44 protein-coding genes, 5 tRNA genes and 1 pseudogene (1 of these 50 running past the window's edge) are annotated in these 57,671 nt (G+C 47.8%); 35 read left to right on the forward strand and 15 right to left on the reverse strand.

From position 1 onward, the window contains the following. The 3 genes and pseudogenes from NW212_RS09670 to NW212_RS09680 form a co-directional block, all read left to right on the forward strand. Nucleotides 1-296, forward strand: a pseudogene (locus tag NW212_RS09670) (hypothetical protein); the annotation flags it as partial. Nucleotides 297-511: 215 nt separating this feature from the next. Further along, nucleotides 512-961 (forward strand): hypothetical protein, encoded by a 450-nt coding sequence (locus NW212_RS09675; protein WP_258338444.1) that lies wholly within the window; start codon nucleotides 512-514, stop codon nucleotides 959-961. Between the two features lie 38 nt (nucleotides 962-999). Next, on the forward strand, nucleotides 1,000-1,302 hold the full coding sequence (locus NW212_RS09680) for a hypothetical protein (protein ID WP_258338445.1): 303 nt from the start codon (nucleotides 1,000-1,002) through the stop codon (nucleotides 1,300-1,302). A 183-nt stretch (nucleotides 1,303-1,485) separates the two neighbouring features. On the opposite strand, the gene NW212_RS09685 is transcribed toward NW212_RS09680, so the two are convergent. Beyond that, nucleotides 1,486-3,690 carry a sodium-translocating pyrophosphatase gene (locus NW212_RS09685; RefSeq protein ID WP_258338446.1) on the reverse strand — a complete coding sequence of 735 codons (2,205 nt, stop codon included), beginning with the start codon at nucleotides 3,688-3,690 and terminating at the stop codon, nucleotides 1,486-1,488. Between the two features lie 264 nt (nucleotides 3,691-3,954). Between NW212_RS09685 and NW212_RS09690 the strand changes: the two genes are divergently transcribed. Next, nucleotides 3,955-5,721 (forward strand): hypothetical protein, encoded by a 1,767-nt coding sequence (locus NW212_RS09690; protein WP_258338447.1) that lies wholly within the window; start codon nucleotides 3,955-3,957, stop codon nucleotides 5,719-5,721. 15 nt (nucleotides 5,722-5,736) lie between these two features. Continuing rightward, nucleotides 5,737-7,284: a DUF5723 family protein gene (locus NW212_RS09695; RefSeq protein WP_258338448.1), complete on the forward strand. Its 1,548-nt coding sequence runs from the start codon at nucleotides 5,737-5,739 to the stop codon at nucleotides 7,282-7,284. Between the two features lie 153 nt (nucleotides 7,285-7,437). Here the strand turns inward: NW212_RS09695 and NW212_RS09700 are convergent, their stop codons facing one another. Both NW212_RS09700 and NW212_RS09705 read right to left on the reverse strand, forming a co-directional pair. Continuing rightward, a complete protein-coding gene (locus tag NW212_RS09700) occupies nucleotides 7,438-7,665 on the reverse strand; it encodes a winged helix-turn-helix domain-containing protein (RefSeq protein ID WP_258338449.1) in 228 nt (75 codons plus the stop codon). A gap of 53 nt (nucleotides 7,666-7,718) precedes the next feature. Then, nucleotides 7,719-7,792 (reverse strand) — tRNA-Ala (locus NW212_RS09705). A gap of 106 nt (nucleotides 7,793-7,898) precedes the next feature. On the opposite strand from NW212_RS09705, the gene NW212_RS09710 reads away from it, so the two are divergent. From NW212_RS09710 to NW212_RS09725, 4 genes are all read left to right on the forward strand, one after another. Then, on the forward strand, nucleotides 7,899-8,390 hold the full coding sequence (locus NW212_RS09710; RefSeq protein WP_258338450.1) for a GNAT family N-acetyltransferase: 492 nt from the start codon (nucleotides 7,899-7,901) through the stop codon (nucleotides 8,388-8,390). Nucleotides 8,391-8,719: 329 nt separating this feature from the next. After that, complete coding sequence (locus NW212_RS09715) at nucleotides 8,720-11,182, forward strand: FAD-dependent oxidoreductase (protein ID WP_258338451.1); 2,463 nt, start codon at nucleotides 8,720-8,722, stop codon at nucleotides 11,180-11,182. A gap of 3 nt (nucleotides 11,183-11,185) precedes the next feature. Continuing rightward, the gene (locus tag NW212_RS09720) at nucleotides 11,186-11,575 is read left to right on the forward strand and encodes a winged helix DNA-binding protein (RefSeq protein ID WP_258338452.1); all 390 of its coding nucleotides are present in this window, start codon (nucleotides 11,186-11,188) and stop codon (nucleotides 11,573-11,575) included. A 10-nt stretch (nucleotides 11,576-11,585) separates the two neighbouring features. After that, the gene (locus NW212_RS09725) at nucleotides 11,586-12,164 is read left to right on the forward strand and encodes an epoxyqueuosine reductase QueH (protein WP_258338453.1); all 579 of its coding nucleotides are present in this window, start codon (nucleotides 11,586-11,588) and stop codon (nucleotides 12,162-12,164) included. 66 nt (nucleotides 12,165-12,230) lie between these two features. Here the strand turns inward: NW212_RS09725 and NW212_RS09730 are convergent, their stop codons facing one another. Next, nucleotides 12,231-12,944 (reverse strand): hypothetical protein, encoded by a 714-nt coding sequence (locus tag NW212_RS09730; protein WP_258338495.1) that lies wholly within the window; start codon nucleotides 12,942-12,944, stop codon nucleotides 12,231-12,233. Between the two features lie 310 nt (nucleotides 12,945-13,254). Here NW212_RS09730 and NW212_RS09735 point away from each other — a divergent pair, with 310 nt between their 5' ends. The 3 genes from NW212_RS09735 to NW212_RS09745 are packed head-to-tail and all read left to right on the forward strand — an operon-like array spanning nucleotide 13,255 to nucleotide 15,126. Then, nucleotides 13,255-13,806, forward strand: a complete 552-nt coding sequence (locus NW212_RS09735) for a DUF4251 domain-containing protein (RefSeq protein WP_258338454.1) — start codon at nucleotides 13,255-13,257, stop codon at nucleotides 13,804-13,806. 44 nt (nucleotides 13,807-13,850) lie between these two features. After that, nucleotides 13,851-14,474 (forward strand): DUF4136 domain-containing protein, encoded by a 624-nt coding sequence (locus NW212_RS09740; protein WP_258338455.1) that lies wholly within the window; start codon nucleotides 13,851-13,853, stop codon nucleotides 14,472-14,474. Between the two features lie 19 nt (nucleotides 14,475-14,493). After that, entirely contained in the window at nucleotides 14,494-15,126 is a 633-nt protein-coding gene (locus tag NW212_RS09745) for a porin family protein (RefSeq protein WP_258338456.1), read from the forward strand. A gap of 89 nt (nucleotides 15,127-15,215) precedes the next feature. Here the strand turns inward: NW212_RS09745 and NW212_RS09750 are convergent, their stop codons facing one another. Next, nucleotides 15,216-16,064 carry an AraC family transcriptional regulator gene (locus NW212_RS09750; protein ID WP_258338457.1) on the reverse strand — a complete coding sequence of 283 codons (849 nt, stop codon included), beginning with the start codon at nucleotides 16,062-16,064 and terminating at the stop codon, nucleotides 15,216-15,218. Nucleotides 16,065-16,605: 541 nt separating this feature from the next. Here NW212_RS09750 and NW212_RS09755 point away from each other — a divergent pair. From NW212_RS09755 to NW212_RS09785, 7 genes are all read left to right on the forward strand, one after another. Next, entirely contained in the window at nucleotides 16,606-19,071 is a 2,466-nt protein-coding gene (locus NW212_RS09755) for a DUF4493 domain-containing protein (protein WP_258338458.1), read from the forward strand. Between the two features lie 15 nt (nucleotides 19,072-19,086). Further along, nucleotides 19,087-20,313, forward strand: a complete 1,227-nt coding sequence (locus tag NW212_RS09760) for a DUF4493 domain-containing protein (protein ID WP_258338459.1) — start codon at nucleotides 19,087-19,089, stop codon at nucleotides 20,311-20,313. Between the two features lie 14 nt (nucleotides 20,314-20,327). Next, nucleotides 20,328-22,541: a DUF4493 domain-containing protein gene (locus tag NW212_RS09765; RefSeq protein ID WP_258338460.1), complete on the forward strand. Its 2,214-nt coding sequence runs from the start codon at nucleotides 20,328-20,330 to the stop codon at nucleotides 22,539-22,541. A gap of 7 nt (nucleotides 22,542-22,548) precedes the next feature. Next, nucleotides 22,549-23,274, forward strand: coding sequence for a hypothetical protein (locus NW212_RS09770; RefSeq protein WP_258338461.1), 726 nt, complete (start codon nucleotides 22,549-22,551; stop codon nucleotides 23,272-23,274). Between the two features lie 9 nt (nucleotides 23,275-23,283). Continuing rightward, entirely contained in the window at nucleotides 23,284-24,141 is an 858-nt protein-coding gene (locus NW212_RS09775) for a hypothetical protein (RefSeq protein ID WP_258338462.1), read from the forward strand. Nucleotides 24,142-24,149: 8 nt separating this feature from the next. Further along, nucleotides 24,150-25,793: a PCMD domain-containing protein gene (locus NW212_RS09780; protein ID WP_258338463.1), complete on the forward strand. Its 1,644-nt coding sequence runs from the start codon at nucleotides 24,150-24,152 to the stop codon at nucleotides 25,791-25,793. Between the two features lie 231 nt (nucleotides 25,794-26,024). Next, nucleotides 26,025-27,623, forward strand: coding sequence for a PCMD domain-containing protein (locus NW212_RS09785; RefSeq protein ID WP_258338464.1), 1,599 nt, complete (start codon nucleotides 26,025-26,027; stop codon nucleotides 27,621-27,623). 531 nt (nucleotides 27,624-28,154) lie between these two features. Here the strand turns inward: NW212_RS09785 and NW212_RS09790 are convergent. From NW212_RS09790 to NW212_RS09815, 6 genes are all read right to left on the reverse strand, one after another. Beyond that, the gene (locus tag NW212_RS09790; RefSeq protein WP_258338465.1) at nucleotides 28,155-28,961 is read right to left on the reverse strand and encodes a porin family protein; all 807 of its coding nucleotides are present in this window, start codon (nucleotides 28,959-28,961) and stop codon (nucleotides 28,155-28,157) included. 15 nt (nucleotides 28,962-28,976) lie between these two features. Continuing rightward, nucleotides 28,977-30,131 carry a PCMD domain-containing protein gene (locus NW212_RS09795; RefSeq protein WP_258338466.1) on the reverse strand — a complete coding sequence of 385 codons (1,155 nt, stop codon included), beginning with the start codon at nucleotides 30,129-30,131 and terminating at the stop codon, nucleotides 28,977-28,979. A 249-nt stretch (nucleotides 30,132-30,380) separates the two neighbouring features. Further along, entirely contained in the window at nucleotides 30,381-31,292 is a 912-nt protein-coding gene (locus NW212_RS09800) for an Rpn family recombination-promoting nuclease/putative transposase (protein WP_258338467.1), read from the reverse strand. 132 nt (nucleotides 31,293-31,424) lie between these two features. Then, a complete protein-coding gene (locus tag NW212_RS09805; RefSeq protein WP_258338468.1) occupies nucleotides 31,425-32,759 on the reverse strand; it encodes an NADP-specific glutamate dehydrogenase in 1,335 nt (444 codons plus the stop codon). Nucleotides 32,760-32,936: 177 nt separating this feature from the next. Beyond that, nucleotides 32,937-33,116 carry a hypothetical protein gene (locus NW212_RS09810; RefSeq protein WP_258338469.1) on the reverse strand — a complete coding sequence of 60 codons (180 nt, stop codon included), beginning with the start codon at nucleotides 33,114-33,116 and terminating at the stop codon, nucleotides 32,937-32,939. A 121-nt stretch (nucleotides 33,117-33,237) separates the two neighbouring features. Further along, on the reverse strand, nucleotides 33,238-35,526 hold the full coding sequence (locus NW212_RS09815) for an NADP-dependent malic enzyme (RefSeq protein ID WP_258338470.1): 2,289 nt from the start codon (nucleotides 35,524-35,526) through the stop codon (nucleotides 33,238-33,240). Between the two features lie 294 nt (nucleotides 35,527-35,820). Between NW212_RS09815 and NW212_RS09820 the strand changes: the two genes are divergently transcribed. From NW212_RS09820 to NW212_RS09885, 14 genes are all read left to right on the forward strand, one after another. Next, nucleotides 35,821-37,029 (forward strand): efflux RND transporter periplasmic adaptor subunit, encoded by a 1,209-nt coding sequence (locus NW212_RS09820; RefSeq protein WP_375337981.1) that lies wholly within the window; start codon nucleotides 35,821-35,823, stop codon nucleotides 37,027-37,029. Between the two features lie 45 nt (nucleotides 37,030-37,074). Next, entirely contained in the window at nucleotides 37,075-40,503 is a 3,429-nt protein-coding gene (locus NW212_RS09825; RefSeq protein ID WP_258338472.1) for an efflux RND transporter permease subunit, read from the forward strand. A 14-nt stretch (nucleotides 40,504-40,517) separates the two neighbouring features. Next, complete coding sequence (locus NW212_RS09830; protein ID WP_258338473.1) at nucleotides 40,518-41,903, forward strand: efflux transporter outer membrane subunit; 1,386 nt, start codon at nucleotides 40,518-40,520, stop codon at nucleotides 41,901-41,903. Nucleotides 41,904-41,931: 28 nt separating this feature from the next. After that, nucleotides 41,932-42,699 carry an acyl-ACP--UDP-N-acetylglucosamine O-acyltransferase gene (gene lpxA / locus NW212_RS09835; RefSeq protein ID WP_258338496.1) on the forward strand — a complete coding sequence of 256 codons (768 nt, stop codon included), beginning with the start codon at nucleotides 41,932-41,934 and terminating at the stop codon, nucleotides 42,697-42,699. A 148-nt stretch (nucleotides 42,700-42,847) separates the two neighbouring features. After that, nucleotides 42,848-44,194 (forward strand): hypothetical protein, encoded by a 1,347-nt coding sequence (locus tag NW212_RS09840; protein ID WP_258338474.1) that lies wholly within the window; start codon nucleotides 42,848-42,850, stop codon nucleotides 44,192-44,194. Next, nucleotides 44,181-45,152 carry an SGNH/GDSL hydrolase family protein gene (locus NW212_RS09845; RefSeq protein WP_258338475.1) on the forward strand — a complete coding sequence of 324 codons (972 nt, stop codon included), beginning with the start codon at nucleotides 44,181-44,183 and terminating at the stop codon, nucleotides 45,150-45,152. Before NW212_RS09840 ends, NW212_RS09845 begins: the two co-directional genes overlap by 14 nt. After that, on the forward strand, nucleotides 45,118-46,620 hold the full coding sequence (locus NW212_RS09850; RefSeq protein ID WP_258338476.1) for an MBOAT family protein: 1,503 nt from the start codon (nucleotides 45,118-45,120) through the stop codon (nucleotides 46,618-46,620). The genes NW212_RS09845 and NW212_RS09850 overlap by 35 nt, the downstream gene beginning before the upstream one ends. Before the next feature lie 86 nt (nucleotides 46,621-46,706). Continuing rightward, a tRNA-Arg gene (locus NW212_RS09855) sits at nucleotides 46,707-46,778 on the forward strand. 418 nt (nucleotides 46,779-47,196) lie between these two features. Then, nucleotides 47,197-49,194: a cytochrome c biogenesis protein CcdA gene (locus tag NW212_RS09860; RefSeq protein ID WP_258338477.1), complete on the forward strand. Its 1,998-nt coding sequence runs from the start codon at nucleotides 47,197-47,199 to the stop codon at nucleotides 49,192-49,194. Between the two features lie 4 nt (nucleotides 49,195-49,198). Then, nucleotides 49,199-50,494: a serine dehydratase subunit alpha family protein gene (locus NW212_RS09865; protein ID WP_258338478.1), complete on the forward strand. Its 1,296-nt coding sequence runs from the start codon at nucleotides 49,199-49,201 to the stop codon at nucleotides 50,492-50,494. Between the two features lie 9 nt (nucleotides 50,495-50,503). Next, nucleotides 50,504-51,142: a helix-turn-helix domain-containing protein gene (locus NW212_RS09870; RefSeq protein WP_258338479.1), complete on the forward strand. Its 639-nt coding sequence runs from the start codon at nucleotides 50,504-50,506 to the stop codon at nucleotides 51,140-51,142. A gap of 85 nt (nucleotides 51,143-51,227) precedes the next feature. Then, a complete protein-coding gene (locus NW212_RS09875) occupies nucleotides 51,228-51,851 on the forward strand; it encodes a hypothetical protein (protein WP_258338480.1) in 624 nt (207 codons plus the stop codon). Beyond that, nucleotides 51,848-52,456: a uracil-DNA glycosylase family protein gene (locus NW212_RS09880; protein ID WP_258338481.1), complete on the forward strand. Its 609-nt coding sequence runs from the start codon at nucleotides 51,848-51,850 to the stop codon at nucleotides 52,454-52,456. Before NW212_RS09875 ends, NW212_RS09880 begins: the two co-directional genes overlap by 4 nt. Before the next feature lie 70 nt (nucleotides 52,457-52,526). Next, nucleotides 52,527-52,599, forward strand: a tRNA-Trp gene (locus NW212_RS09885). A gap of 122 nt (nucleotides 52,600-52,721) precedes the next feature. Here the strand turns inward: NW212_RS09885 and NW212_RS09890 are convergent. From NW212_RS09890 to NW212_RS09900, 3 genes are all read right to left on the reverse strand, one after another. Continuing rightward, nucleotides 52,722-52,793, reverse strand: a tRNA-Glu gene (locus NW212_RS09890). A 34-nt stretch (nucleotides 52,794-52,827) separates the two neighbouring features. Next, nucleotides 52,828-52,902, reverse strand: a tRNA-Glu gene (locus tag NW212_RS09895). Nucleotides 52,903-53,064: 162 nt separating this feature from the next. Continuing rightward, nucleotides 53,065-54,429 (reverse strand): TrpB-like pyridoxal phosphate-dependent enzyme, encoded by a 1,365-nt coding sequence (locus NW212_RS09900; RefSeq protein WP_258338482.1) that lies wholly within the window; start codon nucleotides 54,427-54,429, stop codon nucleotides 53,065-53,067. A gap of 331 nt (nucleotides 54,430-54,760) precedes the next feature. Here NW212_RS09900 and NW212_RS09905 point away from each other — a divergent pair, with 331 nt between their 5' ends. Beyond that, nucleotides 54,761-56,590: a TrkH family potassium uptake protein gene (locus tag NW212_RS09905; protein WP_258338483.1), complete on the forward strand. Its 1,830-nt coding sequence runs from the start codon at nucleotides 54,761-54,763 to the stop codon at nucleotides 56,588-56,590. A gap of 2 nt (nucleotides 56,591-56,592) precedes the next feature. Next, nucleotides 56,593-57,282, forward strand: coding sequence for a TrkA family potassium uptake protein (locus NW212_RS09910; RefSeq protein ID WP_258338484.1), 690 nt, complete (start codon nucleotides 56,593-56,595; stop codon nucleotides 57,280-57,282). Between the two features lie 11 nt (nucleotides 57,283-57,293). Here the strand turns inward: NW212_RS09910 and mltG are convergent, their stop codons facing one another. Then, nucleotides 57,294-57,671, reverse strand: the end of a protein-coding gene (gene mltG / locus NW212_RS09915; RefSeq protein ID WP_258338485.1) for an endolytic transglycosylase MltG. The gene runs 654 nt beyond the window's last position; only the last 378 of its 1,032 coding nucleotides appear in the window; the start codon falls outside the window, past its right edge; it ends in the stop codon at nucleotides 57,294-57,296.

Genomic DNA, 57,671 nt, shown 5'->3' on the forward strand with positions numbered 1-57,671 from the left:
GTGTGCTTGCAAGGACTGAAAAGAGTGGGATAATTGTACTTTGTAATGAATTTTTCAATAGACCAGGATTGTCAGATATAGACAGGTTGGCAACAATATGGCATGAGATGTACCATTTTGATCATAAGCATTATGTGACAGAATATAAAAGCACACTGTTCAAGAGTGGTCCTCTTGAGTTGTGGCGGCTGGGTGTCCCTTCTGAAATTAAAGATTTTATAGAGAAACAGATAGAGTCTGAGCTTGGAATAAATTTAGAAAAATTGAGTGGCGATGAAAAAAAATTATTATCTTAAAACGATAGAAGTGCATTATCATCATAGATTGACTTATTCATTGTATAATACTCCTTCGTCTTATTATGAGAATGAAATCAATACGCATGAAGCGGAAAAGGCTGAATTCCCGGATTCGGAGGTTTCGGATTCTTATAGAAAAGAAAGAGGCCATTTAATTTGGGAGTATACTGAAATTCAAAAAGAAATACAGAAAGAATCAAATAATTAAGGCAATGAAAGGACTTTGTTTGACAATTTTTTTAGGAGCTTTGAGCGCAATTTTTAGCATCTGCAAAGCGCAGGAAGTGAAAATCGACTTTAACTTGACGTATGACAAGTCGAAAAACGAAATGACTCTGACGGTTTCCAATATGGGGGATCAAGATGTGTTGCTGCTTAATCAAGTTTCAGAAACTTTAAATGGTGGCTTTATCTTTTTATATTACAAAACATTTGATGGCATTTCTGCTTCAAGATCTTTGCCGTTGATAGATTATGATTCGAAAAACAGCAGGCGGATTCTTCAGAAAGAATTGCCGGCTAAGCAACAGTTCATGCAAGTATATAATTTGACTCAGGCACTTGCATGGAATGCAAGAAAAGCCCAAGTTTGTTTGGCTGTCGCTTATTGGAAGGACGATCATTTTGAATTGGAACATTTGTATAAGGAATTTGTTTTCTAGCTGTTTAGTTGTGCATAAGATTGGAAAATTGTTTTATTTTGCGGAGCGGTGAAATGCCGATCCTGCTTCTCTGTCTGCTGGCATGTTTCCATCGGGATGTTCCGGTAGACATGTCTTCCTTGTGGCGGACGGGAGCGGCTTTATCCGTCCATCTTGCTGTCCGGCTGTTTCTGGAGAAGTATCGCCGTTTGCTGCTTTATGGCTTTGTCCTTTGGGGACTGGTTGAAAGCGTGGCGGTGGTGTTTCAGCAGACCGGTCTGCTGAGGCTGGCCTTCGCGCGTGAAGCATGCTTTGGGAGAAGCCGGCCTTTTGGCTGTCCTGTCGGTTTCGTTTTGTCTTGACAAGAAATTGTTGTATATCCACTTGTGTGTTTAGTTCTCAATTATAAGGGCATGAAGCAATGTATTGTATGATCTTCATGTCTTTAGTGACCATTCTGGCTTAAACTATAAAGGAATAGGGATACAGAGAACTCAAATAGAAATCTCCGTATCCTTGTGCCTTTGTGTTCGACAAAGGATTTCTCAGAACAGGCTCCACGAAACGGTCAGTCCTGCCATGACGATGGCAACCATGCTCATCAGCTTGACGAGGATGTTGAGGCTCGGCCCGGACGTGTCCTTGAACGGATCGCCTACCGTATCACCCACCACAGTGGCACGATGCACTTCGCTTCCCTTTCCGCCGAAGTTGCCTTCTTCAACGTATTTCTTCGCATTGTCCCATGCGCCTCCTGCATTTGCCATGAAGATGGCAAGCACGAAGCCGGACGAAAGTCCTCCGATAAGCAGTCCGATTACTCCCGGAACGCCGAATATCAGTCCGGTAGCTACAGGAGCAATGATGGCGAGCAGGGACGGGAACACCATTTCGTGCTGCGCTCCTTTGGTGGATATCTGCACGCAGCGCGCATAGTCGGGTTCGGCCTTCCCCTCCAATATGCCTTTTATTTCACGGAACTGGCGGCGTACTTCTTCTACCATGCGCGAGGCGGCGCGTCCCACCGCATTCATGGTCAGTCCGCAGAACAGGAAAGCCATCATGCTGCCGATGAACATGCCTGAAATAACCTTCGGATTCATCAGCGTTACATCGTAATACATCATGAAGTCGGTAAAGCTGGCCTCGTGGACGGCCACTTCAATGCCGTTTGGAAGCTCCAGAATGGCTGTACCGATACGGTCGAGCCCGATACGTATTTCCTCGATGTAGGAAGCCAGGAGAGAAAGTCCCGTAAGGGCTGCCGATCCGATGGCGAATCCCTTTCCAGTGGCTGCGGTGGTGTTGCCCAGCGAATCGAGTGCATCGGTGCGTTTGCGCACTTCTTCGCCCAGGCCGCTCATTTCAGCGTTTCCCCCGGCATTGTCGGCGATGGGGCCGTATGCATCCGTAGCCAGGGTGATTCCCAGTGTGGAAAGCATTCCTACGGCGGCGATGCCGATGCCGTAAAGTCCCATGCTGATGTTGGTGAAGTCAAAGCCTGCGGCAAACCAGTAGGAGAGGATAATTCCTATCACGACAGCAATGACCGGGATAGTCGTTGAAATCATGCCCAGTCCGATACCTGAGATAATGACGGTGGCCGGACCGGTCTTTCCGCTTTCCGAAAGCTTTTGTGTGGGCTTGTAAGACTGCGATGTGTAGTATTCGGTAGAACGGCCGATGATGACTCCTACCACCAGACCGATTACAACAGAGATGGACAGGTTTATCCAGTTGTCGATGCCCAGCAGCCACATGATCAGGAATGTGGCAAAAACAATCAGCACCGAACTCAGGTTTGTTCCGAACGACAGGGATTTGAGCAGGTCTTTCATGCTTGCGTCTTCCCGTGTGCGCACGGCAAATATGCCGAGTATGGAGAGCAGGATGCCCACCGCGGCAATCAGCATCGGTGCGATGACGGCCTTGAACTGCATTTCCGTATCGCCGGAAGCGATGAATGCGGCTGCTCCCAAAGCCGATGTGGCAAGAATCGAACCGCAGTAGGATTCATACAGGTCGGCTCCCATTCCGGCCACGTCGCCCACATTGTCACCCACATTGTCGGCAATCGTTGCCGGATTCCGCGGATCGTCTTCCGGAATCCCTGCCTCCACTTTTCCCACCAGGTCGGCTCCTACATCGGCTGCTTTGGTATAGATGCCTCCGCCTACACGGGCAAAGAGTGCCTGCGTGGAGGCTCCCATTCCGAAAGTAAGCATGGTGGTGGTGATGACGCAAAGTTTGGATGCCGGATTCATCACGTCTTCCGGTATGCAGTATTGCAGCAGCAGATACCAGAAAGAGATGTCGAGCAAGCCAAGTCCTACAACGACCAGCCCCATTACTGCCCCGCTCCGGAAAGCGATCCGCAAGCCTTTGTTGAGCGAGTTGCGCGCGGCGTTGGCTGTCCGCGCCGAAGCGTATGTGGCGGTCTTCATGCCGAGATAGCCCGAAAGTCCGGAAAAGAATCCGCCGGTCAGAAACGCCACCGGAACCCAGTGGTTTTGCAGGTTGAATCCGTATGCCATGATGGCAAAGAAGATGACCAGGCAGACGAAAACCATGGTCACCACTTTATATTGTTGTTTCAGATACGACATGGCACCCGTCCGCACGTGCAGGGCGATGCATTCCATTGTAGGAGTGCCTTCGCTTTCGGCTTTCATCTGCCGGTAGAAGTACCAGGCAAGCAAGAGTGCCAGCGCGGATGACACCGGCACAATCCAGAAGAGAGATGTTTCCATAAGAGCATTGATTTTAGATAATGATATCCAAAGATAGAAAAAGCAATGAGAAAATCTGTTTTCTCTGATTTAAAGAATGTTTAAGGCACTGTCCCTGCTGTAGGCTTTAGCGGTCTGTTTGTCGTTGCCGGAATTTCATGCAAAGTATTGTGTGTTTTGAATGGAGGTTGAGCGTTTAAAATAGTTTAAATAGGGCCTGCCTTTCGTTGAAAAAAATTGTATTTTTGTATCGAAGGTTGAATTTTTACAAAAACTCAAAGAATTATGTTCAGATTGAATGTAAGGCCGTTAGCGGGTGTGCTTGTGCTTTTGCTGTTGGTCGGTATCATGTCGTGTGTGGATAACAGATACGACCTCGACCGTGACATTGACATGACAATCAGTGTGGGAGGGGACTATCTGTCGATTCCCGGTGGAAGCACTGATACCACTTACTTGAGCAAGATCATCACCGAAGGAGATCTTTTGGTTACGGATGCTGCCACGCATGAATATCAGCTTGCGAGGAGGGGCCTTGTAAATGTAGAGCCTACTTCGGTGGGTACGTTTGATATCGGAGAAATCAGTTCCAGCGGCTTTCATCCTGTAGTGATCGTTGGGGGAGGTTCTGCCATTGGCCGCGGCTCTGTTGAAAAAGAAGTAGATATGCAAGGCAGCTTTAGTCAGACGGTTTTCGGAATAGACGAGGCATTGATGGAGGTGGGCGATGTGGGAGCAGGGGTGCCTGCGAAACTTTCCATTGCTTTTGCTTTTAGCGGCAGCCTGAATTATCAAAGTGTGATAGCCCGGAACTTGCATGTGGAATTGCCTTATTTTTTTGTTGTAAGAGCATGTGATGAAACAAAGGGCGAATTGAGAGGAAATACGTTGGTGCTTGATGGGGTGGTTCTTTCGTCGGGGGACAATGATTCGTTTGCGACGGTTCTTGAAGTGGACGGATATAAATTCGGTGATGCGGCAGGAAATGGTAAAAAGGTTGATAAGGCAAATTCTTCTATAGAAATTGATGGGGAGGTCAATGTGTCAGGTTCTGTAATCACTGTATTTGATGGAAACCTGGATGCTAATACATCTTTGTCTTTTGCTCCCTCGGTTGTGCTCGATGCCATGACTGTCAATAAGGTGACGGGAATTATCCAGCCAACCATTGAAGTAGAGCCGACAAACATCGGGCTGGACGATATTCCCGACTTTCTGAAAGACGATGCGACTCGCCTGGAAGTCACCAATCCGGTCGTCGCTTTCGGTACAGAAAACAAACTTGATACGCCGGTGGAGTTCGATGTGACGCTGGTGTCGCACCGCAACGGTGAAACGGCTCCGCTGGCTACGGTTACGGTGGACGACATTGAAATTGATGCTGGATGCATCACGGCCATTATTCTCTCCCGCCTCGGAAAAAGTGGTTATGCGGATGCCGAGCACGTGAAGAATGTGAAGGTGGAGGATATCAACAACTTGTGGGAACGTATCCCCGACTACATTACGGTGGATATAAGCCCGTCGGTTACTAATCCGAACTATTATACGGTTGAGCTGGACAGGGGGTATGATATGCTGGCCGGTTATGATGTGGTGATACCGCTGAGCTTTGAAAGCGGTCTGAATATTGTTTACAACGATTCGATCTGTGACTTGAACACTGATTTCTCCGACCTTGACCAGGTGGACTTCGATCAGGTCGGCCTGCAGTTCACCGCTGTAAGTACCATTCCGCTCCAGCTCGAACTGAAACCGGAGAATGTGGTGGTCAAGGATATTTACGGGCAGCAGATAGAAAGTATCAAGGTAACTGCCGACGGCAGGAAGATAGCTGAGAGTACGGATGGGACAACGCCGGTAGAGAGTCGGTTTGCCGTAGTCTTTACTTCTGCCGAAGCCGGCGTATTGTCGCGTGTAGACCGTATCTGCTTTAAGGTGACAGCTGTTCCGGGACAGGCATTGAACGTTCCGCTGAGGGATAACCAGTGGATCCGGATGTCAAAAATCAACTTGAATGTGCCGGGAGGTGTAAAGGTCGACTTGAATTAACGGGTAAAAAGAACCATGATGAAACAACAGATGAAAACACGTGTCGTAACAAGTATATTGTCGGCGGCTGCTGTCTGGGGACTTGCAGGGCCTGCCGCCGCACAGACTCAGAATAATCGTTCCGCCTATTTTTTGGGCGGAGCCACATTCCGTCATGAACTGAATCCTGCATTTATGGGCGAACGCGGATATGTCACTATGCCGGGGCTTGGAAATCTTGCTTTCGGTGCGCAGGGCACATCGGGTGTGGGCGACTTTCTTTTTGTGAAGCAGAACGGCGATCTCATGACTTTCATGCACGAAGATGTGGGCCGTGACGAGTTTCTGAACGGCCTGCCGCGCCGGGTCAAGTTCGGATTCAATCTTGAAGAGACAATTCTTTCTACGGGGTTCTATGCGTGGGGAGGATTCAATACGTTCGGCATCTCGGTGAAGAGCAATACCAATTTTTCGGCTCCCGACGCGCTTTTCAAGTTCATGAAAAGCGGAGTTGACCGTCCCGAAGGCACCCATTACCAGATAGATGATATCAGCGCCGTTTCTACCAACTATGCTGAAATCGCTTTGGGGCACGCCCGTGAGCTGAACGAGCAATGGACGGTGGGAGCAAAGGTGAAGTTCCTGGTGGGACTGGCTAAAGCCACGGTGAAGATTGACCGTCTGGACGTGGTGGCAACTCCCGACTATTGGCAGATAACTCCGTCGGGAGCGCAGGCATACCTTTCCGCCAAGGGACTGGTTGCTCCGACACGCGGGGAAACGGGAAACTATGATGACAGCGATTATGCGCTGGACGATGCAGGAAACCGTACAGACCAACTGAAGCCGGGCTCTGAAAATCTTCTGTCTTACGATGACCTTGACTTTGATGACAACAATATCGGTCCTGCAGGCTTCGGCATGGCGTTTGATTTCGGGGCTACTTACCGTTTGAATGATGAATGGACTTTCTCGGCCGCTGTCCTTGATCTCGGTTTTATCCGCTGGAAGAATACGGTAAAGGCCACGATGAACAATTCTTTTGAGTTTGACGGGTTTACGGAAATTCCTGTCAACTCTGATTTGGGTGATGATGATCCGAACTCGATCGACAATCAGGCAGACCGGATCGGAGATGATCTGGAAGAACTCTCCAAGTTTACAAAGGAAGGCGAGGGATTGAAGCGTACCACTGCGTTGGCGGCTACGCTGAATCTTGGGGTGCAGTACACGCTTCCGGCATATGACCGTCTGAACTTCGGACTTTTGTCTTCAACCCGCTTCCAGGGACGGCACTGGTGGACCGAAGCTCGCGTTTCTGCCAATGTTTCTCCTTTGAAATGGTTTGAGGCTTCGCTCAACTATGCCATATCCAACTTCGGCTCAACGGGAGGTCTGATGCTGAACTTCCATCCGTGCGGATTCAATTTCTTCATAGCAGCCGATGCGCCGATGGGCAAGTTCTCACCCAAATATTATGCGCCTGTCAACCGCTTCGCGCTTAATGTCAACTTGGGCATCAATTTCACTTTCGGACCGGAATACAAACGGAAATACAATTGCGTGGAAGTACAGTCGTTGTAATTGTTCAATCTTCTTGATTCAGAATATTGAATTTCCTGTGGAAAAAACGCTTATGAACCTGTAGGCAAGTGATGTTTAAGGTGCAATAAAAAAGCAATTCCCTTCAAATTTACAAGGGGATTGCTTTTTTATTGATGGTAAGTAATGCTTGATTTATCCGATATAGTAGTTCAACTCAATATATAATACACGCTTTTTGCCTATAGTCGTGTCATCAATGCTCAGTTTGCCTTCGCGGGCGAGCCAGCCTATAGCCGCATTGATTTGTCTGTCAGGCAGCCCTGTCGCTTTTTTGATTTCATTGTAATCCCATTTCCGGTGTTCACCTTCGAGCAGCCTCCAGATAACACCTGCACTTTCACCTATACTTTGTACATCCATAAGCTAAAATTTTAAAAGTTGAACAGTTGTGATGTGTCCCTTTATTTCGAAGGTGGAGCATACCGGACTCGAACCGGTCACCTCGACACTGCCAGTGTCGCGCTCTAGCCAGATGAGCTAATGCCCCTTTTCGTTATGCAAAGATAACATGAAGATTTTATATTTTCAATTTTTCTTTCATTAAATTGCGTCCAATTGCTACATTTGCCGGAAATTTATCTCTGTTTTATAGAATGAAATTGAAAATTCGGAAGGCGGTTCCGGGTGATTTGGACCGTTTAATGGAAATTTTTGACGCTGCCCGTGCGTTCATGGCGGCTACTGGAAACCCTAATCAGTGGGTGGGGGGATATCCGCAAAGGGAATTGATTGCGGGGGAGATTGCTGCGGGCCATTGTTATGTCTGTGCCGCTGATTCAGGGAAAGCCGTTGCTACATTCTGCTTTATTCCCGGTCCGGACCCTACTTATGCTTATATTGAGGATGGTTCCTGGCCCAATAGCCGCCCTTATTATGTGATTCATCGGTTGGCTTCCGATGGAACGTGCAGCGGTATTGCTCGTTTGTGCTTTGAGTGGTGCTTTTCAAGATGCTCCTGCTTGCGTGCAGATACGCATGCCGAAAACAAAGTGATGCAAAAGCTGTTGACTGCCAATGGCTTTGTGCGCTGTGGCATTATTTATCTCAAAAACGGTTCGCCACGCATAGCTTATCAGAAAGAATAGCCGGCAGCACAGCGTTACAGATCGGACTGACTTCTTAGAAGCTGTTTTGAATTTCTCCCAAAAGTTTTTCTTGGCTTGATGTGTTCGTTTTCGTGTGTGCTTTGGGCTATTTTTTGTCTTTTCCGCTTCTGTTTTTCGTCAGATAGCCCGCTATCTTCCTCATCACACAAACGGAAATGCCTCAAAAACTCATCCCAAATCAGCACACGATAAATTCAAAATAGTTTCTTAATTTGGCTTAATTGTTTGAATATTTTCTTTTGGAAATTTTTTATTGTGACTATAATTGTTTTTCTTTGCATCAGTTTCCATTAGAAAATAATTGAATTATGAAGTATGTGATAGTTGGCGGTGTGGCAGGCGGTGCTACAGCAGCGGCCCGTATCCGCAGAAATACGGAAAAGGCAGATATTATTCTGTTTGAACGGGGAGATTACATTTCTTATGCCAATTGCGGTTTACCTTATTATATAGGCAATGTAATAACCGAGCGTGAACGTTTGTTTGTGCAGACCCCCGAAGCGTTCGGAAAACGTTTCCGGGTGGATGTGCGTACGCGTTCGGAAGTGACGGAAGTCAACTTGCAGAAGAAAACGGTAACGGTGCGCACATCCGACGGAGATACGTATGTGGAAGCGTATGATAAGCTGTTGCTTTCTCCGGGGGCTTCTCCTGTACGTCCTCCTTTGCCCGGCATTGAGTCCGAGGGCATCTTTACGCTTCGGAATGTGAGCGATACAGACCGTATAAAGACTTATATGCAGCAACATGCTGTGAAGCGTGCCGTGATTGTGGGCGGCGGTTTCATCGGTTTGGAGATGGCGGAGAATCTGCATCATGCAGGTGCAGAAGTGGCTGTTGTGGAGATGGCCGACCAGGTGATGGGGCCTGTTGACTATTCAATGGCGGCTTTGGTTCACGAGCATTTATTGCAGAAAGGAGTGAAGCTTTATTTAAAGCAGGCCGTTGAATCTTTTGAACCCGGAAGAAACGGCATAACGGTGCGCTTTCAGTCGGGCATTTCGCTTGATGCGGATTTGGTGCTTTTGTCAATAGGAGTACGTCCGGAAACTTCGCTCGCCCAAAAAGCGGGACTGAAGATAGGAGAGGCCCGTGGCATTTGGGTGGACGAATACTTGCAGACATCCGATGCGTCTGTCTATGCGGTGGGGGACGCGATTGAATATCCCCATCCGATAACCGGAAAGCCTTGGCTGAATTATCTTGCAGGACCCGCTAACCGTCAGGCGCGTATTGTCGCTGACAATATGGTTTTCGGCAACAAGGTGAAATACGAAGGAGCTGTAGGCACTTCAATCGCTAAAGTCTTCGATCAGACGGTCGCTTCTACAGGACTTGCTGCAAAGCGTCTGAAACAGATGAATGTTCCTTATCTTTCGGCTACGATCCATTCGGCATCACATGCAGGATATTATCCGGGTTCTTCCCAAACAGATATCAAAATCGTGTTTTCTCCGACTGACGGACGCCTTTACGGCGCACAGATTGTGGGATACGAAGGCGTTGACAAGCGGATTGATGCGTATGCGTTGGTTATAAAGCACCATGGGACGGTCTACGACTTGATGGAGGTGGAACATGCTTATGCTCCTCCTTTCTCTTCCGCTAAAGATCCTGTGGCCGTATCTGGGTATGTGGCCGGCAATATTCTTTGCGGAAAAATGACTCCTTTATATTGGCGGGAACTCCGTGACGCAGATCTGACGAAAGTCACTCTTGTCGATGTGCGGACTGCCGATGAGTATGCTTTGGGGCACATCGACGGGGCATTGAACATTCCTTTGGATGATTTGCGCGAACGGATTGGAGAGATTCCTTCCGACAGGCCTGTATATGTGTATTGCGGTGTAGGCTTGCGCGGCTATCTGGCTTCCAATATTTTAAAGGAGAACGGCTATGGAGATGTGCGGAATCTGATTGGCGGCATCAAAACTTATAAGGCTGCAACGGCAGAAGTGAAGCTTCCGGGCACGGGTGAGAGTGAGGAGGACAAGGTGCGGTGTGCTTGCAATGCTCCGGCAACCGATGGGTCAGAGCACTCGAAAACGATATGTGTGGATGCCTGCGGCATGCAATGTCCGGGACCTGTATTGAAGTTGAAGAAAGAGATGGAAAAACTGCTCCCGGGGCAGCGTCTGGAAATAACCGCGACAGATGCGGGATTTTCTCGGGATGCTGAATCATGGTGCCGTATGACAGGAAACCGGATTGTGGAAGTTTCATCCCATGCAGGCAAATACAAAGTGGTGGTCGAGAAGGCTACTTCGTGTGCGGCGGAAGCTGTTCGCCAGGAACCGGAGGGGAAAGGCAAAACTTTTATCTTGTTCAGCGATGACCTTGACAAAACTTTAGCTACTTTTGTGCTGGCAAACGGCGCGGCAGCTACGGGACAGAAAGTGACTGTCTTTTTCACATTCTGGGGCTTGAATGCCATAAAGAAAGTTGCAAAGCCTTCGGTAAAGAAAGATGCATTCGGCAAAATGTTCGGCTGGATGATGCCCTCGGACTCCAGCAAACTGGGACTTTCAAAAATGAATATGGGCGGAATCGGGGCTAAAATGATGCGTCATGTAATGAAGCGGAGAGGCGTTGACTCACTTGAATCGCTCCGCCAGCAGGCCATTGATAACGGGGTGGAATTTATTGCTTGCCAAATGTCGATGGATGTGATGGGGGTGAAGAAGGAGGAGCTTCTTGACAATGTAACTGTTGGGGGTGTGGCGACCTATATGGATCGTGCCGAAACGTCTAATCTGAATATGTTTATTTGAATAATGGAAAAGATAAAATGTATTTGTGTGATGAGAGAGCTTTTCAGGGCTCTCTCTGAACTTGAAAACAGTCTGGTGGATGTGCACGGCATTTCGCTGAACGAGGCTATGGTGCTGTGCAGTATCGGTGACGAAACGATTGCGGCCAGTGCCATCGTGAAGCGTACGGGCATGAAAGCTTCGCATACGTCGAAAGTGATCCGTCTGGTTGAAGACAAGGGATTTATCAGGCGTGAACTTGGAACGGAAGACAAGCGGCAGATGTATTTTTCGCTGACAGACAAGGCTAAAGCTTGTCTTGCCGGCATCAAGGAAAAAGGGATTGAGGTTCCCGATCTGCTTTTGCCTTTATTCGGAAGCTATGTTGTGACGGATGACTGCCAGGCTTTTTGATTCGATTGCCATGAAAAAGAAGAAAGAATGGGAAATTCCCGAAGGAGTGGACAAGGTGCTGTTGCACACCTGCTGTGCGCCTTGTTCATCGGCTATCATCGAATGGCTGGTGGCGCATGGCGTGCGCCCTACCGTCTATTATTGCAATCCGAACATTTATCCGGAAGAGGAATACCGCATCCGTAAGGATGAGTGCTCACGTTATGCGCGTTCGCTTGGACTTGACATCGTGGATGCCGACTATGACCATGAGGCATGGCGTTCATGTGTGGCTGGCCTGGAGGAGGAGCCTGAGCGGGGAGGACGCTGTTTGCAATGCTTCAAGATGCGTCTGCTGGATACGGCACGCTATGCTCACGAGCACGGTTTTCGTGTGATTACCACAACGCTTGCTTCTTCGCGCTGGAAGAGCCTTGACCAGATTAATGAAGCGGGACGTTTTGCCGTAGCCGCTTATCCTGATGTGATTTGGTGGAATCAGAATTGGCGTAAAGGCGGCTTGAACGAGCGCCGTGCGGCAATTATCAGGGAATATGGCTTTTATAACCAGCAGTATTGCGGCTGTGAATTCAGTATGCGGAAAGACTGATGCACAGTTCCGGCGTTTGGCTGTTCTTGACGCAGCCAAACCGCTTTTGTATGTCTGGGCGGTGCTCTACACAGTTACATTGTCGTGCCGTGCCGCCGGCGAACTGAGTCCTTCTTTGTCGGGGGTAGCTTGTGCTGCTACGGTATCTGACTGCAGCGGTATGGTGTTTTCTTTGTAGGCGGCAAATCCTTTCACTTTAACCCTTTCCTTTTTTTCCTCTTCGTTGATTTCTCCGGTTCCTATCTGGTTCATGTTGTCTTTGATGAAATTGTGGATATCGAAGAAAAAGTCGAGAAGCATCTTCAGGTGTTCCTCCAGTTCGCCTTCATTCGGCGAAAAATAGGTATGGCAGTGTGAGTGCAGTCCGACGGTTTTCCCGTCTTCGTCCATCATATATACTGTCGTCACAATTGATTTCACATTGGCCAGATTGATGATTTCTTTCAGGACAGGAAATGCTTCGTTGTCGGCATTGATGCATCCCCACCACGGATTCCAGATCATAATGAAACGGTTTTCCTCTTCTGCCGCTATGTAGAAGTCTTCGCCCTGGTATTTGAAGCAGATTTGCTGTTCTTCGTTCATCTCGGGCTGGCATCCGATTTTTTTGAGCGTGCTGATTACCAGGTCGTTCGTGCTCACTTCGTCAAGTTCGTCCTTGGTCAGGCGTTCGATATGCTCCAGCCGTTTGCGGCGTATGTTCAGATAGCGTAGTGCGAAAAGTATGACCGGCCACAGCGCCAGGGCGATAACAGCTATTAACAGAGTGATTTCACTGATGTTTGTCATGGTTTTCTGATGGTTTAAAGGGTTAGACGGGAGGTTGTTTGATTGTTGTCACTTTAAAGATAAGAAAAAAAATGATAAGTCGTTCTTTCGGCGGACTCTTTTTTGTTTTATTGGACATTGTGATGCGGAGCCGGCAACTTTTGAATTCTGCGGATTTGCGCATGTTTTTTGTCCGTTTTGATTCCTTTCGTTTTGACGCACGGTTTCGCGATATTATAATCTCTTAGTTTTTTTTAATCTGTTCCGGTGCAGCAAAAGAGAAAAATTTTTGTTTTACTTGTGAATAGGTAAATATAAAACAATGAAAAAGATTTTACTATTGATGTTTGTCCTGTCTGCAATGGCAGGAAACATCCAGGCTCAGGAAACAAAGGAGCCGACCAAGGAAGAAAAGAAAGCATTGCAGGAGCGATTGGACAGCCTGCAGTATGAAGAGGCTCTGAAAGCAGTCAATGCGAAAGAGTTTACTTTGGAGGCCGATCAGGTGGTTTTTAAATACGGACAAACGGCTTATGTATCTTCGAATACCAACTTTGTATCCGTAATGGGTGAAGATGCGGTAGTGCAGGTGGCTTTCAATATTCCGTTTTCCGGACCTAACGGACTGGGGGGTGTGACCGTTGACGGCACCGTTTCAGGCTATGATCCGAAAGTGGACAAGAAAGGCAACCTGTCGCTCTCGATGAACGTGATGGGAGCAGGAATTTCGGCCCGTATCGACATTTATCTGCCGAAAGGATCGAACCGGGCTTCGATAACCATTTCACCGAACTTCAACTCCAACCGTTTGACACTGAACGGAGTGATTCTTCCGGCATCGCGCAGCAACGTTTTCAAAGGGCGTTCCATTTGAATAATTTAAAACAACCGATAACAATTAAGAGGAGGAGATTCACTATGAAAAAACTGTTTTTTCTGGCATGTGCGGCATTGGTGATGTCGGCATGCGAAAAAGATCCCGATATGGGGGAAATGGATGCAAATCTGGCCGTATATACTGATTATGACAGTGATACGGATTTCAGTGCATTCAAAACCTATTTTTTGCCTGACAGCATCCTTGAACCGGGAAGCCACCATGCTTCTTATTGGAAAGACGAAAATGCGCAGGCTATAATCAGCGAGGTGGAGGCACAGATGAACAGTAGGGGATATACCCGCATCACTGATCCGGAACAGAAAGATGATGCAGACGTCGGCGTGCAGTTGTCGTATATTGCGCAAACCACTCACATTGTGACCGGAGGCTATTTCGGTGGCTGGTGGGACTATGGCTTCTGGGGACCGTGGAGCGGATGGTATTATCCGTATCCTATAACTTATTCGTATGATACGAATACATTGGTTATGGAAATGGTTGATTTGACCGCATCCGGAGAAAGCGAAAACAACAGGTTGCCGGTGGTTTGGTATGCCAATGCTTCCGGCTTTGACTTTGGCGGACGTTACAGCCTGAAATTGCTCGAAGATGCGGTTGTCCAGTCGTTCGTACAGTCACCTTATGTTCAATCTGCTAACTAATAATCGAGGAGGATGTCAAATGAAAACAATGGATAAATTGCTGAAAAAAGCGCTGTTTTTGTGTGTTGTCTTGCTGGGACTGTCTGCCCGGAGCTTTGCACAATGTGATATGTCTAAGATGAGTCTGAAGGTAGACTGGCAGATGAACGCTCCGTTGTCTACTGATTTTGCTGACAAGTTGAGCGGGTGGGGAATGAACTATGAACTGACTTACAGTTTCACGCCTCGTTGGGAAGCGGGTCTGTTTGCTTCGTTTCACACCAACCATAAGTATATCGGACGCCAGACGTTGGCCCTTTCGCCTACAGAATTTCTGACCACCGACCAGCAGCGTTCGGCTTTTCAGGTTCCTTTCGGACTGACTGCGGCGTTCAATTTGTCTACAAACAGGTACTGCAAGCCTTATATCGGTGTGAAAGTCGGCGCGATGTTTGCGCGTAACACCACTTATTACGCTGCAACCGGGCTGTATGACGATGGATGGGGATTTTATGTATCTCCTGAAATTGGCTTGAAGATTTATCCGACCGGAAAGCACTGGGGATTTCATATTGCCGGATACTACAGCTATGCAACCAATCAGACGCAAACGCTGACTGTTCCTATAGACGGACAGAGTAACGTCGGTTTTCGTCTGGGTGTGATATTTTAACTCTATCCCTTTCTGCACCTCCCCTTGACGGGGAGGTTTTTTTATCTTTATCGTATTATAGGTCCCTCTTTCTGGAGGGTGTGAAAGGCTTATCCGTTGTTTCTGTATTCCAGCGGACTCATTCCCACATAGCGTTTGAAATATTTTCCGAAGAACGACATGTTGGCAAAGTTCAGCGAATCGGATATGTCCTGGATGGACAGGTTGGTTGATTTGAGCTGCGACTTTGCGTCCATAATCACGATGGACGAGATGATGTCGACGCAGGTTTTTCCCGACACTTGCTTTACCGTGGTGCACAGATGCGCATGTGTGATTCCAAGCTGTTCGGCATACCATGCAACATTCCGGTTGTGCGTATAATGCTGCATGACCAGTTGCGTAAAGCTTCTGAATATCTGTTCGCTTTTTGATATGGGCACGGTTTCTTCCGTTGAGTTGCTTTTGTAGATTATGGAAATTCCCTTGTGCACGTCTGCGTAGAGGTTAGGCGTGATTTCATGCTTGATTTTGTCAGGGAACCGTTCGTAGATGTTTATGAGGAATTGCAGGTATTGTTCCATTAGCAGCACGCCCTCCTTTCGCAATTGGAATGTCGGTCTTCCTAGGGTGAAGTAGATTGCATCGAGCATGGAGCGCGACTGGTTGGTCTGTTCGACAAATTTGGACGAGAATCCGAGGAAGTAGATGTTCAGGTTTCCTTCGATACTGTTGATTTGGAAAATGCTTCCCGGCATGAGTGTGACGAAATCGTTTGCCTTGACGGTAATATGGTTCAGGTTTACCGAGGCTTCCACAGTGCCTTCCACGCAAAGCACGAACATCTCACATTTCAGTCTTACAGGATAATTCGTGTACAGTCCCAGCAAATCTTTGTTGATGTCTGTGCCGACAACCCAGTCCTCAGGCAAGTCTATTTTTGGCAGTTCTTTTTCCATTGTGTCTTCTTCTTCGTTCGTTCATGCAAATATACAAGTTTTTGCGTTATAAAATCACATTTATTTCTGTAAGTAACAGAACATAATCGGGTAAATATTGGTTAAGAACTTGGAGGAGCTCAGATGATATTGCTCTGCTTTCAGGTTTCGGCGCATCCGTTCGTTTTTCTGTTGGGAGCATTTTATCTGCATGATCCGTTCGATTCTACGTTCCAGCTTCTTGGAGCGTAATCTTTGCCGTTTTGTTTGAGAAAAGATTCCGCAGTGAAAAAACGAACAGATACAGCAGTGTAGGAAAGTGTTCCGCATACATGGATTTTCTTATGCTGTGTAATATGAAATTTTAAATTTAGACTATAAACGTTTTGAATTTCCTTGCGTAAAATCTGTAAAACGGCATTTTTTAATGATGAAATGTCTTTGTGATGAAAAATAGAGCAGAAATAAAAAGAATTGACCTTGTAGGGTTTTGGCAAGAGTTGTTATTTTGCACCCTCCAAATAACGTTGTATAACAGATTTAAACCGTATTTTATTTAAGAATGAGGACAAGTGGTGATTTTTTCATTTTGTTTGGACTTTTGCTTGCCGGTTTGTCTTCCTGTTCGCAGGAGGATTACTCAAGTTTGGGTGAAACCGGGTCTTTCAGCATGAATGTTCAGGCAAGCAATGAAGTGATTGTAGGGGTTGATGCCAGCCGTGCTGAAGCAGGCGGGAAATCAGGTGAGGGAGCTGCGGCCGAATCGTTGCCCGATGTAAATGACTTTTCCGTATCTGTATCCAGTCACGGCGAGAAGGTGCTTTCGTGGGATACTTATCGTACGATGAGCGAAGAGGAGAATTTTGAATTGCGTCCGGGTGCCTATGTAGCGAAGGCATGGTACGGTGATTTGTCTGATGAAGGCTTTGACAAGCCTTATTTCGAGGGTTCGCAGGATTTTACGGTGAAGCGGGGCGAAACGACTCCGGTCAATGTTTCCTGCTATCTGGCCAATGCCAGGCTGGCCGTCGTGTATACGGATGATTTCAAGTCGTATTTTTCTGCGGCCTATTCCGCAGAAGTGACCGGTGCGTCGGGGAATAAAGTCGCTTATGTTCAGGACGAGCAGCGTTCTGCCTATTTTGCTCCGGGAACGGTTTCCGTGCGTGTGAAGGTCCGGAAGGCCGGCCAGGCGCAAGAAGCTGAATACGAAGTGAAGTCGTTTCAGGCTGAGGCCCGTCATGCTTATACGTTGACGCTGGATGTAGATGTTTCGTCGGCTACCATGACTGTGGAATTTTCAGAAGAGGTTTCTGACGAAAATGTTTCATTTGATGTGTCAAACGAGGCGTTGAATGCTCCGGCTCCTTATCTGAAAGCTTCAGGGTTTGTTCCGGAGAACATTCTGGAGCCGGTTGAAGGAGCAAATGCGAAAGAGCAGTTGTCGGTGTATGTGAATGCGGCAGCGGGGCTGGCTTCCTGCAAGATGACGGTCGCCTCGTCTTATCTGGAAGAGAAAGGAGTGTCCGGCGAGATTGATCTGACGGCTGCTGATGCCAAACTCGAAACGCTGAAAGGACTGGGTTTCCAGACAAAAGGGCTTTCGGGCAATGTTTCCCAAATGGCTTTGGTTGACTATACCGGTCTGGTAGGCAATCTCCCGGCAGGAAGAGGAGAAAGTGCTTTTGAATTGCGTGCGATAGACAAATATGGAAAGGTTTCCGATCCTTTGACGCTGAGAGTCGCTCCTCAGCTTTGCAATTTCGCTGTTTCGCCGACCGACGTTGAGGTTCCTTTCTTAGGAAACACCTGCCAGGTTTCCATTTCTTTTGTGGACGGTGATCCGTCAAAGGCTTCCTTTGTTTTGGCGGACGGAAGCCAGCCTCTGACCGTTACAGGGATTAGCGAAGGCATGGCTACGGAAAACGGCAGGCAGTATATTGTCAGCCTGCAGGCCCCCGACGGTGTGCAGTTCAAGGACCCGTTCAAGGTTTCGGCCTCTTACCTGGCATATAGTCTGGAGTCTGCCGAATTGCCTGTAAGTTATGGAATATTGGTTGACAGTGAGGCGGATGTTTGGGCTAAAAGGGCTGTGGTTCATGTTTATAATGAAGAAAATCTGTCCGCACTCCAGTTCCAGCAATATAAGGCGGGCAAATGGGAGAATGTATCGGTTAAGGAGATTGATGGCAATTATGTTACGGTGAATGGATTGTCTTCCAATTCGGCATTGAAACTGCGTGCCCGGAAGACGGATGCAGAGCCGACCAATGAAGTGGAAATTCAGACAGAAGAAGAATTGCAGGTTCCAAATGCAGGTATGGAATCGTGGAGTTATGAACGTGGCGGTGACTATTGGGGAATCTGGTATCCCTGGAATGAGCCGGAAACAGATGGATGGAATACGCTGAATTTAAAAACCACTTCTGACGGCAGTGACAATTTTCCTTATGATTATGCGTATGTCGCTAATTCCGGAACGAAAGAAACGGCAGACTGCCATAAGGGAGAAAAGGCTGCCCTGATTCGTACGGTAGGCTGGGGAGCAGGAACGACGGCTCCAGGACCTTTCTGGGATGGTTCTATGACACATACAGATCCGGGATATTTGTATTTGGGAAAAAAATCGGAATCTCCCGAAACGGATTATTCCCCTTATCTGTTTGCATCTCGTCCTGATGCGTTGTCTTTTTATTACAAGTATACGCCTTCAAGCGGACGATCTGCGAGCAATGATAATTTTGAAGTCTGGGTGAAAGTGGAGAACAGAGATGGAAGTCCGACTGTTTTAGGGCAGGGTTATCTGAAAAGTGGAGGAAAGGTAACGAACTATACGCAGGGAAGCATATCGATAAAATACACTGCTGATTATCGGGACCGTAAAGCGACTCATATTTATATTATTTTTAAGTCGGGTACGGAAACGCGTTATAACTATATGAGTGTTCCTCCAAGAATGAATCTGAGCGATGGCGAATACATAGGCAGCCAGCTTTATATCGACGATATATCATTAATTTACGAATAAAAACAAAGCAATAAAATGAAACGAAACTTGATATTTGCATTCGTTTTGTTGGCAAGTCTGATGTTTGCAGCATGCCACAGTGAGAAGATGGATTTCGACTTGAGTCAGACCGGACAGGTCAATCTGGCTCCCTTGAAAGACAGCGAGCGTCCGAAGCTTACTTTCAATACGGAACCGCTGGTCAGCATATCGCGTGCCGCTTCGGATTTGGAAGATTACGTGATTGGCATTTATACGGCAGACGATGCGCTGGTGCAGGAATGGACCTACAGCGAAATGCCGGAAGTATATACATTGAATGTGGGCACATATAAGATAAAGGCGCACAGCCCGGCAACGGAAGGCGCGGCTTTTGATACTCCGTACTGTGAAGGCGAGTCCGGGACATTTGCAATCACGAAAGACAATATTGTGGATGCCGGCCAGGTGAACTGTACGTTGAAGAATGTCAAGGTGACAATCAAGTATGATGAGAAGCTTGCCGCTTTGTTGGGCGATGATGTCAAGGTGAGTGTCAAGGTGGGAAATGAATCGCTGGAATTTGCCAAAGATGAAACCCGTTCGGGATTTTTTCATGGTCAGGCAACAAACAATGCGGTGGATGTGGTGCTGACAGGCGAAGTGGAAGGAGAAAATGTTTCGATTACTCGTTCGTATCCCGATATTGTCATCGGTACGGAACTGATTGTCACTTATACGTTGGTGGAGGCTTCTACATCGGTCGATCCCGGAACGGGCGGAATTGTGTCTGTCGGCAGATTGGCTTTGAATGCAGCGTGTGAGAAGGTTTCCATCGGAGGAATGATTGTTCCTGACGAGGATGAAATCTTGGACTTCGGGAATCCGTCAGTTGTTGGACAAGGATTCAATATCGATGAAACGGTTACGGATTTGACCCAGCCGGTTGTGGTTTTGCTGAATGCTCCCGACGGACTGGCTCATGTTTATGTGCAGATTGAAACGACAAGCGGAAGCTTTGCTGCGGCTGTAGAAGAAATCTTAAGTCTTTCTTTTGATTTGGCTTATCCGGGGGATTTGGCTAAAAACCTTGAAGGCTTGGGATTGCCTGTTGGAGAAGCAGTAATCGGCCAGCAGCAAGTGGTGTTCGATGTGACTCAGTTTGTAGGTTTGCTGGCTAATGAAGCTTTTGCCGGAGTACATACCTTTAATATCAGTGTGGTCGATGTCAATGATGTTGAAGCGAAAGCCGCTTTGACCATTGACAGCCGTAATGCCGAATGAAAAGAAGCAGGTGTATGAAGAGGATTTTGTTTATACTTTGTTCGCTTGTCTTGTTGGGTGCGTGCCGCCAGGAAGACCGATGGTCGGACGCAGGTGAGGGCACGCTGCTGCTCGACATGAGGCAGGGTGAGGAAGTGAAGGTTGTGTCGCGCGCGGAAGGAGATGAAACGGAGGATGGTGTTTCTGATCCGGCTGAGGCATTGAAGGAAACGGCCCGCGTGCGTGTGTTTCAGGGAAACAAATTGGTGCGCAAATATAAAGGATGGGGCGGTGAAGTGGAGAGCGGAATCACGTTGGCTTCGGGTGATGATTACAAGGTGCGTGTTACTGCCGGAGATTCTGTAGCCGCCTCGTTTGATAGCAAGTTTTATGCGGGTGAGGAACCGTTTATAATTGCCAAAGGGCAACAGACCACGGTGAATGTCACATGCAATATTGCGAACGCCCTGGTGAAAGTGAACTTCGACAAGGAATTTGACACTTATCTGAAAAGTGCGGAAGTGAATGTCGCCGTAGATGCGGAAAATGGAGGCTTGAATTATCAATGGGCAAGCAGTGAGGAAGCGGCGGAATCTCCGGTCGGTTATTACACGTTCCCGCAGGGAAAGAAATACTTTATCTGTACACTGACCGGTGTAACCAAGTCGGGCGAGAAGTTTACGCAGACGGACCGTATAGAAAATGCGGAGGAAGCTACCTTATACACGCTTACTTATAATTATGGACAAGGAGGCGAAGAGCCGGAAATTCCGGAGCAGGGCGGAAGTTTCTTTGAACTGCAGGTGGATGAAACACCTTTGATTAAAAGGGAAGAGTCTGTCGGGATTTATCAGCGGCCTGTCATCCGGTGGACAAATGACAATGTGGTTCTTCCGGACGGTGAGGACTGGACGTTGGAGCCGGGGACGGAAGTAAGTCCGGTAACGGTGGTTTCTGCTTCTTCTGTTCTATCTCAGGTTACAGTGGAAGGTTCGCTGCTTGCTGCTTTGGATATTGCATCAGGTGATTTGCTGGATGAGGCTTTTCGCTTGGAATTGCAGAATAAGGGCATCGATGTGGCGCTTGATTCGGAATCACGTCTGACTGTTAACTGGAATGCTGCCTTGAATGCGCTTTTTGAGAATGAGGGCGTTTATGAACTGACGGTTGCTGCGGCAGACGCGAACAATAAATCCAGAACGGCGGCTTTAAGCATTGTGGTGTCTGATTCGAATGTCCGTGCCATAGCTATACCTTATATATATGAAATCTGGGCAGACAGAGCAACCTTGTATGCGGAAGTGATTGAAGGTAAGAACCCGACCGGCACGTTGACTTTCCGCTATCGTCAGAAAGGAACAGGTTCCTGGACAGAAGGCATTGCGGCCAGCCGTGAGGGAAATCAGATCAAGTCTGTGCTGTTGACCGGACTTGTTCCCGGGACAACTTATGAGTATCAGGTGCTGGAAGATACGAAAGTTTCAAATGTGATTCAGGAATTCACAACGGAAACAGCCGTTCAGTTGCCGAATGCCGGATTTGAAAAATGGTCGGGAAGCACGCCCATGCTGATTTATGGAAGCGGCGAAGAAATGTTCTGGGATTCCGGAAATCACGGATCAGCCACGTTGAATATAGATGTGACAACATCAGACTCTTCCATAAAGCATGGCGGTTCCTATTCTGCCAAACTGAAATCTGCTTATCCAAGTCTTTTGGGTATTGGAAAGTTTGCGGCAGGCAATCTTTTTATCGGCAAGTATCTTGCAACATCCGGGACGAACGGCGTGCTTGGCTGGGGTCGTCCGTTTACTACTCGTCCTTTGGCTTTGCGCGGACATATCCGTTACGTAAGCGGAACGGTGGATAGAGGTGGAAACCACATAGCCAATGACCAGCCTGACCAAGGCATCGTTTATATAGCCTTGACAGACGGAGAGCCGGAAACATACGACGACGGTTCCCAGTGGGCCTTTATCGTGAAGACGGCAGATCCGAAACTGTTTGATCCGAATGCGGAAAATGTGCTTGCTTACGGTGAGCAGGTCTGGACTTCAAGTACGGACGGCAGCGGTATGGTAGAATTTACCATTCCACTGGATTACCGTGCGACAGACCGTATTCCTGCCCGTATTATACTGGTTGCATCCGCAAGCCGGTACGGTGACTACTTTGAAGGTTCTACGGGCAGCACCATGTGGCTGGACGATCTGGAGTTAATTTATGAAGAGAGCGAACTCGAAAAATGAACGTTTTGTGAAGAAGATTTTATACCTTTTCGCTTTGCTGTGTCTGGCTGTGACTGGCCGGGCACAGGAAGGCAAGATCAAGATTCCTGACAATGTATTTGTTCCTAAGGGACAGTGGGTGGTTGGAAGTTCCGTTTCCTATTCGGAGCATACGGAAGAGAATTATCAGTTTCTGATTATAGACAAATTTAATTCCGACGGCTATACATTTAATGTCAGTCCGTTGGTTACCTACGCGGTGAAAGACAATCTGACAATGGGAGGACGCTTCTCTTACGGAAGAACGCTGACCAAATTCAACGGCCTGTCTGTTGATCTGGGAGAAGACCTGAACTTTGATTTGAACGACACGTACCAGTTGAAGCATTCGTACTCGGTGATGGCGGTGATGCGCAACTATATCAATCTGGGTACGAGCAAGCGGTTTGCCCTGTATGCCGAAACGCAGTTGCAGTTCGGCGGTTCGCAGGCGAAGCTTGTGACAAAAGAAGGCAATGAACTGACCGGAACCTATACGACATCAACGGATGTGGGTATTGGTGTGTGTCCCGGCATTGTGGCGTTTGTAAACAATTATACTGCTGTTGAGGTGAGTGTCGGAGTGCTTGGCGTCAATTTCAGCAAGGTGAAACAGAAGACAGACCAGATCTATACGGGCGACCAGTCGTCGAGTTCTGCCAATTTTAGAATCAATTTGTTTTCAATCGGCTTGGGTATAGCCTTTTATCTGTAGGAGAGTTGTATGAAATATATTATACTGTTTGTTGTGCTGTTTCTGGGCTTTGGCGCGTTTGATGTGTCGGCCCAGCATCGTGATACGATTGTAATTCATGATACGGTGTATGTGGAGCGGACTAAGGAACCGATGCAGCCGAAGAAGAATGTGATTGTCGAGTCAAACAGCCTGATACGCATCAAGCCTATCGGACGCTATGACCGTGGAATCCGTAACTACCGTTTTGTTGAAAAGGGAAAGTGGCTGGGAGGCCTGACTTTTTCGTTTGTAAACTATGACAGTGACGAAAGCACCATGCTTTATTCCATAGTCGGCGATTTGAACGCCAATTTCTCCGTAAAGTCTGTGAATCCGTTCGTGGGATATGCATTGAAAGACAACCTGGTGCTGGGGATGAAGCTGGGCTATCATCACCTTGACGCAGGGCTTGGCAACGTAGAACTGAATCTTGGTACGGACTACCACTTTTCGTTCGGAAACCTGAAATACAGTGAAGACTTGTATTCGGCAGGCGCATTCATGCGTTCTTATATAGGTCTTGACGAAAACGGAATATTCGGACTGTTTAACGAAACGGAACTTACTTACAGGCACGGGACATCTGTCTATTCGGATGGGGCTGATGCTGATATGAAACGCACCGAAACTACTATCAATGAAATCCGCCTGGGCATTAATCCGGGTGTGGCTGTGTTCATTACCAAGAACCTGTGCGCTGAGATGTCTTTCGGTGTGGCTGGATTGAAATTCCGTTCTGAAAAGCAGCGTGATCAGGCTGGAGTGGAAGGGAAGCGTCATGCCAGCGGCGCTGATTTTAAAATTAATATCCTTAATATCAATATTGGCTTGACTTTATGTTTGTAATCGGATATATGAAGAAACGGTCTTTAGTGAAATGTGTCTGCGGACTGGCGGCTGCCGTCTTGTTTTCCGGATGCATAAAGAATGATATACCCTATGCCAAAGTTCCGCTTTCAATCGTGTCTATGCAGGTTGAGGGACAGATCGGGAACGCTGTCATTTCGGAGGATGACAGGACGGTGACGATGACTTTGGGCGAAACGGTGAATCCTTCCAGTCTGAAGGTGACCGAATTCACCTGTACGGATAAAGCTTCTTCCACGTTGTCTGTGGGGCAGGAAATCAATCTGTCTTCTCCTTACAAAGTGACGTTGTCTTTGTATCAGGATTATGAGTGGACTGTTGTCCGCAGCCAGCCGGTTGAGCGGACTTTTCAGGTGGAGAATCAGGTCGGAAACGCTACTTTTGATGAAGTGAACCTGGTGGCAAGGGCATTGATAAGGAAAGACGCTGACCTTTCTGAATTCAGCTTGCTTGCGTTGAAGCTTGGGCCGGAAGGTTCGGCTATGAACGGTGAAGTGACTTCGGTCCCGACATTGAAGTGGACGCTGTATGCGAACTATGCGGAAGCGTCGGTCCGGGTGACTTACGGAGGGTTTGTGGACCAGATCTGGAGGGTCAGGGTGTATAACAGCCCTACAAACGTGATAACTGAATCGGCTGACGGATGGGTGAATGTGGGCTGGATGTACGGAACGGGAGTTGCCGGTGCCGACTGCGGTTTTGAATACCGGGAAGTGGGTGCGGCGGAATGGATCCGTGTGCCGCAGGAGTATCTGACAGTCGATGGCGGCGAGTTCCGTGCCCGTGTTCCTCATCTGGATGCGAATGCCACCTATGAGTGCAGAGCCTATTCCGGTGAAGAGTATGCCGATGCGGTTGAGTTCTCTACCGTTGACGTTGAAACAGTTCCTAACATGGACTTTGAGGATTGGGTCCATAATGCCGGACGTAACGGCAAGTCGATTTGTCCGTGGGCAGAGGGCGGATCTCCTTTCTGGGATACGGGCAACCATGGAAGCACTACGCTGAGCGACAAGGATAATGTAACCACTCCCGTAAGCGATCCGCGTCCGGGAAGCCGGGGGACGACTGCCGCCCAACTGAAGTCGGCAACTGTAGTCGGTGTGCTTGCTGCCGGAAACTTGTTTATCGGCGAGTATAAAGAAACGGTGGGCATGAACGGCCGTTTGGGATTCGGACGTGGCTTTACTTCCTATCCGACGCGGCTCAAAGGATATTTCAAGTATCAGACGGCACCGATTACCAAAGTCAATGCCGGATTTGAGTATCTTGAGTCAAGGCCCGACAGCTGTATCGTATGGGTGGCTTTAGGCGACTGGGAGCTTTCGTCAGCCAATTCAGAAACGGGACAGTTTACGGCAGTTGAGATTCTGACGGACAACGCTAACAATAACGGCACATATTTCGACAAGAATGATTCGCATATCATCGCTTACGGTGAGATGGTGTGCGGTGAGAATGTTTCGGATTACAGAGAATTCAGTGTGGAGCTTGACTACCGTGCTACCAACCGCCGTCCGACTGCTTTGCTTATTGTCTGCTCGGCAAGCAAGTATGGTGACTATTTCACCGGAGGTCCGGGAGCGACGTTGTGGCTGGATGATTTCAGTCTGGAGTATGATTATGATTAAATAAAGTATTCCCGCCATGGCCGAGCGGTTATGGCGGGGATATTTGTCGCTCATGGAATTGCATATGAAAAACAGAACGTATTTCTTAAAGATTGAACATCGTTTCATTTGATTACTAGCATGCTTTTTAGCAAAAAATGAAAAACAGACAAATAATAAAAGAAATAGACCTTGTGTTATTTGTTTCTTTGTCCTTATTTTGCAGCCGATTAATCAATTAATAAAGAACAGATGAAAAAGAATGTATTTTATTATTTTTTTGCGGCTCTGTTTGCCGTAACGATGTTTGCTTCTTGCAGCGACGATGATGGCTTGAATGAAGACCCAAATCCGGGGGGAGGTACAGGAACAGGGGAAGATTCTGTATCTGTAGCTGATAATTTTGTTGGGGAATATAAAGGAACTTTGGATGTAAGTGTTGGAGGGGCTTCTACTCCGCTTATGTATCAGAATATTACAATTTCGAAGGCCGGAAATGATTCTATAGATTTGGTTATAAGTAATTTTACTTTTGCTGGGGCTATTGAATTAGGTGACGTGACATTGGCTGATTGCCAGTTGTCGTCTGAAGATAATACGACCTATACTTTCCATCGTGAAGAGGAAATGACATTTTCTAATTCGTTGGTAGGAACTTGCCCTGTTACTTCTGATGTTACCCTTTTCGGAGACAGTGTGGTTGTAGAATTGGCTATTGTATGGAACGGTAGCATTGATGTAAATGTTGTTTATAAAGGTGTTAAACTGAAAGGAACTGAAAACACAGAGGCCAAGATAACTTCTTTTACATTTGACAGTTCTGTAGATGCTAATTCTGTCGTAATTTCTCAGCCTGTTATCAATGAGGATAATACTATTACTTTCGGGGTTTCTGAAGGTGCTGATGTGACTGCGCTTGTTCCGACTATAACAGTTTCAGACGGTGCTACTCTTTCTCCTGCAGGTGGTGTGGCTACTGACTTTTCTGATGACATAACTTACACCGTTGTTTCTGAGGATGGAAAAACAGTTGCTGAGTATACAGTAAATGTTCCTTCTAAACTTTCTTCTTGGAAATATTCGTTTGATGAATGGGGCACGAAGAACGGAACTTCTACGGGATTTGTTGATACCCAAAGTGCTTCTTGGGATTCTCCATTGCCTTTGGACGAACTGGCAAGTGCAAATGAAGGTGTTGCAGCTTTGAGGACTCCTTTGGGAGGAGGATATGAAGGCGATTATGCTATGACAAAGGAAGAAAACGGTTATAGTGGAAGTGCTGTAAAACTCCAGACGTTGTATACGAATGATCTGTCAGAGCTCATTCCCGGTAGTATTCCTGCTATAACTCCTGCTTCTTTATATACAGGTACTTTTGAGTTTTCTATGCAAACAGAAGCTGCTAAACAGTTGACGATGACAAAGTTTGGAATCTCTTATGATAAAAAACCTTTGACCTTTAAAGGTGTTTATAAGTATGCTAAGGGCGATAATTATATTGACGGATCTCAGGAGCCTGCGCTTGAAAACCAGGAAGGAGAAGATAGAGGTCTGATATTAGCTGTATTATACGAAGCTTCTGCTGATGAAACGCTTGATGGTACTAACTTGAAAACAGCTTCAAATCGTGTGTTGTTGGCTCAAGTTGGGGGTGACGCAGGTGTTGCTGATACCAATGGTGAGTGGGTTAATTTTGAAATTTCTTTTGAACCAGTAGGTGATGCTGAATATTCCTCAGATAAGCAATATAAGTTGGCAATTGTTTGTCAGTCAAGTGTAAATGGTAGTGAATTCAAGGGTGCAGCAAACAGTACTCTTTGGGTAGACGAACTCGAAGTAATTGGTGAATAATAATAAAACCAATCATTCTATATTATAATTGAAAAGCTGTTTCTGACATATAATCAGGAGCAGCTTTTTATTTTCCCAGTTCGAATTATCCGGCAAATCTATGCGAAAGAATAATGCCGGAGATTGCGTATAAAAGTTTGTCTTCAGTTTGGAGATACGTATCTTCAAGCTGGAGATATATGTCTTTAGGCTGGAGATGTGTATCTCTAGGCTAGAGATGTAGTTCTTTCTGCGAGTGGAAAGAAAAGGCTGAGTCCTTCTTTTGGGGCGAAAGAGTCCGCAAGGCAAGGCTGTTGCAGCATCTCACTCAGAAGCAGCCAGGGATTGGTGTGCAGCCCGCGCAGATTTCTCTTCTGGGAAACGAGAGGGCTTTAGCTATATCACGGCCTTGGGCATAACTTCCGCCACGCTTGACCGGAGCGAATTCGGGAAGATTGTGGCATGGTAACTGCGTATCAGATAAAAATGCGGAGCCGCAGAAAATTGATGTCATTCTGCGGCTCCGCACTTTTCTGTAGTCAGCTCTTGTATTTAAAATTCGTATCCGAAGCCGAAATTCAGATAAATGGGATACATGGCAAACGAGATGGTCTTGAAATCTTTTTGGAAGATGTCGTTCAGTCCCCATGTCAGGTCTGCATGGACATTCAGATGCTTGTAGGCCTTCCATGTTCCCCCCGCCTGAAGTCCCCATTGGAATCGGCGGAGCTCGTTTGAGAAGTCATAAGTTGCAATGTTCTCTCCGGAGAAGTTGACACGGCTTCCCGTTGCGTCCGGTGTGCGCAGATGTCCTTCGTATACGTTTCCTGAGAAATCCCCCTCCATCATGTAAGAGAGATAAGGTCCGGCAGAAACTTTCCATCTGTTTCCGATTTTGAGATTTGCCAGAATCGGAACCGTAAGATAGGAAGTTCTGACTTTGGTGCGTACCCCTCCGGTCCATATTCCCTGTATTTTTCCTCCCACTTCGTTAAAGATTTCCATTCCGTAGTTCTTCACGGTGGCTTCGGTTGTCATGGTCTTGCTTTCGAGTCTCAATCCTACGCTTACCCCCCATTTCTGCTCTTTTCCCAACCATTTGGTGGCATTTCCTTCGAGAGCGATGCCCAGTCCGGGCTTGTAGCTTTCGATGCTTCTGATTTCTTGGGGCAGAGGAAGCGGCGAAGTTCCTCCGATGTTGACCCCTGCCTTGAATTCGTAGTCCAATCCGTGGAGTGCAGACCAGATCAATCCTTTGTGTTCTCTGTTGGCTTTATAGTCTGATGATTGTGCGTACAGGCTTTCTGCATTCAGGACGAAAGCAGCTATAAGGGCAATCAGTATGTTTCTGCTATTCATGTTTTTCTGTTTTAATTATTCGCATACAATTTCTACTTCGTCAACGTACAGTTCGCTTCCTACGGCTCCGCGGAAATAAGCTCCTTCGATGCTTGAAGTGAATACGATGGCCAGCTTGTATTCCCCGTTTCTCAGTCTTTCCTCATCAATAGTCTTGCCATTCTGCGGCTCGAAACTGAGTTCGAAGCGTGTCCATTGGTCTGTTTCGGCCATCGTCGGGTTTCCGTCTTGTCCGATTCTGGCCAGTGATACGATGTGTTCGTCTATAGGTCCGTCCTGAGGGAACAGGTCGCCGTTCAAGGAGTAGTCGCCTGTAAAGGATTCATATAATGCTGCATAGATGTCGCCCATATCAGATTTCGACACTTCTTCTTTGTTTTCATCCGTGAATGTTTCTCCGGCTTTATACTTGTAGTATCCTGTCATCCGGACCGGTTTTTTTGTGAATGGGAAGCCGAAGAGAGTGGCTTGCAGCGGATGCTGTATAGCGTTTTGCACATCGAAAGATCCAATGAACAGATTTCCTGCCGCGATAGGCATTCCAATGGGTTTCCCGAAGTTTCCTGTATCTCTTGTGGTCAGTTTTACGCATTTGCCGCTATATCCGTCCGAACTCTGTGCCGTAGGATAATCTTCTGCATCTTGAGCCATTCCGCTTATTTCAAATCCGGGATTTCCGCTGGCCCATTGCATGATTCCCGATTCGGTAGTCAGGTACAGAACGTGGTAGGGTGTCGTTTCTTTCAGTTCCTCGAATGAGTATTTTGTATAGTCCGACAATTCGATTGTGTTGATGCTCAGCGTATAAGTTGCCTGGTTGCTTCCGCTTTCCGACTTTACCGTGAAGTGTCGCTGTTTATTTTGCGAGAAGTCACATTGGCAGGTCCATGTGGTGTCTTTCTGAAGCGCAGGCTGTGTGTCGTTCGTTTCCGGATCGTCCAACTGTATGGTAGCCTTGTCTGCCAGCGTAAAGACCAGCGTTTGCTTTGACATGTCCATATCTGCCATATAGACTTCGATTTCTTTTGTGTTGTGCGAAATGTTGGTCAGCAGGATGTTTTCACCTTCACATCCGTCGATGGCCGCTTCCACATTAGGTGCTTCGTCCTGTATGCAGGAAGTAATGGCACAGCTTGCAAACAGCCCTAATAATAGATTTTTTACTTTCATGTTTATTATCGCTTGGTAATTAATAAATTAGTAGGGCAAAATTACGGAAAATATTTGTAAATGGGAGCTTTTGGCCTGATATTTTTGTTTTTTGCTGTTGCTGAAATACGGTGCTGTTGCTGAAAGTTTTGTATGGAAGGCTGGCCGTGTGTTCACTGGAGATATCACGCTTGCCTGTAGAGGTGTCAGAGCTGATAATGGCCGGTGCCCTGCATCGGCTGTGTCAGCCAGATGTAGGGCATTTCTGTTTCATAGCGCAGCTATTTCATCGGCTGTAAGTCCTGTAGCCTGTATGATGAGTGTTGTTTCCATACCCATCGCCTTGAGCTTTTTCGCTATTTGTACTTCTTTATTTCGTTCTCCTTGTTTCATACCTTGTTTCATACCTTGTTTCATACCTTGTTTCATGCCTTGTTTCATACCTTCCTGTATGCCCTCTTGCTTTCCTTTTTGCAAGGCATCACTGACCAGCGTTTGTTCTACGCGTACCGCATCCCAAAAATCATCGTATCCGAGTAGTTGGGCATCGCTGAAGGCCGATTCTTCAAGGAGAGTCACAGCTTTCTTGATTTCCGGATTGTCCAGTAATTCTTGCGGTATTTCTCGTGTTTTTCCGTTGATCTCTGTTAGATAGCGCAGCCACAAGACATACATTTTCTTTTCACTGTATGTATGGGGAGTGAATTTGGGCAGTTCGACGAATATAAAGCGCAGGCCTTCGATGATTCTGTCCGTATGCTGTATTTGTACGATGCGATAATCGTGGTAGAAATCTTCTATGTCGGGAGCAAATACCTCGTTTACCAGGCTGAGCGAATATACCGGTTGGAGGAGTTCGTATTTTTCTTTGCCGTCAAGCTGCCGTACATAAGCCTTGGATGCGTTGAACAGTACCCTTTGCATGAAAGCTGACGACCATAACATCTGCATTTCAACGATAAACTGGCGTCCGCGTTTGTCCCGGCATCTCACATCGACAATGCTGTTTTTCTTTAAAGGCGTTTCTGGAGCCAGCTCTGGTGTAAGATATTCTATCTCGTTGATTTCTTCTTCAGGGGTTTCAAAGGGAAGAAGGGCATTCAACAAGCTTTTGATAAGGTCGGGGTGTTCGCCGAACACTTTTTTGAAGGTCAGGTCTGCTTTGGGGTCAAGGTATCTCATGATTATTTCATATTAAGGTTTGTGCAAAAATAGTGTAAATGGATGAGATATGGAAATGTATATACAAAAAATCCCGGTTCTGCCTGCAAACAGAACCGGGAGTGATTTAGATTACGGAACAATAATCTGGGCTTATACGATACCTTGAGCCATCATTGCGTTGGCAACTTTCATAAAGCCGGCAACGTTGGCGCCCTTCACGTAGTTGATGTATCCGTCGGGTTCGGTTCCGTACTTCACGCAGGCTTCGTGGATATTCTTCATGATGCTTTTCAGTTTTTCATCCACTTCTTCCTGGCTCCAACTCAGTTTGATTGAGTTCTGGGTCATTTCCAGACCTGATACTGACACGCCGCCGGCGTTTGCTGCTTTTCCCGGAGCATAAAGAATCTTTGCATCCTGGAATACACGGATGGCTTCCGGAGTAGAAGGCATGTTGGCTCCTTCTGAAACGGCGAAGACACCGTTGGCTACCAGTGCTTTTGCATCATCTCCGTTTATTTCGTTCTGAGTTGCAGACGGAAGCGCGATGTCAGCCTTTTCATTCCAGGGACGTGCGCCCGGTACATACTTGCAGCCGTATTTTTCTGCATATTCACGGATGCGTCCGCGGTACAGGTTCTTCAGTTCCATGATGTAGTCCAGCTTTTCGCGGTCGATGCCGTCCGGATCATAGATATAACCGTCGGAATCAGACATGGTAACAACTTTTGCTCCCAGTTCGATCAGCTTTTCAGCAGTGTACTGAGCCACATTGCCCGAGCCGGATACCAGGCAGGTTTTGCCTTTGATGTCTATATTGCGCGTTTTCAGCATTTCAAGCAGGAAGTAGATGTTTCCGTATCCGGTTGCTTCCGGGCGTATCAGAGAGCCTCCGAATTCGCGTCCTTTTCCGGTCAGTACACCGCTGAATTCGCGGGTCAGCTTTTTGTACATGCCAAACATATAGCCGACTTCACGTCCGCCTACACCTATATCACCGGCAGGTACATCAGTTTCGGGACCGATATGACGCCACAATTCCAGCATGAAAGCCTGGCAGAAACGCATTACTTCTGCATTTGATTTGCCTCTCGGAGAGAAGTCGGAACCGCCTTTTCCTCCTCCCATCGGAAGGGTGGTCAGCGAGTTCTTGAAAGTCTGTTCGAAAGCAAGGAATTTCAGAATACCCAGATTTACAGAGCTGTGGAAACGGATACCGCCTTTGTACGGGCCGATTGCGTTGTTATGCTGTACACGGTAACCCATGTTGGTCTGAATATTGCCTTTGTCATCCATCCATGTTACACGGAACTGGTATACACGGTCGGGAATGCACAGACGCTCGATAAGGTTTACTTTGTCGAATTCAGGGTGCTTGTTGTATTCTTCTTCTATTGTTCCCAACACTTCTTCTACCGCCTGATGGTATTCAGGTTCGTTCGGAAATCTTCTTTTCAGATCTTCCAATACTTTAGCTGCATTCATAAGTCAAAAAGATTATCGTTATTTATTATTGGTTAGTTTTCTTTTCTAATCAGTCGCTGTTTGTCGTTTGATGTGCCAAAAGTATATCTTTTTTTTGATTTATGCAACAATTGATAAATAAAAATGATGGAAAAATATCAATTTAACTTGTTTGCTGTGTTTATTGTGCCTAAGTGATTATTTGTTCCTGCTTTTTATGGACTTTATGATAGGGATAAACACAAGTGCTCCGGATATGATAAGCATAAGTGTCAGCGGTCCGTCAATTTTCGGTGCAGAGGTGAGTACGATGAAGCAGAGGGCTGCCCAAAGGAGGGTCAGCGTGATGCATTGTGCATTGTTGAGAGGTTTTCGCATAGTTTTTAAAAGGTGAAGTGTAATAAAAAACGAACACAGAGGCGCATTGTCACAGATGTTTGCGGTCAAGATTCTGTGGCTCTGCGGCTCTGTGTCCTGATTCAATCAGCCTGATTGGCGTTTATTCGTTTTCTTTCAGTTTTTTTGCTACGATGGCATCTATACATGCAATGGCTGTGATGTTGACGATATCGCGCACAGAACTTTCGATGTCGGTGAAGTGGATCGGTTTGTTCAGTCCCATCTGGATTGGTCCGATTACTTCTGTTTCGCTCATTCCCTGAATCAGCTGGTAAGTTGCGTTTGCTGAGGTCAGGTTCGGGAATACCAGCGTATTGACATCTTTTCCTTTCAGACGTGTGAACGGATATTTTTCGTCACGCAGCGCATTGTTAAGGGCGAATTTCACTTGCATTTCGCCATCAATTGCCAATTCCGGATATTCTTTCTGCATGTAGGCAACGGCTTCGTGTACTTTAGCGGGGCTTCCTTCCTGATCAGAACCGAAGTTGGAGTATGACAGCATGGCCATAATCGGCTCCTGGTTGAAGAAGCGTACGGCCTTGGCCGACAGTTTTGCAATGTCGATCAGCGCATCAGTATCCGGATGGCGGTTGATCAAGGTATCAGCAATAAAGTAAGTGCCTTGTTTGGAATTGAGGATATGCATGGTTCCGAAGTGCTTGTAGCCCGGCTGAATGCCAATCACTTCTTTGGCCACCTTGATTGTATTGGTATATTTGGTATACAGTCCGGTTACGAAGGCGTCAGCTTCGCCTGTTTCTACCATCATCATGCCGAAATAGTTGCGCTCGAACATCTTGTCGTTGGCTTCCTGGTAGTTTGCTCCTTCGCGGGCGCGTTTTTCGCTGAGGATGCGTGCATATCGTTCGCGGCGTTCTGCCTCGCGGTCATGGCGGAGATTGACGATTTCGATTCCTTCCAGACTCAGCTCTAGTTCTTTAGCGAGCTTTTCGATACGTTCTTCATTTCCTAGAAGAATCGGATGGCAGAGTCCTTCTGATTTGGCTAATACGGCGGCTCTCAGCATATTCGGGTGAATGCCTTCGGCAAATACCACACGTTGCGGGTCGCGCCGTGCCGTTTCATATAACTGGCGGGTCAGTTTGTTTTCTTGTCCCATCAGTTCCTTCAAGTGGTTTCTGTATTCATCCCAGTCGGTGATTTGCTTGCGGGCCACTCCAGATTCCATTGCAGCTCTGGCTACAGCCATGGACACTTCTGTAATCAGGCGCGGGTCGACCGGTTTCGGTATGAAATAGTCGCGTCCGAAAGTCAGGTTGTTTACATGGTAGGCCGCATTGACTACGTCAGGAACTGGTTGCTTGGCAAGTCCTGCGATAGCACGTACAGCAGCCAGTTTCATCGCTTCATTGATGGCGGTTGCGCGGGTGTCCAGTGCGCCCCTGAAGATGTATGGGAATCCGATCACGTTGTTGATCTGGTTGGGATAATCCGAACGTCCGGTAGCCATCAGTACATCCGGACGGGAAGCCATGGCATCTTCATAGGAGATTTCCGGTGTCGGGTTTGCCAGGGCAAATACGATCGGATTTTCGGCCATGCTGCGCACCATATCCTGTGACAGTACGTTTCCTTTTGAAAGGCCGAGGAATACGTCTGCACCCTTGATAGCTTCGGCTAATGTATGGATGTCTGTACGGTCGGTTGCGAAGTATTTCTTTTGTTCGTTCAGGTCGGTGCGCTGTTTTGAAATGACTCCTTTGCTGTCGAGCATTACGATGTTTTCCAGGCGGGCACCAAGTGAAATGTAAAGTTTCGTGCAGGAAACAGCCGAGGCTCCTGCGCCGTTTACGACAATCTTCACATCTTCAATCTTTTTCCCTGCCACTTCGAGCGCATTCAGAAGACCTGCGCTTGAAATGATTGCGGTTCCGTGCTGGTCATCGTGCATTACCGGGATGTCCAGTTCTTCTTTCAAACGTTCTTCGATCTTGAAGCATTCGGGGGCCTTGATATCTTCGAGGTTGATTCCGCCGAAGGTTGGAGCGATGGCTTTGACCGCCTCAATGAATTTGTCCGGGTCTTTTTCGTTTACTTCAATGTCGAACACGTCAATGCCGGCATATATTTTGAAAAGCAGCCCTTTACCTTCCATTACTGGCTTGCCGCTCAGTGCGCCGATATCGCCCAGCCCAAGCACGGCTGTACCGTTTGAAATTACGGCAACCAGATTCCCTTTGTCTGTATAGTCGTATGCAGTTTCTTGATTTTTCTGGATCTCCAGGCAAGGTTCAGCTACTCCGGGGGAGTAGGCCAATGATAAATCGGTTTGTGTTCGGTAAGGCTTGGTCGGGACGACTTCGACCTTTCCCGGTTTGCCCTGCGAGTGATAGAGCAGGGCGGCTTCTCTAGTAATTTTTGTCATACTTATAATGAATTTGGTAAGTTTCAAAAATGAAATGCACGCAAATGTAGAAATAAAATGACAAATAGAAGATTTTTTATATTTAATTTCTGCAAATTGATTGTGTTTGTTAATTTGTTGGTCGGTTAAATTTGCCAGTTGGTCAGATAAAATCGCACAAACTTCGTTTTATGGTTATTCTTAGTTAATTAAGATTTCCCCACACCGATTTTTTCCTATATTTGCAGACTGAAAAAGATGTGTATATATGAAAAACTTCTAATTTATTTAAGGTAAAACATTAATTTTTATAAGATGGATAATATGGAAATGAAAAGAAACAAGAGTTTTTCTTTTAGCCGGATAGCCCTGTTCGCAGTGGGGATATCAATGTTAACCGCTTGCGGAAGTCAAGGCGGAACGATGGGTGACGACCAGTTTGCAGTGCAGGAAGTACAGTCTACTTCCAGTGAGCAGGCCAAACGGTACCCGGCTACTATCAGAGGTTTACAGGACATTGAGATCCGTCCTCAGGTGAGTGGCTTTATTGTGAAGTTGTGTGTTGACGAAGGTGCGACTGTACATAAGGGACAGGCTTTGTTCCAGATTGATCCGACTCAATACAAGGCAGCTTTCGATCAGGCTGCGGCTGGAGTTGAATCTGCCAAAGCTAATTTGAAAACTTTAACAGAAACAGAAGCTAACAAGCGGATGCTTCACGAGCAGAAAATCATCAGTGATTTTGAGTATCAGACTGCTGTCAATAATTTGCTGACAGCTAAGGCCAGCCTTGCACAGGCTGAAGCCTCTTATACGGCAGCCAAGCAGAATCTGGGCTTCTGTACAGTGACGAGTCCTTCAGACGGCGTAATCGGTACTTTCCCTTATCGTATCGGAGCTTTGGTCAGCCCCTCTGTTGCGGAGCCGTTGACTACGGTTTCTCAGATCGGTGATATGTATGTTTATTTTTCGCTGACAGAGAAAGAACTTCTGGCACTGACGAAAGCCGGCGGTACACTGAAAGAGCAGTTGGAAAAAATGCCGGCGGTGCAGTTGGAACTGGCGGACGGAAGCATGTATAGTGAAAAAGGAAAAGTTGATGCTGTGAGCGGTGTCATTGATCAGACTACTGGTTCTGTGAGCATGCGCGCTATCTTCCCCAACAAGAGCAATGTGCTCCGAAGCGGCGGTATGGCGAATGTTGTGTTCCCTTACACAATGGAAAATGTGCTTTTGGTTCCTCAGTCGGCAACGGTTGAAATCCAAGACAAGAAGTTCGTTTATGTTCTTCAGCCGGACAGTACGGTCAAGTATACCGAAATTCAGATTTCTAATTTGAATGACGGCAAAAGCTATATCGTTCTTGGCGGTCTGAAGTCGGGCGACAAGATTGCCGTGGAAGGTGTAACTCGTCTGAACGACGGCATGAAGATTACTCCGATTACTCCCGCTCAGAAGGAAGCCAAATACCGTCAGGCTTTGAAGGACCAGAAGGAAGGCAATCTGGCTACGGCGTTTAATTGATCAGATATGAAATATCTTTATATAATATAATAGGTATAGAACAGAATGAAACTAGATAGATTTATTAACCGTCCGGTATTATCAACCGTTATTTCAATCTTGTTGGTAATCTTGGGCTTTATCGGTCTGGCAACGCTGCCGATTACCCAGTATCCGGACATTGCGCCGCCTACCGTTTCGGTAAGTGCGACTTATACAGGTGCCAATGCGCAGGCTGTGCTGAATTCAGTTATCTCTCCGCTGGAAGACCAGATAAACGGTGTGGAAAACATGATGTATATGCAGTCTACGGCAACAAACAACGGTTCGGCACGTATCACTGTATATTTTAATCAGGGAACTGACCCGGATATGGCACAGGTCAACGTACAGAACCGTGTAACCCAGGCGCAGGGTTTGCTGCCTGCCGAAGTTACTCAGGTCGGGGTGACAACCCAGAAGCGTCAGACTTCGATGCTGATGGTATTCTCGGTGTATGACAAGGAAGACAAATACAATATCGAGTTCCTCGAAAACTACGCAAGTATCAACCTGATTCCGGAAATCAAACGTGTAAGCGGTGTAGGTGATGCCAATGTGATGGGTACCGACTACTCTATGCGTATTTGGTTGAAGCCGGATGTGATGGCGCAATACAAGTTGGTGCCAAGCGATATCACAGGTGTTTTGGCAGAGCAGAACGTTGAAGCTGCACCGGGACAGTTCGGTGAACGCGGCAATCAGTCTTTCCAATACACAATCCGTTATAAGGGACGTTTGTCGAGCACAACAGAATTTGGTGATATTGTCATCAAGTCGCTTTCTAATGGTGAAGTGTTGCGTTTGAAGGACGTGGCTGAAATGGAGCTGGGACGTCTGACCTACAACTTCAACAATACGGTAAACGGTCATAAAGCTGTGTCTTGTATCGTTTACCAGATGGCGGGAACCAATGCTACCGAAACCATTCAGAATCTGGAGAAGGTGCTTGCCGAATACGAGAAGAATCTGCCGGAAGGTTTGGGTATCAATATTGCGCAGAGTGCCAATGACTTCTTGTTCGCTTCTATCCACGAAGTGGTGAAAACGCTGATCGAGGCGTTTATCCTTGTGTTTATCGTGGTATATATCTTCTTGCAGGATATGCGGTCTACGCTGATTCCGGCGATTGCTATTCCGGTTGCATTGATCGCAACTTTCTTTGCCTTGACACTTATCGGATTTAGTATCAACTTGCTGACTCTGTCAGCGATGGTGCTTGCCATTGCCATAGTCGTCGATGATGCCATAGTCGTCGTCGAGGGGGTTCATGCCAAGTTGGACCAAGGTTACAAGTCGGCTCGTGAAGCTTCTATTGACGCTATGAGTGAATTGGGCAGTGCCATTGTCTCCATTACGCTGGTGATGATGTCCGTATTCATTCCGGTAAGTTTCATGAGTGGTACGGCGGGTACTTTCTATCGCCAGTTCGGTTTGACTATGGCGATTGCCATCGGTTTCTCGGCATTGAACGCTTTGACACTTTCTCCGGCTTTGTGTGCTTTGTTCTTGAAGCCGCATAACTCCGAAGCTACACTGAAGGAACGTATGGGTACGGCTTACAAGGAATCGCGTAAGATTCTTGTGGCCCGATATGCAGATGCTCTTGGCCGGTGGATGAATCCGAAGATTGTCATCCTCTTTACGATTATTGCTATTTTGGGTATGATTTTCGGGCTCTTCAGCTTTAGCGAACATCCGGTACTCTGCATTGTGATGATTGTAATCAGTGTTCTGGCTTTTGCGGGAATGACTACTGACAAGTTCAAGGATTCGTTCAACAAGTCGTATAACTCGTTGCTGGCAAAATACAAGAAACGTGTCGTTGCATTTATCCATAAGCGTTGGCTGTCAATGGGTCTGGTTGCCGGGGCGATTGCGCTTTTGGTTGTATTCATGAGCATTACGCCTACCGGTATGGTTCCGAATGAAGATACGGGTACGATTATGGGTTCTGTGACTTTGCCCCCGGGCACTTCGCAGGAACGTGCTCAGGAAGTGCTGACTAAAGTTGACAGCTTGATCGCAGCGGACCCGGCTGTTCAGTCGCGCACGGTGATTTCCGGATTCAGTTTCATCGGTAGCGGACAAGGTCCTTCTTACGGATCTATCATTATCAAGTTGAAAGACTGGGAAGAGCGTACAACACAGCAAAGTTCTGACATCGTGGTTGCATCATTGTTTATGCGTTCGCAGAAGTTGTTCAAGGATGCACAGGTATTGTTCTTTGCGCCTCCTATGATTCCGGGTTACTCTATTTCGACCGATATCGAGTTGAATATGCAGGATAAGACCGGAGGTAGCCTGGATCATTTCTTCCAGGTTGTAAACGACTACATTGCCGCATTGCAGAAGCGTCCGGAAATCAATTCTGCATCAACGAACTTCAACCCGAGTTTCCCGCAGTATCAGATGGATATCGACGCTGCCGCTTGTAAAAAAGCAGGTATCAGTCCGAGCGACATTTTGACGACGATGCAGGGCTACTTCGGAGGTATCTACGCTTCCAACTTCAACAGCTTCGGTAAGATGTACCGTGTTATGATTCAGGCAGAACCGGATGCAACGAAGAATCTTGAGTCGTTGAACAGCATTAAGGTGCGCGGAAGTGACGGTGAGATGGCTCCAATTTCACAGTTCGTTTCGATGAAGAAAATCTACGGTCCGGATGTGATCAGCCGTTTCAACCTGTATACTTCTATTCAGGTGATGGTATCCCCGGCAGCCGGATATTCTTCAGGACAGGCTCTTCAGGCTATAGCTGAGGTTGCAGATCAGGATTTGCCTGCCGGCTTCGGTTACGAATTGGGAGGTATGGCGCGTGAGGAAGCGCAGACAACAAATACAACGGGAATTATCTTTGTATTGTGTCTTGTGTTCGTTTACTTGCTGTTGAGTGCTCAGTACGAAAGCTACCTGCTGCCGTTGGCCGTATTGCTTTCAATACCTTGCGGTCTGTTGGGAAGCTTCCTGTTTGTGAACGGCTTCTCTGCTTTGGGAAGCATTCCGGCATTGAAGATGATATTGGGAACCATGTCGAACGATATTTATATGCAGATTGCATTGATCATGTTGATGGGTCTGTTGGCTAAGAATGCGATTTTGATCGTAGAGTTTGCCCTTGACCGCCGCAAGCAAGGCATGAGCATTTCGTGGGCCGCCGTCCTCGGAGCTTCAGCCCGTTTGCGTCCGATTCTGATGACATCATTGGCGATGATTATCGGTTTGCTTCCGTTGATGTTTGCCTTTGGCGTAGGTGCTCATGGTAACCGTACGCTGGGTGCATCCGCTATCGGTGGTATGTTGATCGGCATGATATTCCAGATTTTCATTGTGCCTGTGCTGTTCGTGATATTCCAGTGGCTGCAGGAAAAGGTTAAACCGATGGAATGGGATAGCTTGGACGAAAGTGAAGTGGAAGCAGAAATAGAACAGTATACTCCTAATAAACGCTAAATGACAAGACAATAATGAAGAAACAGATAATAGGAATGATGTGTGTAGCTGCTATGATGAGCAGCTGCCACATCTACAGAGCTTATGATCGTCCGGAAACGATAGATGCTTCAGGCATCTATCGTGACCCGGTATCAGAAACGGACACGCTGGCTGTTACCGATACGGCGAATATGGGTAATCTTCCGTGGAAGGAAGTGTTCCGTGATCCGAAACTGCAGGCTTTGATAGAGGAAGGACTTGCCAGCAATGTGGATTTGCAGGCCGCCATTCTCCGTGTGGAAGAGGCGAAAGCGATGCTTACCGCAGCCAAACTGTCTTATTTGCCTTCCATAAACTTTGCTCCGCAGGGAACGTTGAGCAGTTTTGACAAGATGAAGCCAAGCCAGACGTATCAGATTCCGGTTGCCGCAAGCTGGGAAATCGATCTGTTCGGAAAGTTGCTGAATGCGAAACGCGGACAGCGTGCGGCTTATTTGCAGAGCCAGTATACTCAGCAGTCTGTCCGTTCGCAGATTATTTGCGGCATTGCCAATACATACTACTCGCTGCTGATGCTTGACCGTCAAGTGCAGATCACTTCTGAAACGGTAGCTATATACAAGGAGAATGTACGTACGATGGAAGCGATGAAGATTGCCGGCATGACTACCGAAGCAGGAGTAGCACAGATTCGCGCTGCTTATCATCAGGTGCAGGCTTCTTTGCTGGACTTGCAGCGTCAGGTGCGCGAAACTGAAAATTCGCTTTGCATCTTGCTGGCAAAGACTCCCCAGCAGATTGACCGAAGCACACTGGAGGAACAGGTAATGCCGGATGAACTCATGGTAGGAGTTCCCTTGCAGTTGCTGGAAAACCGTCCGGATGTGAAAGTTGCCGAAATGACTCTGGCAAGCGCTTATTATACTACAAATCAGGCACGTTCTGCTTTTTATCCGAGCATTACAATCAGCGGTACGGCCGGATGGACCAACAGTGCCGGAAGTTCGATTGTCAATCCCGGAAAGGCTATATTAAGTGCTGTGGCTTCGCTGGCGCAGCCTATCTTCAATCGCGGACAGCTTATTGCTAATTTGAAGGTGTCGAAGGCTGAAGAGAAGATTGCGCAGATGAACTACCAGCAGACAATTCTGGAAGCTGGACAGGAAGTGAGCAACGCTTTGCGTCTGTATGATACGCAAGACAAGAAGCTGGAGCAGGATCGCCAGCAGGTAGATCAGCTGGATAAGGCAGTGACTTATACGAAGGCTTTGTTCCAGAGCGGTGATGCTACTTACCTGGAGATTCTGACAGCACAGCAAAGTCTGCTGAGTGCCCAGTTGACTGAAGTTTCAGACAATATGCAGCGTATACAGGCCGTGGTTTCCTTGTACAGTGCATTGGGCGGCGGTAGAAATTAATTTAACCTTAAAATAATTGTGTATGACTATGATTAGCCCTTTAGCTTATGTTGATCCGTCTGCAAAGATCGGAAAAAACGTCACCGTTCATCCGTTTGCCTATATCGACAAGAATGTTGAGATAGGCGACGACAATGTGATCATGCCTTATGCCAGCCTGATGAGCGGAGCGCGTATGGGAAACGGAAATACCGTTTACCAGGGTGCGGTGGTAGCTGCCGTTCCGCAAGATTTCACTTATACGGGTGAGGACACTTGCGCGTATGTAGGAAACAACAACGTGATTCGAGAGAACGCAGTGATAATCCGTGGTACGCATAAAGGGCATGATACGGTGGTCGGTAACGGAAACTTTATCATGACCGGAGCGCGCTTGTCGCATGACGTGCAAGTAGGTAATAGCTGCATCATCGGAAACGGATCGCAAGTTTCCGGCAATTGCATCATTGAAGACTATTCGATTCTTACGTCGAATGTGCTGATGCAGGGAAACACCCGCCTGGGCACTTATGCAGTGGTTCAGGGCGGCTGCCGTTTCGTGAGGGATATTCCTCCTTACATTGTAGCTGCGCACGAGCCGATTGAATTTTACAGCATCAATACGATTGTGCTGGAGCGTGCTGGTTTCTCGGAAACTTTGATCAAGCATATCGCGCAGGCTTATCGCATTCTTTACAAGGCGAATACGTCGCAGCACGATGCGCTGATCCGTATCCGTGAGCAAGTGCCCAACAGCAAGGAAATCAACCATATCATTGAATTTGTAGAAAGTTCGAAATTAGGGATTATCCGTTGACAGGTTGTCGGCACTGAATTGATATTGAAGGTTGCTTTCGGAGAGCTTTTCCGGAAGCAACCTTTCTTTTTGCGAAAAAACGGTTTGCTTCATGCTTTCTTTCCAAATTTACTCTATCTTTGCAGCGCTTTTATAGAATGGATTTGTCATGAAAAATAAGTTGCTTGCCACATTTTTGCTGGCATTGCTGGTTGTGTCGGGATTGTTTGTCCTTCATTTTCTTCCTCCCATGTCGGTGGGAGGGAAGCCTTTGCGTAAGGTAGACTTGCTTTCTGACATTCGCGTCGACAAGGTATTGCCCGCTGATTCGGATACCTTGCCGCTTCCTCCTCCGGTCAAGCCGGCTTTTGTGGATACCTGCAAGGATGGCATGGTGTGCATAGAAGACTATGCAGACTCAACGGGGCATGGTATGGCTCATTTTTATGAAGCGCTTGCCGGCAGGCAGACTTTGGGCAGGCCTGTCCGTATTGCTTATTTCGGCGATTCTTTTATCGAAGCGGATATTCTGACCGGTGACCTGAGGAAAATGCTTCAAAAACGTTTCGGAGGAAGCGGAGTTGGCTATGTCCCTGTAACAACCCGAATTGCCGGGTTCCGCCGAAGCGTCCGCCAGTCTTTTGGCGGTTGGGGCAGCCATTCGATCACAGATTCTGTCCGGTTCGACCGTTCGTTGCAGGATCTGTCAAACCATTATTTTATACCTTCTCCCGGAGCTTTTGTTGAATTGAAAGGAGATACTTCATCCGTTTCGTCCTGCTATTTTGTCGCTTCCGATTCCATTTGCATTGCCGCCTCGGTAAACGGGACGGAACCCCAGCGTTTCCGTGTCGCTGGCCAAGAAGGATTGCGCAAGCTGTCGGTAAACGGGCGCATCGGTACTGTGCGCTGGACAGTGGAGCGTTTTGATTCGATACCTGTTTTCTATGCGGTTACGATGGATCCTTCAGAAGGCATCATTCTCGACAACTTCAGCACGCGGGGGAGCAGCGGCCAGCAATTGGGAGGCGTTCCTGCTCCGTTGTTGAGGCAATATGCCTCCTTGAGGACATACGACCTGATCGTTCTCCAATACGGTTTGAACGTGGCTTCCGGAGGACTGACGAATTATGCTTATTATAAGGATGCCATGACACGGGTGGTCAACTACCTGAAGCAGGCGTTTCCACAAGCTTCTGTTTTGATTGTGGGAGTAGGAGATCGGGAATCGAAGGATGAAAACGGCAATTTGCGTACAATGCCTGAGGTGAAAAGCCTTGTCCGCTACCAGCAATTACTGGCGGCAGAAACCAAAGTGGCGTTCTGGAATATGTATGATGCGATGGGGGGCGAAGGAAGCATGGTCAGAATGGTTGAAAGCAAGCCCGCAATGGCGAATTATGATTATACCCACATCAATTTCCATGGAGGCAAACACCTGGCAGGCATCTTGTTCGAAACGTTGATGTATGGAATGGAGCAATATGAAAAGCGTAAGGCCTATGAAGCGGAATAGGAGGATATGCATTGCTTGTCTGCTGGCGTGCCTGATGTGCGTATGCCCTTCGTTGCAGGCGCAAGACTCGTTGCCTCAGCTTCCTCCGCGTGACCGCAATTCGGGTCCGGTATACGGAAGTTTTGCGATGCAGCGGCTGATGAAATATATTCCGGTTGCCGGCTCGATGCCTTCAGCATTCAGGGAAACGCTTGAAAACCGGATTTCTGATCCGAAGAAAGAACTGTTTCCGTTGTGGAAGAAGATTTCGCAAATGAATGCCCCGGTACGCATTGTGCATATCGGCGATTCCCATGTGCGCGGTCACATTTATCCCTATGTCGTACGCAAGCTTCTGGAGGAAGATTTCGGAGGAGATGCTGTGCTTGACATGAAAGTGACTTACGGTACTTCGGGTCTGGCGCATGAAACCGGGGCTCCCGGCATAGTCTATCATATCCTGGGAGTGAACGGCAGCACCTGTTCTACCTTCTCCACTCCCGGAAACATCCGTGAAGTTGCAGGCCTTCATCCGGATCTGGTCATCCTCTCTTTCGGAACGAACGAAGCTCATGGTCGGCGTTATTCTCCGTCTGAGCACCGGGCAAGCATGGATTCATTGCTGTCGCAGATTCGTCGGGAATGTCCGGATGCGGCGTTTTTGCTTACCACTCCTCCGGGAGCTTATGTCAGGAACGGTCGCCGTGGGCCGCGGGTGGTCAATCCCCGCACTTCTCTGGTTGTGCAGACGCAGAAGGAGTACGCTGCTTCTCACGGACTTGCCATCTGGGACCTTTATGACATTGTTGGCGGAAAAAGCTTCGCCTGCCGGAATTGGAATGCCGGCCATTATTACCAGCGGGATAAAATTCATTTTACGGCCGACGGCTATAGGCTGCAGGGATTATTATTACATGAAGCAATTATAAAAGCGTATAACGATTATGTGGAAACTCAATTGGGAGGAGATGGGCATTGACTGGAGCAAGGTGGCCGGCGTGCTTACGTATGATCCGCACCAGCCGATGATATTTAACAGCGGACTTTTCCTTTTCCTTTTTTTAGGATTCAGCCTGGTTTATGTGCTGTTGCGTCATAAAACGACGGCACGCCTGCTGTTTGTGACGTTGTTTTCTTATTATTTCTATTATAAGAGCAGCGGAGTTTATTTTTATCTGCTGGGCATCGTTACGGTGTCTGACTTTCTGCTTGCGCACCGTATGGAGCGTACGGAAACTCCCTGGAAGCGCAAGCTGCTTGTCGTCACCAGCCTGTGCATCAATCTCGGGCTGCTCTGCTATTTCAAGTATACGAACTTTTTCTATGAGATGCTGGCTCCTCTCTGGAACGGAACTTTCACCCCTCTTGACATTTTCCTGCCTGTGGGGATTTCGTTCTTCACTTTTCAGTCGTTGAGTTATACGCTTGATGTATACCGCAGGGAGCTGAAGCCTCTCTCCAGTCTGCTGGACTATGCGTTCTATGTGTCATTTTTCCCGCAGCTGGTGGCAGGGCCGATTGTCCGTGCCCGTGATTTTGTTCCTCAGATTCGCCGTCCGCTGTTTGTTTCTTCTGAGATGTTCGGGCAGGGAATCTTTTTCATTGTGAGCGGATTGTTCAAGAAGGCTGTTATTTCTGACTACATCAGCATCAATTTTGTGGAACGCATTTTTGACAATCCGGGACTTTATTCGGGTCTGGAGAACCTTTTCGGCGTTTATGGCTATGCCCTTCAGATTTATTGCGACTTTTCCGGCTACAGTGATATGGCTATCGGTCTGGCGTTGCTGTTGGGCTTTCATTTTCCTCTGAACTTCAACTCCCCCTACAAGGCTGAAAGCGTGACCGATTTCTGGCACCGCTGGCATATATCACTTTCTACCTGGCTGAGGGACTACCTGTATATTTCATTGGGAGGGAACCGGAAAGGAAAAATCCGCACTTATGTCAATTTGATGCTGACCATGCTGCTGGGCGGTCTGTGGCACGGCGCGTCGTGGAATTTCATTGTATGGGGAGGCCTTCATGGGGCTGCTTTGGCTGTACACAAATATTTCCGCAGTGTATTGGGACGTCCGAAAAACTACCGCAGTTCGGGGCTCCGGCGTTTTTTTGCTGTAGTTATTACGTTTCATTTCGTGTGTTTCTGCTGGATTTTTTTCCGTAATTCCACATTTGAGGCATCTACCGTGATGATACGTCAGATTTTTACGGCGTTCCATCCTGAGCTCTTCATGCAGCTTGTCGCCGGATATTGGCAGGTTTTTGTGCTGATGGGAGTGGGCTTTGCGCTGCACTGGTGTCCTGACAGTTGGCAGAATGCGTGCGGACGTGGAATGACCCGCCTGCCTCTTTTGGCACAGGCTTTGGTGCTGGTTGCCTTGATTTATCTTGTTATTCAGGTGAAAAGCAGTGACATCCAGCCTTTCATTTATTTCCAGTTCTGACGCAGGAAAAAATATTTTTGTGAAAAAATTAGGAGATAAGCGCGAATAATTGTACTTTTGTTCCGCATTTGAAAAAGATGTCTTTTGCGCCCGTAGTTCAATGGATAGAATAAAGGATTCCGGTTCCTTCGATTGGGGTTCGACTCCCCACGGGCGTACAAAAAGCGAGGTCTATAGCCTCGCTTTTTGTATTTGTAAAGGACAAAGGGGAATGGGGGGTCAGAGGTTATGGCCTGCCATTGAAATATGAAAAGTGTGAATCCTGAGAAAGCGGCAGAAAGCTCCGGGAAATGGCGGTTTTCCGCAAAAAAACTGTATCTCCAGCCTGGAGATACAAATCTCTAGACTAAAGATGCATATCTCTAACTTGGAGATGCATGTCTTCAGGCTGGAGATAGCTTCTTCAGCGCATGTTTTTTGTCTAGCTTCTGCGGAGAATTTGTTTTCTGGCAGGCATCGCTTCGTTTCTGCATGTTGGAAGCGGTGATAAAAGATTGAGGTTTGACATTATGGTCTTGCTAAAAGTTGTATCTTTGCGTCTGAAAAATCAGTTGGAAATAAAAATAGAAAATAATTATGGGAAGAAGGTTATTTGTTGGCTGTTTTCTGGCGGTCATTTGCTGTCTGCAGATGGTGGCCCAGATTCAGGAGCCTGTAAAGTTCAAGACAGAATGGAAGGCGCTTTCGGAGAATGAGGCAGAAATAGTCTTTACCGGGACGATAGAAGCCGGATGGCATGTCTACTCGACCGATTTGCCGGAAGGAGGACCTATCTCTGCCACTTTCAATCTTGACCAGATTTCGGGCGCCGAGCTTGCTGGGAAACTTGAGCCGAGAGGGAAAGTGGTTGAAAAGATGGATCCTATTTTCGGAATGCAGGTGAAGTATTTTGAAGGAAGCAAGGCTGTCTTTGCGCAGAAGCTCAAGTTGAAAGGCGGAGCTTACGATGTGAAGGGGTTTCTGCAATTCGGTGCCTGCAACGATGAAAACTGCCTGCCTCCTACCAATGTGGACTTTTCGTTTGCCGGGAAGGCGGAGGGCAGGAGTGTGCCTGCTGCTTCTGAGGAAGAGCAGAAAGATACGGCGGTTGCCGCTCAGATTCCCCTGATACCGCTGACTCCCGCTGTCCGGCCGGATGCCGGGAACGATTACTGGAAACCGGTCATCAATGAACTGCGCGGTTACGGCGAGCAGGTGAGTCAGGAATCTTATTCGTGGCTTTATATTTTCTTTGCCGGGTTTGTAGGCGGTCTTCTGGCTCTGTTTACTCCCTGCGTGTGGCCTATCATACCGATGACGGTGAGCTTCTTTTTGAAACGCACGAAGGACAAGAGGAAAGGCATTCGCGATGCCATCACATACGGTGCTTCCATTGTAGTCATTTATGTGGCCTTGGGACTTGCCATTACACTGATCTTCGGGGCCAGCGCGTTGAATGATTTGTCGACAAGTGCGGTTTTCAATATCTTTTTCTTCCTGATGCTGGTTGTGTTTGCCGCATCGTTTTTCGGGGCGTTCGAAATCACCCTGCCTTCGAAATGGAGCAATGCCGTCGACAGCAAGGCGGAACAGACTACCGGCCTGTTGAGCATATTTCTTATGGCATTTACCTTGTCGCTGGTTTCATTCTCCTGTACAGGACCGATCATCGGTTTCCTTCTGGTTGAAGTGTCAACAACGAACAGCGTGATAGCCCCTGCTCTTGGAATGCTTGGATTTGCCATTGCGCTTGCCCTGCCGTTTACTTTGTTTGCACTCTTCCCGTCGTGGCTGAAGTCAATGCCGAAATCGGGAGGCTGGATGAATGTCATCAAAGTCGTGCTTGGCTTCCTTGAACTGGCCTTTGCGCTGAAGTTCTTGTCTGTTGCCGACTTGGCTTACGGCTGGAGGATTCTCGACCGCGAAACATTCCTTGCTTTGTGGATTGTCATTTTCGCTTTGCTGGGACTGTATCTGCTGGGAAAAATCAAGTTCCCGCACGATGATGACGAAACAAAGGTCAGCGTGCCCCGCTTCTTCCTCGCATTGATTTCGCTGGCGTTTGCCGTTTATATGGTGCCCGGGCTTTGGGGCGCTCCGCTAAAGGCCGTGAGTGCTTTTGCTCCTCCCATGCAGACGCAGGATTTCAATTTGTATAAGAATGAAGTGCATGCTAAGTTTTACGACTATGAGGCGGGAATGGAGTATGCGCGCCAGCAGGGAAAGCCGGTGATGATTGACTTTACAGGGTATGGCTGCGTGAACTGCCGCAAAATGGAACTTGCCGTGTGGACGGATCCGAAGGTGAGCAAGTTGCTCAATGAAGATTATGTGCTGATCACTTTGTATGTGGACGAAAAGGACAAGTTACCCGAGCCGATCAAGGTTACAGAAAACGGGACGGAACGCACGCTTCGCACCGTGGGCGATAAATGGAGCTATTTGCAGCGTTCCAAATTCGGAGCGAATGCCCAGCCGTTTTATGTTTTGCTCGACAATGAAGGGATGCCGCTGAACAAGTCTTATTCGTATGATGAAGACATTGACAGGTATGTGGACTTCCTGGAAACCGGATTGAAGAACTATAAGAAGTAAGGTGATGATTCCAAAAAGCGAAAGAGAACAGATCATAGCGCTGATACACGGGGAGGTTGTTCCCGCAATCGGCTGTACGGAGCCTGTTGCGGTGGCTCTCTGCACAGCTAAGGCAACCGAAACGCTGGGAACGTGTCCGACAGAGATTGATGCCTGTTTGAGTGCCAATATCCTGAAGAATGCGATGGGTGTGGGAATCCCGGGTACGGATATGATTGGCCTGCCCATAGCCATAGCCTTGGGTGCCATTGCCGGCAAGTCTGCATACGGGCTGGAAGTGCTGAAAGATTCCGGTCCGGAAGACGTGGAAAAAGGCAAGGAATTGATTGCTTCGAATGCCGTCCATATCTCTTTGAAGGAGAATATTGAGGAAAAGCTTTATATTGAGGTGGTCTGTAAAGGTGAAAGCGGGTCAGTGACTGCTGTCATCAGCGGAGGGCACACGAATTTTGTTTATTTGGAAAAGAATGGAGAAGTTCTGCTCGACACGAGGCCGGCTTGCAAGCGTGAAGCGGAAGTGGGCGAAGTGGATCTGAACATGCGCAAGGTCTTTGACTTTGCAACGACTGCTCCGCTTGAGGAAATTCGTTTTATACTTGAAGCCAGGAATCTCAACAAGGCTGCTGCCGAGCGTTCGTTCAACGGAAGTTATGGGCATGAATTGGGAAAAACGCTGCGCTATAGTCCCAGCGAACAGAATGTTCTGGGAAATAATACCTTCACTCATATCCTTTCGTATACGTCAGCCGCCTGTGATGCACGTATGGCCGGTGCCATGATTCCGGTGATGAGCAATTCCGGCAGCGGCAATCAGGGCATCGCTGCAACGCTTCCGGTGGTGGTTTATGCGGAAGATAACTGCAAGTCGGAAGAGGAATTGATTCGGGCGCTTACGCTTAGCCACCTGACCGCTATCTATATCAAACAGAATCTGGGCAAGCTGTCTGCCTTGTGCGGATGTGTGGTTGCTGCGACAGGAAGCAGTTGCGGCATCACCTATCTCATGGGTGGAGGCTACGATCAGGTGGCAGATGCTGTTCAGAACATGATAGCCAATCTGACCGGAATGATTTGCGACGGGGCCAAGCCGAGCTGTGCGCTGAAGGTGACCAGCGGAGTGGCTACGGCTGTATTCTCGGCGATACTCGCAATGGAAGGAAAGTGTGTAAGTTCCGTAGAAGGAATTATTGAAAATGACGTTGATTTGAGTATCCGCAATTTGACCCAGATTGGCTCGAAAGGCATGAATGAAACAGACAAGATGGTGCTGGATATCATGACGCATAAACATTGTGACTGATTCTCCTTTATGAAACCGATGACAGATGCTGATTATATTCGGAAGCTGGTTGCTGAGGGAGAACATATACATCAGGATTTTAAATTTGCCATTTCGGACATAAGGAAGATTGCAAAAAGTCTGTCTGCCTTTGCCAACACGGAAGGCGGCCGCCTGCTTGTTGGGGTGAAAGACAACGGAAAGATTGCCGGTGTGCGCTCTGAAGAAGAAATCTATATGGTTGAGGCTGCGGCTTCGGTTTATTGCAGGCCGCCGCTGATGCTTGAGAATCATGTGTACAACGTGGACGGAAAGGATGTGCTGGAAGTTGTCATCTCTGAAAGCGGCGCCAAACCGGTATATGCTCTTGACGAAAACAACAGGCCGTGGGCTTATGTCCGGATTGCCGACGAGAATATTCTGGCTTCTCCTGTCCATCTGTCGGTTTGGAAGGAGGGCGTGAAAGAACGGTCGGTTATGGCCTATACTGACCGTGAGCGGTGTCTGCTGGATCTGTTGGGGAAGAAGGGAGAACTGACGCTGAACCAATGTGCCCGCCTTTCGGGAATGCCGAGGAAACAGGTTTGCGGACTTCTGGCCGATTTTATCCGTTTTGAGCTCGTGGAGCAAACTTTTAAAAATCATGTGTTCTATTACAGCTTGCTTTGAAAAGGTGATTTTTTTCCGTTTATTCCGGTGATATTTTTTATCTTTGCAAGCGGTTAGTATACAGAAACAATAAATAACTACGTATATGTCTATATTTTCAAAACTTTTCGGAAAAAAGCAAACAGATACAGAAGGTGCGCGCGTGGGTGGAATGGAAGACTTCATGACGCTGATCCGTGTGTATTATCAGGCTGTGATTGCTTCTCAGCTGGGAATCAGCAATATAAATCTTTTGCCTGATATGGCGGTATTTAAGCGGACATTGAAAGTCCCTACGCAGAACAACAAGCTTGGCGTCGCTGAAAAGGCGCGTTGCCGCAAGATGCTGATGGAAATCTACGGCCTCAGCGAGTCTTTCTTTAAGGAAATAGACAATTCCGTGAAGAAGAACTGCAAGACGATGAATGACATCAAGACTTACTTGTTCATGTTTCAGGGCTTCAGCCAGGATTTGATGATGGTTGTCGGCAACCTGATGCAATGGAAGTTCCGTATCCCGGGCTTCTTTAAGAAGACCATGTGGAGCATGACGGAAAAGACTGTGCATGATATATTTACCAAAACAAACTGGAAGGATGACGGTGTGCGCAAGACTTGCGGAAATATCCGTCAGTACCAGCACGCTCTGCATTATTCTGAGAGTTGGATTACAGAATATGTCTACAACATTGTGATGCTGGCTAAAAAAGAACCCAAACCCAAGTCATGACTCAGGAAACATCCGGTTTGTTCCCGCCGACAGGGACAGAAGCGCACCCGCTGGAGCCTTTTTTGCCTGCAGGTGCGCTTCTCTTGATGCTTGGCAGCTTTCCTCCGCAGAAAAAGCGTTGGAGCATGGACTTCTTCTATCCGAATCTTCAGAATGACATGTGGCGCATATACGGACTGATTTTCTTTGGCGACAAAGACCATTTTCTTCTTCCCGGGAAGAAGGCTTTTGACCGCGAGCGTATCAGTTCGTTTCTTCAAGAAAAAGGAGTGGCTCTTTATGATACGGCTTCAGTGGTCCGCCGCCTTCAAGATAACGCTTCCGACAAGTTTCTGGAAGTGGTGGAGCCTACAGATATCGGTGCGCTGTTGCGTTCCATTCCGTGTTGCAAGGCGGTGGTGACTACCGGCCAGAAAGCTACGGATGTGTTTTGCCAGCAGACGGGCGCACCCGAACCTCCGGTGGGAGAGAAGAGCGAGTTTGATTTTGCAGGGAAGAGAATGACTCTTTACCGGATGCCTTCTTCAAGCCGCGCTTATCCTTTGAAGCTGGAGAAAAAGGCTGAGGTTTACCGGGTTATGTTTCATGAACTGGGGATGATTTGATTTTTGTGTAAAATAATGCGGCAGAAGGTTTGCAGTTATCAAAAAATATGCTACTTTTGCACTCGCAAACACGGGAATAGCTCAGTTGGTAGAGCATCGGTCTCCAAAACCGAGTGTCGGGAGTTCGAGCCTCTCTTCCCGTGCATGATGAGGGTTGCAGCATTGCAGTGCTGCGGCCCTTGTTTTTTTATTGTGTCTGTCGTTTTCCGCCGGGCGGTATAGAAAACAAAAAAAAGGACACTCAACAATGAGCGCCCTGCTTGCGTAGCCCATGGGAGAATCGAACTCCCCTTTCAAGAATGAAAATCTTGCGTCCTAACCGATAGACGAATGGGCCATCCTTTTTGCCGCTGAAATTCAAGCTGGCTTTTTGGTAGCCCATGGGAGAATCGAACTCCCCTTTCAAGAATGAAAATCTTGCGTCCTAACCGATAGACGAATGGGCCAATCCTATGTTTGTGATGAAGCGTTTTTCAATCACGGGTGCAAAGGTACGGATTATTTTTGATTCTGCAAGCTTTTTGGGAAGAAAAAGTTCAAAAAAAGCATCCTTATCCTCCTTTTTGGGGCTGAAAGGATAAGGATGCTATGATTTTATGGAAAAAGTTTTAAACTTGTGGAACGTCTTTCAGGCTCTTTTCGATTTCCTCTTCAGGGAGTGTGTAGTTTGTTAAGTTCCCCGACAGGTATTGGTCGTATGCGCTCATGTCGATGAGTCCGTGGCCGGAAAGATTGAAAAGGATAACCTTTTCTTCGCCCGTTTCCTTGCATTTGTTTGCTTCCTGTATGGCCGCTGTGATGGCGTGGCACGATTCGGGTGCCGGAATGATTCCTTCCGTGCGTGCAAACAGGCATCCGCTCTCAAAGCTTTCAAGTTGCTGGATGTCGACGGCTTCCATCAGTCCGTCTTTCAGCAGTTGCGATACGATGACTCCTGCACCGTGGTAACGCAGGCCGCCGGCATGGATATTGGCCGGAGTGAAGTTGTGTCCCAAGGTATACATTGGGAGAAGAGGAGTGTAGCCTGCTTCATCGCCGTAGTCGTATTCAAATTTTCCTCTGGTCAGTTTCGGGCAAGAGGCAGGCTCTGCTGCCACATACCGTGTCTTTTTGCCTTCCAGAATGGTGTGGCGCATGAACGGGAAGGCGATGCCTCCGAAGTTGGATCCTCCGCCGAAGCAGCCGATGATCACGTCGGGATATTCGCCGGCCATTTCCATCTGCTTTTCAGCTTCCAGTCCGATGATGGTCTGGTGCAGGGCAACATGGCTGAGCACAGAGCCGAGTGTATATTTGCAGTTCGGTGTGGTACGTGCCAGTTCGATGGCTTCAGAAATGGCAGTTCCCAGCGATCCCTGGTGATTCGGGTACTTGGTCAGGATGTCTTTTCCGGCACGCGTAGACATGGACGGAGAAGGAGTTACCTGTGCGCCGAACGTTTGCATGATGCTCCGGCGGTAAGGCTTCTGTTCGTAGCTGATTTTCACCTGGTAAACGGCGGCTTCGAGTCCGAACACTCTGGCTGCATATGACAGTGCCGCGCCCCATTGTCCTGCGCCGGTTTCGGTGGTGATGTTGGTTATTCCCTCCTGTTTGCAGTAATAGGCCTGTGCCAGCGCCGAGTTCAGCTTGTGCGAACCGATCGGGCTTACGCTTTCGTTCTTGAAATAAATGTGCGCGGGTGTACCGAGCGCCTTTTCCAGTCCGTAGGCCCGTACCAGTGGGGTACTGCGGTAGTATTTGTACATATCGCGTACGGTTTCCGGTATTTCAATCCACGGATCAGTCTGGTTCAGTTCCTGGTGGCAAAGCTCTTTTGCGAAGATGGGATAGAGATCTTCCGGTTTGAGAGCCTGCTTGGTGGCAGGGTTCAGCGGCGGCATGGGCTTGTTTTTCATGTCGGCCTGGATGTTGTACCAGTATCTGGGTATCTCATCTTCCTGAAGGATGAATCTTTTCTGTTTTTTATCCATATTTGCTTTCAAATTTATAGTTTCCGTCAAAAATATGGAAATAAATGATAACAAGCAACTGATTCTTCTTTTTTCTTTGTTTTCCGTGCCAAAAAATGCCCGATACATGTGCCTGTCAGAGTTGGCGGGAGAAGTTCCGGGAGTTGTCCGCCCGCCTTTCTTGAACTGGCCGCTCAAGTTTCCGGTCTTTCCTTGTACTTTTAGGGGCAGAAATTCGGAAGAAAAAGAAGTGTGTATTGTTAAAAAACTATAAGAAGAGCAGGAATGGTCATCGGTAAACATGTTTTTCAGCAGTTATGCGTATTTTTGCCTGTCAACATTATGTTATTGTATGGACTATTGGGAACGATTGTTTTTATACCGCAAAAAGTTGCTTCTGCCCCGCATCAACCAGCTTGTGAACTGGATGCTTGGGATTACTTATGTATGTGCGGTAGCGTTTCTGGCTGCGCTCGTTTATGAGTACGGCTTCAGGATATCCGAAGGCGAGCGTGCCATCATTCATTGGGTTTACCGGAGTGTGTGGGTTGTCTTTCTGCTGAGCATGACTTTGCAGATTGTTTTCCGTCAGGACGACTCGCCCTATAAATTTACCCCATGGACGTGGGTGCTGAGCGTCTTGCTCTATCTCACTCTTCTTCCCGTTGTCTTTCATCAGCCCGAATCCGGCACGGAGGTCTATTGGATATGGGCCTTTTTCCGGAGTCCTTATTACCGGGGGGCCATTCTGCTTCTCTATTCGTTCTATCAGCTTTCGGGAAGTCTGGTCCGGCTGATGGGCAAGCGGACAAATCCTCCGCTTATTCTTGCCGGGAGCTTTCTTGTCATCATTCTTCTGGGAACGGGCATGCTCTTGCTTCCGAGAGCTACGTATGACGGCATTCACTGGATAGATGCTCTCTTTACGGCCACCAGCGCGACTTGCGTCACCGGTCTGGTTTCAGTGGATGTGCCTTCCACCTTCACGCTCGAGGGGCAGATCATCATCATCCTGCTCATCCAGATAGGAGGCTTGGGCTTGATGACGCTGACCAGTTTTTTCGCGATGTTTTTCATGGGCAACACATCCATTTACAATCAGCTGGTTGTGGGGGACATGATCAGCTCCAATTCGCTCAACTCGTTGCTTTCTACCTTATTATATATATTGGGATTTACCTTGACCATTGAGGGCATCGGCATGCTGGTAATCTGGTACAGCATTCACGGGACATTAGGCATGACGCTGGACGAAGAGCTGTTTTTTTCTGCTTTCCATTCGATATCGGCATTCTGCAATGCCGGCTTCTCCATTCTGCCCGGCGGGATGAGCAATCCTCTGGTCATGCAGAATCATAACCTGCTTTATATAACGCTGGGACTGCTGATTGCTTTGGGCGGCATCGGTTTTCCGATTCTGGTGAATCTGTATGAAACGGTTTCCTACTATCTGGGCTATTGGAAGTGGAAAGTGTTCGGACGTTCGCGCCGGTTTGACAAGCGTGTGCATCTGTATAACCTGAACACAAAGATCGTGCTTGTCTGTACGGCCGTACTCCTTGTGGTGGGAACGCTTGTCATTGCAGTCATCGAGTGGAACCAGGCTTTGGCAGGCATGCCGGTGGCAGACAAGCTGGTGCACTCCTTCTTCAACTCATCGTGTCCGCGTACAGCCGGTTTTGTCAGCGTGCCTCTGCTTTCTTTTTCGGTGCAGACCCTGCTGTTCATGCTGATACTGATGGTAATCGGAGGCGGCACGCAGTCAACTGCCGGAGGTGTGAAAATCAACGTGTTTGCCGTGGCTATGCTGAATTTGTGGGCGGTTATCCGCGGCTCGGAGCATGTTACGATACTGAGGCGCGAACTTTCGCATGATTCCATCCGGCGTTCGAACGCCGTAATCATGCTTTACCTGATGATCGCTTTTGCGGGAATGTTCATATTGAGCATGCTTGAGCCTGACGCTCCTTTGCTGGCCATTGTGTTCGAATGCATTTCGGCGTTGAGTACGGTCGGTTCCAGCCTTGACCTGACACCGAAGCTGGGCGGCTGGGGCAAGATTCTGATTGTTCTGATGATGTTTGTGGGGCGCGTCGGAGCCTTTACGCTGGCCACGGGACTGATCAGGCAGGAAAAGAAGCGGAACTATAAATATCCGAGTGACAATATAATTATCAACTGATTATGAAATATCTGATTATTGGTTTGGGACATTATGGAGGCCTCCTGGCTGAAGAGCTGACTGCATTGGGGCATGAGGTGGTAGGAGTGGATAAGGACGAGCTGCATGTTGACCGGGTGAAGGACAAGATGGCGACTTCGTTTGTGCTTGACGCGACGGATGATCTGGCACTTTCTGTGCTTCCTGTAAAAAACGTAGACCTCGTGATTGTAGCCATCGGAGATAACTTCGGAGCTTCCGTGCGCATTGTTTCTTTGCTGAAGAAGAACAAGGCGAAGCATATTTTTGCCCGCGCCGTAGACGATGTGCACCGTGCCGTGCTCGAAGCCTTTTCTATCGACCGGATTCTGACCCCGGAACAGGATGCCGCCCGCGAGCTGGCACAGTCGCTCGACTTGAGTTCTGAGGTAGAATCGTTTCAAGTGGACGAAAGCAATTATGTGTTCAAGTTCCGCCTTCCGAAGAAGCTTGAAGGCTATCATGCCAACGACCTGAATCTTGAAACGGAGTTCGGGCTGAAAATCATTTCACTGGTCCGGGGCAACGTGGCTTTGAATTGCCTCGGCATTTCTGTCGTGGAGCGGAATGTTGCCAACGAGTTCCCGGAAGACTATGAGTTGTCTTTGAACGATATGCTGGTATGTTACGGGCCTTATTCCCGCTTCACCCAGTTCTGGAAATCCGTCCGGTAAGCGGAAGCTGCCTACCGGATGTTCCTTCTGTTCAGTGCCTGCTGGTATCGGCGGGCATTGGCCTGATGCTGTGCGAGCGTATGCGCAAAATTGTGTGTGCCGGAGAAATCCTCCTTTGCGCACATATACAGGTAATCGTGATGCGCATAGTTCAGCACGCTTTCGATGGCATGGATAGATGTTATGCGGATTGGTCCGGGCGGAAGCCCTTGTATTTTATAGGTATTGTACGGGCTGTCCGTTTCCAGATGCTTGTGCAGGATGCGTCGAAGCCCGAAGTCTTGCAAAGCGAACTTTACGGTAGGGTCGGCCTGGAGAGGCATTCCGATGCGCAGCCGGTTCAGATAGAGTCCTGCCACCACGGGCATTTCGCTTTTGTTTGCCGTTTC

Source organism: Bacteroides sp. ET225, from assembly GCF_024733745.1.
GTDB lineage: Bacteria > Bacteroidota > Bacteroidia > Bacteroidales > Bacteroidaceae > Phocaeicola > Phocaeicola excrementipullorum.

Excerpts from the sequence above, each read along its gene's own strand:
- NW212_RS09675 (WP_258338444.1), top strand. The coding sequence starts at position 512 with ATGAAAGGACTTTGTTTGACAATTTTTTTAGGAGCTTTGAGCGCAATT.
- NW212_RS09685 (WP_258338446.1), bottom strand. The coding sequence starts at position 3,690 with ATGGAAACATCTCTCTTCTGGATTGTGCCGGTGTCATCCGCGCTGGCA.
- NW212_RS09690 (WP_258338447.1), top strand. The coding sequence starts at position 3,955 with ATGTTCAGATTGAATGTAAGGCCGTTAGCGGGTGTGCTTGTGCTTTTG.
- NW212_RS09695 (WP_258338448.1), top strand. The coding sequence starts at position 5,737 with ATGATGAAACAACAGATGAAAACACGTGTCGTAACAAGTATATTGTCG.
- NW212_RS09700 (WP_258338449.1), bottom strand. The coding sequence starts at position 7,665 with ATGGATGTACAAAGTATAGGTGAAAGTGCAGGTGTTATCTGGAGGCTG.
- NW212_RS09710 (WP_258338450.1), top strand. The coding sequence starts at position 7,899 with ATGAAATTGAAAATTCGGAAGGCGGTTCCGGGTGATTTGGACCGTTTA.
- NW212_RS09715 (WP_258338451.1), top strand. The coding sequence starts at position 8,720 with ATGAAGTATGTGATAGTTGGCGGTGTGGCAGGCGGTGCTACAGCAGCG.
- NW212_RS09720 (WP_258338452.1), top strand. The coding sequence starts at position 11,186 with ATGGAAAAGATAAAATGTATTTGTGTGATGAGAGAGCTTTTCAGGGCT.
- NW212_RS09725 (WP_258338453.1), top strand. The coding sequence starts at position 11,586 with ATGAAAAAGAAGAAAGAATGGGAAATTCCCGAAGGAGTGGACAAGGTG.
- NW212_RS09735 (WP_258338454.1), top strand. The coding sequence starts at position 13,255 with ATGAAAAAGATTTTACTATTGATGTTTGTCCTGTCTGCAATGGCAGGA.
- NW212_RS09740 (WP_258338455.1), top strand. The coding sequence starts at position 13,851 with ATGAAAAAACTGTTTTTTCTGGCATGTGCGGCATTGGTGATGTCGGCA.
- NW212_RS09745 (WP_258338456.1), top strand. The coding sequence starts at position 14,494 with ATGAAAACAATGGATAAATTGCTGAAAAAAGCGCTGTTTTTGTGTGTT.
- NW212_RS09750 (WP_258338457.1), bottom strand. The coding sequence starts at position 16,064 with ATGGAAAAAGAACTGCCAAAAATAGACTTGCCTGAGGACTGGGTTGTC.
- NW212_RS09755 (WP_258338458.1), top strand. The coding sequence starts at position 16,606 with ATGAGGACAAGTGGTGATTTTTTCATTTTGTTTGGACTTTTGCTTGCC.
- NW212_RS09760 (WP_258338459.1), top strand. The coding sequence starts at position 19,087 with ATGAAACGAAACTTGATATTTGCATTCGTTTTGTTGGCAAGTCTGATG.
- NW212_RS09765 (WP_258338460.1), top strand. The coding sequence starts at position 20,328 with ATGAAGAGGATTTTGTTTATACTTTGTTCGCTTGTCTTGTTGGGTGCG.
- NW212_RS09775 (WP_258338462.1), top strand. The coding sequence starts at position 23,284 with ATGAAATATATTATACTGTTTGTTGTGCTGTTTCTGGGCTTTGGCGCG.
- NW212_RS09780 (WP_258338463.1), top strand. The coding sequence starts at position 24,150 with ATGAAGAAACGGTCTTTAGTGAAATGTGTCTGCGGACTGGCGGCTGCC.
- NW212_RS09785 (WP_258338464.1), top strand. The coding sequence starts at position 26,025 with ATGAAAAAGAATGTATTTTATTATTTTTTTGCGGCTCTGTTTGCCGTA.
- NW212_RS09790 (WP_258338465.1), bottom strand. The coding sequence starts at position 28,961 with ATGAATAGCAGAAACATACTGATTGCCCTTATAGCTGCTTTCGTCCTG.
- NW212_RS09795 (WP_258338466.1), bottom strand. The coding sequence starts at position 30,131 with ATGAAAGTAAAAAATCTATTATTAGGGCTGTTTGCAAGCTGTGCCATT.
- NW212_RS09800 (WP_258338467.1), bottom strand. The coding sequence starts at position 31,292 with ATGAGATACCTTGACCCCAAAGCAGACCTGACCTTCAAAAAAGTGTTC.
- NW212_RS09805 (WP_258338468.1), bottom strand. The coding sequence starts at position 32,759 with ATGAATGCAGCTAAAGTATTGGAAGATCTGAAAAGAAGATTTCCGAAC.
- NW212_RS09810 (WP_258338469.1), bottom strand. The coding sequence starts at position 33,116 with ATGCGAAAACCTCTCAACAATGCACAATGCATCACGCTGACCCTCCTT.
- NW212_RS09815 (WP_258338470.1), bottom strand. The coding sequence starts at position 35,526 with ATGACAAAAATTACTAGAGAAGCCGCCCTGCTCTATCACTCGCAGGGC.
- NW212_RS09820 (WP_375337981.1), top strand. The coding sequence starts at position 35,821 with ATGGATAATATGGAAATGAAAAGAAACAAGAGTTTTTCTTTTAGCCGG.
- NW212_RS09825 (WP_258338472.1), top strand. The coding sequence starts at position 37,075 with ATGAAACTAGATAGATTTATTAACCGTCCGGTATTATCAACCGTTATT.
- NW212_RS09830 (WP_258338473.1), top strand. The coding sequence starts at position 40,518 with ATGAAGAAACAGATAATAGGAATGATGTGTGTAGCTGCTATGATGAGC.
- lpxA (WP_258338496.1), top strand. The coding sequence starts at position 41,932 with ATGATTAGCCCTTTAGCTTATGTTGATCCGTCTGCAAAGATCGGAAAA.
- NW212_RS09840 (WP_258338474.1), top strand. The coding sequence starts at position 42,848 with ATGAAAAATAAGTTGCTTGCCACATTTTTGCTGGCATTGCTGGTTGTG.
- NW212_RS09845 (WP_258338475.1), top strand. The coding sequence starts at position 44,181 with ATGAAGCGGAATAGGAGGATATGCATTGCTTGTCTGCTGGCGTGCCTG.
- NW212_RS09850 (WP_258338476.1), top strand. The coding sequence starts at position 45,118 with ATGTGGAAACTCAATTGGGAGGAGATGGGCATTGACTGGAGCAAGGTG.
- NW212_RS09860 (WP_258338477.1), top strand. The coding sequence starts at position 47,197 with ATGGGAAGAAGGTTATTTGTTGGCTGTTTTCTGGCGGTCATTTGCTGT.
- NW212_RS09865 (WP_258338478.1), top strand. The coding sequence starts at position 49,199 with ATGATTCCAAAAAGCGAAAGAGAACAGATCATAGCGCTGATACACGGG.
- NW212_RS09870 (WP_258338479.1), top strand. The coding sequence starts at position 50,504 with ATGAAACCGATGACAGATGCTGATTATATTCGGAAGCTGGTTGCTGAG.
- NW212_RS09875 (WP_258338480.1), top strand. The coding sequence starts at position 51,228 with ATGTCTATATTTTCAAAACTTTTCGGAAAAAAGCAAACAGATACAGAA.
- NW212_RS09880 (WP_258338481.1), top strand. The coding sequence starts at position 51,848 with ATGACTCAGGAAACATCCGGTTTGTTCCCGCCGACAGGGACAGAAGCG.
- NW212_RS09900 (WP_258338482.1), bottom strand. The coding sequence starts at position 54,429 with ATGGATAAAAAACAGAAAAGATTCATCCTTCAGGAAGATGAGATACCC.
- NW212_RS09905 (WP_258338483.1), top strand. The coding sequence starts at position 54,761 with ATGGACTATTGGGAACGATTGTTTTTATACCGCAAAAAGTTGCTTCTG.
- NW212_RS09910 (WP_258338484.1), top strand. The coding sequence starts at position 56,593 with ATGAAATATCTGATTATTGGTTTGGGACATTATGGAGGCCTCCTGGCT.